At 63.0% G+C, this 57,671-nt stretch carries 49 protein-coding genes (1 of these 49 running past the window's edge); 22 read left to right on the plus strand and 27 right to left on the minus strand.

The annotated features are described in order from the left end of the window. A protein-coding gene (gene dapB / locus HNQ40_RS03730) for a 4-hydroxy-tetrahydrodipicolinate reductase (protein ID WP_184676509.1) crosses the window boundary here: on the minus strand, window positions 1–284 show its 5' end (the start). 463 nt of this gene lie to the left of the window's left edge; only the first 284 of its 747 coding nucleotides appear in the window; the start codon lies at window positions 282–284; its stop codon lies beyond the left edge, outside the window. A gap of 208 nt (window positions 285–492) precedes the next feature. Between dapB and HNQ40_RS03735 the strand changes: the two genes are divergently transcribed. The 6 genes from HNQ40_RS03735 to HNQ40_RS03760 all read left to right on the plus strand — a co-directional run bounded on the left by HNQ40_RS03735 (window position 493) and on the right by HNQ40_RS03760 (window position 6,856). After that, window positions 493–2,040, plus strand: coding sequence for a hypothetical protein (locus tag HNQ40_RS03735; protein ID WP_184676511.1), 1,548 nt, complete (start codon window positions 493–495; stop codon window positions 2,038–2,040). 36 nt (window positions 2,041–2,076) lie between these two features. Then, window positions 2,077–2,343, plus strand: coding sequence for a hypothetical protein (locus HNQ40_RS03740; protein WP_184676513.1), 267 nt, complete (start codon window positions 2,077–2,079; stop codon window positions 2,341–2,343). A gap of 31 nt (window positions 2,344–2,374) precedes the next feature. After that, window positions 2,375–3,136: a 3-deoxy-manno-octulosonate cytidylyltransferase gene (kdsB, locus tag HNQ40_RS03745; RefSeq protein ID WP_184676515.1), complete on the plus strand. Its 762-nt coding sequence runs from the start codon at window positions 2,375–2,377 to the stop codon at window positions 3,134–3,136. Window positions 3,137–3,179: 43 nt separating this feature from the next. Continuing rightward, window positions 3,180–3,863, plus strand: coding sequence for an SRPBCC family protein (locus HNQ40_RS03750; protein WP_184676517.1), 684 nt, complete (start codon window positions 3,180–3,182; stop codon window positions 3,861–3,863). 50 nt (window positions 3,864–3,913) lie between these two features. Then, window positions 3,914–5,728 carry a CTP synthase gene (locus tag HNQ40_RS03755; RefSeq protein WP_184676519.1) on the plus strand — a complete coding sequence of 605 codons (1,815 nt, stop codon included), beginning with the start codon at window positions 3,914–3,916 and terminating at the stop codon, window positions 5,726–5,728. Between the two features lie 222 nt (window positions 5,729–5,950). Further along, window positions 5,951–6,856: a DUF481 domain-containing protein gene (locus HNQ40_RS03760; protein WP_184676521.1), complete on the plus strand. Its 906-nt coding sequence runs from the start codon at window positions 5,951–5,953 to the stop codon at window positions 6,854–6,856. An 82-nt stretch (window positions 6,857–6,938) separates the two neighbouring features. Here the strand turns inward: HNQ40_RS03760 and HNQ40_RS03765 are convergent, their stop codons facing one another. Continuing rightward, the gene (locus tag HNQ40_RS03765; protein WP_184676523.1) at window positions 6,939–7,559 is read right to left on the minus strand and encodes a phospholipase D family protein; all 621 of its coding nucleotides are present in this window, start codon (window positions 7,557–7,559) and stop codon (window positions 6,939–6,941) included. Between the two features lie 99 nt (window positions 7,560–7,658). Then, window positions 7,659–8,900 (minus strand): sigma-70 family RNA polymerase sigma factor, encoded by a 1,242-nt coding sequence (locus HNQ40_RS03770; protein WP_184676524.1) that lies wholly within the window; start codon window positions 8,898–8,900, stop codon window positions 7,659–7,661. A 341-nt stretch (window positions 8,901–9,241) separates the two neighbouring features. Between HNQ40_RS03770 and HNQ40_RS03775 the strand changes: the two genes are divergently transcribed. From HNQ40_RS03775 to HNQ40_RS03795, 5 genes are all read left to right on the plus strand, one after another. After that, window positions 9,242–9,853, plus strand: a complete 612-nt coding sequence (locus HNQ40_RS03775; RefSeq protein WP_184676526.1) for a superoxide dismutase — start codon at window positions 9,242–9,244, stop codon at window positions 9,851–9,853. Window positions 9,854–9,934: 81 nt separating this feature from the next. Continuing rightward, window positions 9,935–11,197 (plus strand): YpsA SLOG family protein, encoded by a 1,263-nt coding sequence (locus tag HNQ40_RS03780; RefSeq protein WP_184676529.1) that lies wholly within the window; start codon window positions 9,935–9,937, stop codon window positions 11,195–11,197. Between the two features lie 167 nt (window positions 11,198–11,364). Next, on the plus strand, window positions 11,365–11,730 hold the full coding sequence (locus HNQ40_RS03785) for a DUF4174 domain-containing protein (protein ID WP_184676531.1): 366 nt from the start codon (window positions 11,365–11,367) through the stop codon (window positions 11,728–11,730). A 124-nt stretch (window positions 11,731–11,854) separates the two neighbouring features. Continuing rightward, on the plus strand, window positions 11,855–13,288 hold the full coding sequence (sthA, locus tag HNQ40_RS03790; protein WP_184676533.1) for a Si-specific NAD(P)(+) transhydrogenase: 1,434 nt from the start codon (window positions 11,855–11,857) through the stop codon (window positions 13,286–13,288). A 68-nt stretch (window positions 13,289–13,356) separates the two neighbouring features. Then, the gene (locus HNQ40_RS03795) at window positions 13,357–13,602 is read left to right on the plus strand and encodes a hypothetical protein (protein WP_184676535.1); all 246 of its coding nucleotides are present in this window, start codon (window positions 13,357–13,359) and stop codon (window positions 13,600–13,602) included. 82 nt (window positions 13,603–13,684) lie between these two features. Here the strand turns inward: HNQ40_RS03795 and nadA are convergent, their stop codons facing one another. Beyond that, window positions 13,685–14,917 (minus strand): quinolinate synthase NadA, encoded by a 1,233-nt coding sequence (nadA, locus tag HNQ40_RS03800; RefSeq protein WP_184679172.1) that lies wholly within the window; start codon window positions 14,915–14,917, stop codon window positions 13,685–13,687. 204 nt (window positions 14,918–15,121) lie between these two features. On the opposite strand from nadA, the gene HNQ40_RS03805 reads away from it, so the two are divergent. Both HNQ40_RS03805 and HNQ40_RS03810 read left to right on the plus strand, forming a co-directional pair. Then, window positions 15,122–17,200 carry a PAS domain-containing sensor histidine kinase gene (locus tag HNQ40_RS03805; protein ID WP_221435363.1) on the plus strand — a complete coding sequence of 693 codons (2,079 nt, stop codon included), beginning with the start codon at window positions 15,122–15,124 and terminating at the stop codon, window positions 17,198–17,200. A 55-nt stretch (window positions 17,201–17,255) separates the two neighbouring features. Next, window positions 17,256–18,449: an HD domain-containing phosphohydrolase gene (locus HNQ40_RS03810; protein ID WP_184676538.1), complete on the plus strand. Its 1,194-nt coding sequence runs from the start codon at window positions 17,256–17,258 to the stop codon at window positions 18,447–18,449. Window positions 18,450–18,511: 62 nt separating this feature from the next. On the opposite strand, the gene HNQ40_RS03815 is transcribed toward HNQ40_RS03810, so the two are convergent. The 4 genes from HNQ40_RS03815 to HNQ40_RS03830 all read right to left on the minus strand — a co-directional run bounded on the left by HNQ40_RS03815 (window position 18,512) and on the right by HNQ40_RS03830 (window position 22,855). Beyond that, a complete protein-coding gene (locus HNQ40_RS03815) occupies window positions 18,512–20,401 on the minus strand; it encodes an ABC transporter permease (RefSeq protein WP_184676540.1) in 1,890 nt (629 codons plus the stop codon). A 194-nt stretch (window positions 20,402–20,595) separates the two neighbouring features. Continuing rightward, the gene (locus HNQ40_RS03820; protein ID WP_184676542.1) at window positions 20,596–21,471 is read right to left on the minus strand and encodes a hypothetical protein; all 876 of its coding nucleotides are present in this window, start codon (window positions 21,469–21,471) and stop codon (window positions 20,596–20,598) included. After that, window positions 21,468–22,223, minus strand: a complete 756-nt coding sequence (locus tag HNQ40_RS03825; protein ID WP_184676544.1) for a LamB/YcsF family protein — start codon at window positions 22,221–22,223, stop codon at window positions 21,468–21,470. Before HNQ40_RS03825 ends, HNQ40_RS03820 begins: the two co-directional genes overlap by 4 nt. After that, the gene (locus HNQ40_RS03830; RefSeq protein ID WP_221435364.1) at window positions 22,220–22,855 is read right to left on the minus strand and encodes a 5-oxoprolinase subunit B family protein; all 636 of its coding nucleotides are present in this window, start codon (window positions 22,853–22,855) and stop codon (window positions 22,220–22,222) included. The genes HNQ40_RS03825 and HNQ40_RS03830 overlap by 4 nt, the downstream gene beginning before the upstream one ends. A 121-nt stretch (window positions 22,856–22,976) precedes the next feature. On the opposite strand from HNQ40_RS03830, the gene HNQ40_RS03835 reads away from it, so the two are divergent. The 3 genes from HNQ40_RS03835 to lptB are packed head-to-tail and all read left to right on the plus strand — an operon-like array spanning window position 22,977 to window position 26,686. Further along, the gene (locus HNQ40_RS03835) at window positions 22,977–24,023 is read left to right on the plus strand and encodes a hypothetical protein (protein WP_184676546.1); all 1,047 of its coding nucleotides are present in this window, start codon (window positions 22,977–22,979) and stop codon (window positions 24,021–24,023) included. 32 nt (window positions 24,024–24,055) lie between these two features. Further along, the gene (locus HNQ40_RS03840; RefSeq protein ID WP_184676548.1) at window positions 24,056–25,921 is read left to right on the plus strand and encodes an ABC-F family ATP-binding cassette domain-containing protein; all 1,866 of its coding nucleotides are present in this window, start codon (window positions 24,056–24,058) and stop codon (window positions 25,919–25,921) included. A gap of 27 nt (window positions 25,922–25,948) precedes the next feature. Then, window positions 25,949–26,686, plus strand: coding sequence for an LPS export ABC transporter ATP-binding protein (gene lptB, locus HNQ40_RS03845; RefSeq protein WP_184676550.1), 738 nt, complete (start codon window positions 25,949–25,951; stop codon window positions 26,684–26,686). Between the two features lie 37 nt (window positions 26,687–26,723). Here lptB and HNQ40_RS03850 read toward each other — a convergent pair whose 3' ends face one another. Continuing rightward, window positions 26,724–28,064, minus strand: a complete 1,341-nt coding sequence (locus HNQ40_RS03850) for a WG repeat-containing protein (RefSeq protein ID WP_184676552.1) — start codon at window positions 28,062–28,064, stop codon at window positions 26,724–26,726. Between the two features lie 202 nt (window positions 28,065–28,266). Here HNQ40_RS03850 and HNQ40_RS03855 point away from each other — a divergent pair, with 202 nt between their 5' ends. After that, on the plus strand, window positions 28,267–29,226 hold the full coding sequence (locus HNQ40_RS03855; RefSeq protein WP_184676554.1) for a pseudouridine synthase: 960 nt from the start codon (window positions 28,267–28,269) through the stop codon (window positions 29,224–29,226). A gap of 123 nt (window positions 29,227–29,349) precedes the next feature. Here the strand turns inward: HNQ40_RS03855 and HNQ40_RS03860 are convergent, their stop codons facing one another. The 3 genes from HNQ40_RS03860 to HNQ40_RS03870 form a co-directional block, all read right to left on the minus strand. Further along, on the minus strand, window positions 29,350–29,940 hold the full coding sequence (locus HNQ40_RS03860) for a hypothetical protein (RefSeq protein WP_184676556.1): 591 nt from the start codon (window positions 29,938–29,940) through the stop codon (window positions 29,350–29,352). 2 nt (window positions 29,941–29,942) lie between these two features. Beyond that, complete coding sequence (locus HNQ40_RS03865) at window positions 29,943–30,314, minus strand: hypothetical protein (protein WP_184676558.1); 372 nt, start codon at window positions 30,312–30,314, stop codon at window positions 29,943–29,945. A gap of 200 nt (window positions 30,315–30,514) precedes the next feature. Further along, a complete protein-coding gene (locus HNQ40_RS03870; RefSeq protein WP_184676560.1) occupies window positions 30,515–31,864 on the minus strand; it encodes a DUF3592 domain-containing protein in 1,350 nt (449 codons plus the stop codon). Window positions 31,865–32,016: 152 nt separating this feature from the next. Here HNQ40_RS03870 and pdxH point away from each other — a divergent pair, with 152 nt between their 5' ends. Then, window positions 32,017–32,706 carry a pyridoxamine 5'-phosphate oxidase gene (gene pdxH, locus HNQ40_RS03875; RefSeq protein WP_184676562.1) on the plus strand — a complete coding sequence of 230 codons (690 nt, stop codon included), beginning with the start codon at window positions 32,017–32,019 and terminating at the stop codon, window positions 32,704–32,706. Window positions 32,707–32,732: 26 nt separating this feature from the next. Further along, on the plus strand, window positions 32,733–33,107 hold the full coding sequence (locus HNQ40_RS03880) for a YybH family protein (protein ID WP_184676564.1): 375 nt from the start codon (window positions 32,733–32,735) through the stop codon (window positions 33,105–33,107). A 114-nt stretch (window positions 33,108–33,221) separates the two neighbouring features. On the opposite strand, the gene HNQ40_RS03885 is transcribed toward HNQ40_RS03880, so the two are convergent. From HNQ40_RS03885 to HNQ40_RS03925, 9 genes are all read right to left on the minus strand, one after another. Beyond that, on the minus strand, window positions 33,222–34,346 hold the full coding sequence (locus HNQ40_RS03885) for a glycosyltransferase (RefSeq protein ID WP_184676566.1): 1,125 nt from the start codon (window positions 34,344–34,346) through the stop codon (window positions 33,222–33,224). After that, the gene (locus HNQ40_RS03890) at window positions 34,343–35,167 is read right to left on the minus strand and encodes a lysophospholipid acyltransferase family protein (protein WP_221435365.1); all 825 of its coding nucleotides are present in this window, start codon (window positions 35,165–35,167) and stop codon (window positions 34,343–34,345) included. Before HNQ40_RS03890 ends, HNQ40_RS03885 begins: the two co-directional genes overlap by 4 nt. 5 nt (window positions 35,168–35,172) lie before the next feature. Continuing rightward, the gene (locus HNQ40_RS03895; RefSeq protein WP_184676568.1) at window positions 35,173–35,778 is read right to left on the minus strand and encodes a nitroreductase family protein; all 606 of its coding nucleotides are present in this window, start codon (window positions 35,776–35,778) and stop codon (window positions 35,173–35,175) included. A gap of 33 nt (window positions 35,779–35,811) precedes the next feature. Further along, window positions 35,812–37,473: a phytoene desaturase family protein gene (locus HNQ40_RS03900; protein WP_184676570.1), complete on the minus strand. Its 1,662-nt coding sequence runs from the start codon at window positions 37,471–37,473 to the stop codon at window positions 35,812–35,814. A gap of 4 nt (window positions 37,474–37,477) precedes the next feature. Next, window positions 37,478–38,911, minus strand: coding sequence for an aldehyde dehydrogenase family protein (locus tag HNQ40_RS03905; RefSeq protein ID WP_184676572.1), 1,434 nt, complete (start codon window positions 38,909–38,911; stop codon window positions 37,478–37,480). Between the two features lie 14 nt (window positions 38,912–38,925). Continuing rightward, on the minus strand, window positions 38,926–40,548 hold the full coding sequence (crtI, locus tag HNQ40_RS03910) for a phytoene desaturase family protein (RefSeq protein ID WP_184676574.1): 1,623 nt from the start codon (window positions 40,546–40,548) through the stop codon (window positions 38,926–38,928). Window positions 40,549–40,619: 71 nt separating this feature from the next. Then, the gene (locus HNQ40_RS03915; protein WP_184676575.1) at window positions 40,620–40,787 is read right to left on the minus strand and encodes a DUF2256 domain-containing protein; all 168 of its coding nucleotides are present in this window, start codon (window positions 40,785–40,787) and stop codon (window positions 40,620–40,622) included. A gap of 26 nt (window positions 40,788–40,813) precedes the next feature. After that, a complete protein-coding gene (locus HNQ40_RS03920) occupies window positions 40,814–42,379 on the minus strand; it encodes an SDR family oxidoreductase (protein ID WP_184676576.1) in 1,566 nt (521 codons plus the stop codon). A 46-nt stretch (window positions 42,380–42,425) separates the two neighbouring features. Beyond that, window positions 42,426–43,967, minus strand: coding sequence for a cryptochrome/photolyase family protein (locus tag HNQ40_RS03925; RefSeq protein WP_184676577.1), 1,542 nt, complete (start codon window positions 43,965–43,967; stop codon window positions 42,426–42,428). Window positions 43,968–44,034: 67 nt separating this feature from the next. Between HNQ40_RS03925 and hydA the strand changes: the two genes are divergently transcribed. From hydA to HNQ40_RS03940, 3 genes are all read left to right on the plus strand, one after another. Continuing rightward, window positions 44,035–45,483: a dihydropyrimidinase gene (gene hydA / locus HNQ40_RS03930; RefSeq protein ID WP_184676578.1), complete on the plus strand. Its 1,449-nt coding sequence runs from the start codon at window positions 44,035–44,037 to the stop codon at window positions 45,481–45,483. A gap of 11 nt (window positions 45,484–45,494) precedes the next feature. Continuing rightward, window positions 45,495–46,892 carry a hypothetical protein gene (locus HNQ40_RS03935; protein ID WP_184676579.1) on the plus strand — a complete coding sequence of 466 codons (1,398 nt, stop codon included), beginning with the start codon at window positions 45,495–45,497 and terminating at the stop codon, window positions 46,890–46,892. Between the two features lie 176 nt (window positions 46,893–47,068). Next, window positions 47,069–48,079 carry a DUF1254 domain-containing protein gene (locus HNQ40_RS03940; RefSeq protein ID WP_184676580.1) on the plus strand — a complete coding sequence of 337 codons (1,011 nt, stop codon included), beginning with the start codon at window positions 47,069–47,071 and terminating at the stop codon, window positions 48,077–48,079. A gap of 34 nt (window positions 48,080–48,113) precedes the next feature. On the opposite strand, the gene HNQ40_RS03945 is transcribed toward HNQ40_RS03940, so the two are convergent. From HNQ40_RS03945 to HNQ40_RS03970, 6 genes are all read right to left on the minus strand, one after another. Next, the gene (locus tag HNQ40_RS03945; protein WP_184676581.1) at window positions 48,114–49,370 is read right to left on the minus strand and encodes a hypothetical protein; all 1,257 of its coding nucleotides are present in this window, start codon (window positions 49,368–49,370) and stop codon (window positions 48,114–48,116) included. Window positions 49,371–49,669: 299 nt separating this feature from the next. Beyond that, window positions 49,670–50,398 carry a hypothetical protein gene (locus HNQ40_RS03950; protein ID WP_184676582.1) on the minus strand — a complete coding sequence of 243 codons (729 nt, stop codon included), beginning with the start codon at window positions 50,396–50,398 and terminating at the stop codon, window positions 49,670–49,672. A gap of 1,049 nt (window positions 50,399–51,447) precedes the next feature. Then, window positions 51,448–53,181, minus strand: coding sequence for a UvrD-helicase domain-containing protein (locus tag HNQ40_RS03955; RefSeq protein ID WP_184676583.1), 1,734 nt, complete (start codon window positions 53,179–53,181; stop codon window positions 51,448–51,450). Continuing rightward, a complete protein-coding gene (locus HNQ40_RS03960; RefSeq protein ID WP_184676584.1) occupies window positions 53,174–55,204 on the minus strand; it encodes an ATP-dependent nuclease in 2,031 nt (676 codons plus the stop codon). Before HNQ40_RS03960 ends, HNQ40_RS03955 begins: the two co-directional genes overlap by 8 nt. Window positions 55,205–55,628: 424 nt before the next feature. Next, window positions 55,629–55,853, minus strand: a complete 225-nt coding sequence (locus tag HNQ40_RS03965) for a hypothetical protein (RefSeq protein ID WP_184676585.1) — start codon at window positions 55,851–55,853, stop codon at window positions 55,629–55,631. Between the two features lie 64 nt (window positions 55,854–55,917). Continuing rightward, entirely contained in the window at window positions 55,918–57,654 is a 1,737-nt protein-coding gene (locus HNQ40_RS03970; RefSeq protein ID WP_184676586.1) for a PEP-CTERM sorting domain-containing protein, read from the minus strand. Window positions 57,655–57,671 lie beyond the last annotated feature (17 nt).

Below are 57,671 nucleotides of genomic sequence, written 5' to 3' on the forward strand. Positions count from 1 at the left end.
GCGGCGTCGAGGTCGGCCTGGTCGGCGTCGGTCAGGCCGGTGGTGCCCACGACGATGGGCGTCTGGGTCTCCACACAGCGGGCCAGCGCGGCCCGGAAGCCGTCGGGCAGGGTGAAATCGATCAGCACGTCGCACTGGCCGGCGTCGAGGGCGGCGAGCTGCGGGCCGTCGGGGTTGGCGGCGTCGATGGCGGTGGTGACGGTGAGGTCGGCGTCGGCGTCGGCGAGGGCGATGAGGCGTTGGCCCATGCGGCCGGCCGAGCCGTGGATGGCGAGGGTGGTCATGGTGTCTGCTTTCGTGCGGGGGCGTTCAACAACGGTTGACTGCCGAGTCGAGCGGCTTAGATTACAATATGTAGACGATCTTTTGCGGCATCTAGGCCGTATGATCCAGAGATGGGGCCGTGGGCGGACCCGCCATCGGGGCGTTGGGCGCAGGATTCCGGGCATTTCGCGGTCCACCTTTTTTATTCTCTAACTTGCAGGTGCTCGATTGGCCTTCTTCGGTAAGAAAAAAAGTAGCGGCGACAGCGCCGCCCCCGCGGCGGACGGTGCCGGTGATGGTATGGACAGCGGCAGCGGCGGCTCGGTCGCCGGCGCCGCGGCGAGTGGCCCCAGCTTCCCGCGCGACCCGCGCAAGGCCCGCAAGTTCTTCGACCACGCCGAGACCGTCTCGGAAGCCAAGAACTACGACTACGCCGTCGAGATGTACATCAACGGCCTGCGTCACGACCCCGACAACATGAGCCGCCACGAGGAGCTCCTCGAAGTCGCCAAGCGGCGCAAACTCGCCGGCGGCAAGAAGGCGGGCTTCAAAGACAAGAACCTCAAATCGCTCGGCCCCGACGCCGTGGCCAAGATGCTCGACGCCGAACGCGTCTGGGCGATGAACTTCCTCGAAAACGCGCTGATGCGCGAGTTCATGCGGCGGGCCGTCGACGCCAACGACGCCGAGCCCGATCTCAACCTCGGCGAGGTCGCCTACTGGATCGGCTGCATGGCCTTGGACTTCGCCAACCCCAAGGGCAAGAGCAAAGACTACATCCAGCTCCGCGACCTGTTCTCCCGCATCGGCAGCTTCGACAAGGCCATCATCGCCAACAAGAAGGCCTATCAGCTCGATCCCAAGAACGATAACCTCCTGGCCGAGCTCAAAGACCTCGAAGCCCAGAACTACGCCAACAAAAACACCAGCACCGAGGAAGGCGGCTTCCGCGACAACCTCAAGGACGACGAGGCCGCCCTCGAAGCCCAGCAGGGCAACACCCGGGCCGTGTCCGTCGTCGATCAGAACATCGAAAAACGACGCGACGAATACGAGGAAGACCCCGAGGACATCGATCGCCTGACCAAGCTCGTCGATGCGCTTCTGAAGAAGGAAGAGTACGAGGAAGAAGAAGAGGCGATGAAGCTGCTGGGCAAGGCCCACGAGCAGACCGGCCAATACCGCCACAAGGTCCGCATCGGCGACATCAAGATGAAGCAGTACAACCGGGACCTGCGCGACATCAAGAAAAACCTCGAGGTCGCGCCCGGCGACGACTACTTCACCGGCCGTCTCGAAGAAACCACCCAGGAAAAGCTCCAGTTCGAGCTGGGCGAGTACCAGGAACGCGTCAAGAATTACCCCACCGACCTCAAGCTCAAGTACGAGCTGGGCCGGCGCATGTACCAGGCCGAGCTCATCGACGAAGCCATTGGCCTGCTCCAGGACGCCAAACGCGAACCCAAGTCCAAAGGCAACGCCTACCTCATCCTCGGCCGGTGCTTCATGCAGAAGGAATGGGTCGACGAAGCCATCAGCACCCTCGCCGAAGCCATCGAAGGCCACGGCGTGCCGGACGACGCGCTGGGCAAAGAGCTGCGCTACGACAAGATGGTCGCGCTGATGAAAAACGCCGAGAACGCCAAGAACCTCGACCACGCCGAAGAAGCGAACCAACTCGCTTCGGAACTGCTGCAGGCCGACATCAAGTACAAAGACATCATGGACAAGAAGAAGGCCGCGACGGAGTTGCTGAACACGCTGCGAAACGGTTGACCGCCTGAAACATCCAGCGTCGGCTGAACTGAATCAATGCTGCCAATCTCTGACACAACTTTGATTCGAGTTGTTCTCGGAGGCTTTCTGTTCGTCAACCTTGCAATCACGTTCATCATCCACCTCCGCCCCGATCTGCTTGAAAAGGCTGGAGGCGCTTTTGCGAAGAAGCTTTTGGGTGACGAAGCAGAGGTTAAGGAATCTTCAATCAATTACGGCTTCACCTGGTTCCTCAATTTCATCCTGATTGGTTTGCTCATCGCATTCGAGTGGAAACTCAAACACCTGCTTCCACGCAGCTGAATACAGCACAAGAAATCCAACAACGAAACACATGCCCAAAGCCCTCGCCCTCATTCCCGCCCGCATCGGCTCGACCCGGTTTCCGGGTAAGCCGTTGGCTGCCGAGACGGGTAAACCGTTGATCCAGCACGTCGTCGAACAGGTCGGCGGGTGCGAGACGATCGACCGTGTCGTGGTGGCGACCGACGACCAGGGCATCTTCGACGCGGTGGTCGGCTTTGGCGGCGAGGCGGTGATGACCTCGCCCGAGCACCCCAACGGCACATCGCGTCTCGCCGAGGCGGCTGAGAAACTCGGCACCGACCACGAACTCATCGTCAACGTCCAGGGCGACGAGCCCGAAGTCCCCCCCGCCACGGTGGACGCGCTGGTGCGTGGTTTGGCGGAAGACCAGGACGCCGACATGGCCACGCTCGCCTCGCCGTTCGGCGACGACGAGGATCCGACGAATCCGAACGTGGTGAAGCTCGTGCTCGATCGGCTCGGCCGGGCGATGTACTTCTCGCGTTCCCCCATCCCCCACGACCGCGACGCGGAGATGCTCGGCACCAAGCCGCACGTCACGATGTACAAACACCCGGGGCTGTACGCCTACCGCCGGGCGTTCCTGGCCAAGTACCCCACGCTCGAGCCGACCCCGCTAGAGGAGGCCGAAAAGCTCGAACAGCTCCGCGTGCTGGAGCACGGGTTCTCGATCACCATCATCCACGCCGACGCCCCCCACCCCGGCATCGACACCCCCGAGCAGTACGCCGCGTTTGTCGAACGGTTTCGCCAAACGCAAAACAGCTGACCCCAGCCCCGCGATCGCTGAATCCGCCGCCCTATCATTTCGCATGAGACGGCGCGATACCCCCCATCACACGGCCAACAAGCACCACCCGCCGCTGCTGAGCGTGCTCACGTGGCTGCTCGCGGCGGGGTGCGCTGCCCCGTCGGAGGAGCGTTACGCCTCCGCCGAGGTCTCACATGAAGATCAACGGCAACGGGACCTGATCCGGCCGCCAATGGTCGGCGACGACCGGTACGTCTGGGTGGAAGCACAGCGGGAGTACGACGTCTCGCCCGAGGTGTTTTGGGAGCGGTTCTTCGACACGCCGCTCGCGGACATCCTCCGGCCCTCGCCGACGTTCCCGGGCGTCGAACGCACGGTGCTGCTGGTCGGAAACGACTGGGACCACCCCGGGGCACGGCGGCGGCTCGAGTTTTTGGACGGCCACTCGGCGGTGGAAGAACTCCTCACGTTCGACCCGCCCCGCGCCTTCAGCACCCAGTTCTGGGCCCTCACCAGCGACGACCGCCGAGGGGTGGCGCACGGGGTGAGTCGATGGACGGTGACGCCGTTGGACGGGGGCGAGCGGTCGCGGGTGCGTTGGCGTTACGGGCTGCTGCCGCACAACCCGGTGGTGGGTTTGATCGTGCGGCGCAAGGCCGAGCAAGAGGTCCGCCCGGACCAACTCGAAGCGAGTCTTCGACGACTTGAAAGCCTCGTAACCCCACTCACAGGCTCTGAAGAATGACCACGCAACGACGCGTTTGCCCGGACCATCATCGCGCGGTACGGTAGGACATGCCCCCCACACAAGACCTCCTGCAAGAAGCCGGCCACAGCACCCACGAATCCGAGTTCTTTAACCCGGTGCCCAAGGGCTACCAACCCGGCAAACACAAATACGTCGTCGTCTTTGGCACCGTCCTCTCGGGACTGGGCAAAGGCATCTTCTCGTCCTCGCTGGCCAAGCTCCTGAAAGACAAGGGCCTGACCATCGCCCCGATCAAGATGGAGGGCTACCTCAACATCGACTCGGGCACGCTCAGCCCCTACCGCCACGGCGAGGTGTTCGTCCTCGACGACGGGCTCGAGACCGACATGGACCTGGGCACCTACGAACGCCTGCTCGACCAGAACCTGACCCGCGACAACTACACCACGTCCGGCCAGATCTTCAAGCGTGTGCTGGAAAAAGAACGCCACGGCGGCTACCTCGGCCGCGACGTGCAGATGATCCCGCACGTCACCGGCGAAGTGAAGTACATGCTCCGCGAACTCGCGATGAAGCAGGACGCGGACGTCGTCTTCATCGAAGTCGGCGGCACCGTGGGCGACCACGAAAACGCGTTCTACATCGAGGCCCTGCGTCAGCTCGCCTTCGAAGAGGGCGAAGGCAGCGTGTGCTACGTCGCGCTCACTTATGTCATCGAGCCCCCCGCCCTCGGCGAGCAGAAGACCAAAGCGGCCCAGCTCGGCCTGAAGAAGCTGCTCGAAGCGGGGGTCCAGCCCAACATCATCGCAGCCCGGGCGAAGAACCCCGTCGAACAGGGCGCGAAGGAAAAGGTCGCGATGTTCTCGAACGTGCCGATGAACCGCGTGTTCTCGATGCACGACCGCGACTCGGTCTACACCATCACCGAATCGCTGCGTAGCGAGGGCATGGACCGCGAAGTCCTGACCATGCTGAACCTGCACGGCCGGGTCGACGCCAACCACGAAGACCAGGCCCGCGAAGAGTGGCGCAGCTTCGTCCGCAAGGTCGTGGCCGACCGCAAGCACAAGGTCAAGATCGGGCTCACCGGCAAGTACGCCCAGCTCCGCGACGCCTACGCCTCGATCGAGAAGGCCGTCGAACACTGCGGCGCCCACCTCAACGCCAAGGTCGAGATCGACTGGATCGACACGACACTGATGAAACCCGACGACGCGGCCGCCACCCTCAAGCAGTACAACGGCGTGATCGTCCCCGGCGGCTTCGGCCACCGCGGCACCGAGTCCAAGATCGCCTGTGTGCAGTACTGCCGGGAAAACAACCTGCCGTACCTGGGCATCTGCCTGGGCTTCCAGATGGCGGTCATCGACTACGCCCGCAACGTCGTGGGTCTCAAGGACGCGGGCTCGACCGAGTTCGACCCCAACTCGCCCGACCCGGTCATCGACATCCTGCCCGAGCAGAAGAAGATCGAGGGCCTGGGCGGCAACATGCGGCTGGGCGGCAAGGACGTGCTGATCAAGAAAGACTCGCTGGCCGAGATGCTCTTCGCGGATGAGATCGACAAGAAGACCTCGCAGATCCGTGCCCGCTTCCGCCACCGCTTCGAGGTCGACCCCAAGTACATCAACGTGCTCGAGCAGCACGGCCTGGTCTTCTCCGGCCGACACCCCGAGCAGCCCATCATGCAAGTGCTCGAACTGCCCGACCACCCCTACTTCATCGGCGGCCAGTTCCACCCCGAGCTCACTAGCCGGCCGATCCACCCGCAGCCGATGTTTATGGGCCTGGTCGCCGCGGCGATCCAGCACGCGAACCCCGACCTGGCCCCCGAGAAGATCTCGACCCGCTGGCTGCGTCCGCAGAAGCCCAAGGCTCCCGCCAGCCCCGCAGCTTCGTAAAGCCTGAATCGAATTAACTTTAAACCAAAATCATGCCCTCATCGGCTCCTCGCCGATGAGGGTTATCGCTAGGTGCGACTCACGGCTTCATAAGCTCCGCGGCGTCGGCCTGGCTGAGGCGTGTTCGCACCCAGTGGTCAAGGAACCACCCACGCCCGCCCGAATGGTCAAGTGTCGGGTGATGATTTATCGAATCACGGGGAAATTCAAGGAATCCTGAGTATGAAGCTGTTTTCACTCGCCACCGCCGGGCTGGTCACCGGTTCTCTCGTCGCCGCCTCGGCCCAGGCCGGCACGGTAACCCTGACCAACGACGACACCATCACCGGCACCGTCACCAGCCAGACCGACGCCGGCGTCACCGTCGAGCACCCCGACCTGGGCACGCTCAACCTCGACGCAGCCCAGGTCGCGGGCGTCGAACTCGACGAATCCGACCCGATCTACGTCGAGCCGCCCGCCCCCGACTTCTTCTGGGGCTGGGACAAGACCCTCTCGGCCGGCGTCAACGGCAGCGACGGCAACACCGACAGCCTCAGCATCTACGCCGCGTTCAACACCGGCTACGAAGACGACACCGACCGCTGGGCCTTCAACGCCCGCCTCTTCTACGGCGAGGAAGACAGCGTCAATACCCGTAACGAATGGCAGGCCAACCTCACCAAGGACTGGCTGTTCCCCGGCGAAGACCACTTCTTCTTCACGACCCTGAAATACGAAAACGACCGCTTCACCGGCTGGGAAGAACGGACCTCCGGCTACGTGGGCGTCGGCTACGACGTCGTCAAGAAAGAGAACTACAACATGATCGCCCGGCTGGGTGTCGGTGGTTCCTACGAAGCGGGCGTGATCAACGAGTTCACCGCCGAGCTCCTGCTGGGCGTCGAGGGCAACTGGGCGATCGATAGCCGGTCGTCGTTCAACTACTACACGTTCTTCTACCCCTCGCTCGACCCCGCATTCGAAGACTTCCGCAACACCACCGGCGCGGCTTACGTCGTCGCGATCGACAAAGGCGACGGCCTGAGCCTCCGCATCGGCGCCGAGAACGAGTACAACTCCGCCGCCGCCGCGGGCACCGAAAAGAACGACCTGAAGTACTTCCTGGCGCTGGTCTACGACTTCTAAACCGCGTCCAGACAACGCAACCACGACGCCGCTTGCGGCTTAGCGTCCGACACGGATGGGCTAAGCCGCAAGCGGCTTTTTTTCACAGCTCGGGCTCTTCCAGGGGCACGGGGCAGACGTCGCGTCGGCCGCAGCCCTCGCAGTGGCCGCCCTCCCAGAGCGTGTTGAACTTGCCCATCACCGCGTCGACGAGGTTCGCCGACTCGCTGACCACGCCCCACTCGAAGTTGCGGCGGGTCGCGCCCTTGGCTCCGAGGCCCGCGCCGGTCAGGTTGGCCGAGCCGAGGTACAGCCAGCCGGCATCGACGACCACCGCCTTGGCGTGCAGCCGGGGGCAGCGCCGGATGGTCAGCCCACCCACGGGTTTCTTTTTCGCAAACGCCTTCTTGAGCTGCTGCAGGGCCGGGCCGCTGGGCACGCCGGCGTGCAGCACGCGCACCTCCACGCCGCGTTTCGCCAGGCGGACCAGGTGGTCGACGATCGACGGGGCGTTGCGCGACCGCGGGTTGGCGGGGTCGGGCACGAGCATGGCCTTGAAGTCGGCCGTGGCGATGTCCAGGCTGACCTTGGCGGCGAGCATCCCCTGCTGGACCACGCGGGGCAGGTGGTCGCTGTCGGCGATCAGTTCGACCTCGCCGCGCACGGGCGCATCGGCCTCCAGGTCGGCCGGGGAAAACGTCAGGTCACCGTCGCGAGCGATCATCCCTCCTCTATCGGCCAACCCCACAAAAAACGCCCACGCCGATACGAGATCGACGCGGGCGGGGTCAGGACGGGCGCTGTGGGGGCGCCCCCGGATGGGTCATTTGAGGTACTCGTCTTCGAGCGTCTCACGGATTTTTTCCAAGGCCTTGTTCTGGATCTGGCGGACGCGTTCCTTCGTCACGCCGATGAGCTTGCCGACCTGTTCGAGGGTCAACGGCTTCTCGTCCGGGCCACGGTCACGCAGCACGTCCGGCAGCTGGTAGTCCTCGGAACGCTGGGTCGGGTCCACTTTGGTCTTGGTGAACTTGGGCGCTTCGACGGCCGCCTTGCGGGACCGACGGCGACGTGGCTGATTCGGCTTCACGTTGAACCGGGCCGCGACCACGGTCCGTTCGACGTCCGACAGGTCCGCGCGGTTGTCCACCACGATCTGACGCACCTCGTCGGCGCAGTCGTCTTCGTGGGCCGCGTTCTTCTCGGCCTGGTAGTTGGACCGCTCAAACGACGGGTCGTACTCCACCGGGAACATGCCGCGGTACTTGGTGAACTTGATCCCCTGACGCGAAAACGCCTTGAGGATCGCACGGCAGGCATACGTGGAGAACTTAAACCCACGGCTGACATCAAACTTGTCCGCCGCACGCAGCAGCGCCATGTTCCCCTCGCTGATGAGGTCGGGGAAGTCGCCGGGGTGCATGCGGGTCCGCTTGGCCATCGCCAGCACCAGCGCGAGGTTGGTGTCGGCGATCTGGGTGCGCAGGGCATCCGCACGGACGTACCAGTCGAGCATCTCGCGTTGGGCTTTACGCCGGCCGTACTCGGTCAGCGGCTTGGCTCGGCTCTTGCTGCCGTCGGGGCGCACGCCCAGCAGGCGGTCGCGCAATCGGCAGACGCGCAGCCGGCAGTAGTTGTATTGGCTGAACAACACGCGTTCCTGCGCCGCGGTGAGCAGCACGCTGCCGGTGTTGCCCGCGGCCTTCTTGGTGAGGCTGGCGGTGTCGTCGGCGGCCGAGGTCGTGGGGCCCATCAGGCCGTGGTACCACGACACGTCCGGCACGGGCACGGGCTCGGGGTCGAGGAACAGCTGCTTGTACGCCTTGGCATCAGGCAGGTCGAACGCTTCGTGGTCGACGTACTCGTACTTCTCGGTGAGCAGCCGCTCGAGGGTGGCACGCTCTTCGGGGCGCAGGGCACGCTTGGCCCGCTTGGCGGAGGGGGCCGATTTGATCATCGCCTCGGGGGCGTGGGTGATGGTGACCGTGCTGGGGGCCGACTTGAGGTGACGGTCCCCAGCCGAGGCGTGGTCGGAGGCGGGAGGTTGCGGGGCGAGGCTGGGCATCTTGCGTAAGCCTTTCTGCAAAAAAGAAACGAAGCAGACAAGCACAATAGGCCAACCACGCCCGTCGCCGATTTATTGCCGACCACGTCCGACTGACCCAAGGGCTTAACGCTAATTGGTACTTAATTAATCCCTATTGGGTTCATTTTTTCTTTCGAGATTCTGCGGCACGCCGCTTAGTCTTTCTAAAATAGGGGTTTAAACAAGCAATCACTTGTTAAAACAATCTTGACCCTTTCTCCGGGTCCGCCTACACTCCCTCGCAACGCAGCGCCCGGACGCACGGGGGTACGCTGCCGAAACCCAATCTGTTACCCCGAACCTCCCAAAGGAGCTGCCCGATGGCTTTCGAGATGCCCGCCCTGCCCTACGCCCTGGACGCCCTGGAACCCGCGATCGACGCGAAGACCATGGAAATCCACTCCCAGAAGCACTGGGCGGCCTACACCAGCAAGCTCAACGCCGCGGTCGAAGGCACCCCCGACGCCGACAAGTCCATCGAAGAGATCCTCGCCGGCGACATGTCCCCCGCCGTCCGTAACAACGGCGGCGGCTACTACAACCACCGCCTGTTCTTCAGCACCCTCAAGGCCCCGTCCGAAGGCAACGCCCCCACCGGCGACCTCGCCGCGGCCATCGAGTCCGACCTCGGCGGCTTCGACGCCTTCAAAGAGTCCTTCAGCAACGCCGCCGCCACCCGCTTCGGCTCGGGCTGGGCCTGGCTGGGCGTCCTGCCCGACGGCAAGCTCTGCGTCTGCTCGTCGCCCAACCAGGACAACCCGCTGATGAACGTCGACACCTGCGACTGCGGCTGCGTGCCGATCCTCGGCCTCGACGTCTGGGAACACGCCTACTACCTCAACTACCAAAACCGCCGCCCCGACTACATCGAAGCCTTCTTCTCGGTCATCGACTGGGACAAGGTCGCCGAGCTGTACGCCGCGGCGAAGTAAGACTCCACTTCTGACCAACCCTCAACACTTGTCCGAGTAAACTCTCGGACAAGTGTTTTTTTATGCCAAACCGGGATCGACATGAAACTCTACAAAATCGTCAGCGGCGGCCAGGACGGTGTGGACCAACTCGCACTCAAGGCGGCGAGTGAAGCCGGGTTCAAGATCGGCGGATACATCGCCGAAAACGACCAGGATTTCATCAAATCTCTGGACAACCCAAACTATCAGCCGATACCGGTGAGTAAGGCGACCGCCGACAAAGTTGATGACGCGACGGTGTCACATTACTACCCGGAAATAAATGAATCTGATCTGAAAAATCGCATCGCGCGAACTGGCCTAAACGTACTCAACGCCGACGCCACGCTTATTTTGATCAGCAAAGACGCCCCACTTGAAGGCGGCACCCGCGCCACCGCCGATTTCTGTGAAATACACAATCGGCCTCTATTCATCGCCAGGCTGCCCGACACCAAATGCGGCGCCGAACCTTCATATCTCGATCAAGCCAAAGACATAAAGGAATGGCTAAATGATCTGAATGTAGGCGTGCTCAACATCGCGGGGCCACGCAAAAAAAATAATGACGGGGATGTGGATTACTTCATTGAACAGTTCCTCCAGTATCTCTTCCAAGAGGCCAGCAATGAACCAAGAACGCTTATCGATCAGCTCGCTGAAAAATACCAGCCGTTTAATGAGGTAAGTGCAGAAACCCTTAGTGACTCTCTGGACCAAGTCTACGCCGCTCGTGCAGCTTTCATTTCTACCGCAAACCAAACCTTGGGCCTAGTTTTGGCTGCGTGCACGGCCTTGGGTTTTGCGCTCACCGGGGTTGCCACCGCCAAAGCTATCACCGTCTTAGTAGTCGTCAATCTTGCCGGAATCGGCATCGTTGCCATGATTTTCAAGAGCACCACCTGGGTGAAACAAAAGCTACGTGCGGGCTACGACCTGTACACCTCCGCGTGTCTTCATTCCGCAGTGCTCCACCGCAAAGCCCGAGTAAAACCAAGCCACCTTTGGCTCGAACTCAGCGAAGAATACGCCATGACCCCTGCGACATTCAAACCGCGCCAAACCCATGCAGGTTTTGACGACTATTACATCGCCGAACTTACCGGCCCCAAAAAAGGACGCATCGCAAAAAAGCAAAAAGAATTTAACGCGGTATGGCGAGCCCGTGGACGAAATCTGTACATACTCTACTTCAGTGCTTTTGGCTTCCTGAAGACCTACGCCTTACTGGTCATTCTTTCTGGCTTCTTCTATTTGTCTATCCTTGGCTTGCCGCATTTGGTCTACTTGTTCAAGTTAATGAATGCTCCCTATAGCCATTAGCAAAAACACACCACGGGTGCTTAGACTTTGCTATGTGGATGATTGTCCCAATTAAATGTTTCTTCCTTGCGTTGGTGATACTCACGGCCTCGGGCTGCGGTGCGCCATCCACAGAAACGACAACGAAGGAGAATCAATTGGACGATTCGCGGAAGCTATCCTTGAACATGGACGAATTCGCCTGGTCCCACCGCCCGCTTCTAGTTTTCGCGACATCGGTGGAGGAGCCCGCGCTGCTCGAACAACGCGAGCTACTCGCTGCGCATCGTGAGGGCTTGAACGAGCGCGACATGGTGGTGATCGAGTTGGTCGGCGATGACCTAACGGTCGATGGACAGCCCCGCACAGCAGACACCCATGCGTTAAGAAAACGTTATGGCGTCCCGACTTCTCGGGCATTTGCGGTCCTGCTCGTGGGCAAGGACACGGGCGTAAAACTCCGGAGCGATCGTCCCGTCACGGCGGAGGGAGTGTTCGGGCTGATCGATTCCATGCCGATGCGGCGTCAGGAAATGCGAGAAGCGTCGGAATAACTCGTCGACTTGTTCCACGACCTGATTACCAGAAGGTATTATCGGCTCTGCCTGTGACTCGCTCACGCCAAGGGCCGTCTGTGTCGATCCTGACGGTCAGAACATCTCAGGAAAGATCAGGGATATGAAGCATTACGACGTCATCGTCATCGGCACCGGCCCCGCGGGGCAGAAGGGCGCGATCCAGGCCGCCAAGCTCGGCAAGAAGGTCGCCATCATCGAGAAGAACAACGTCCTCGGCGGGGCGCAGATCAACACAGGCACCATCCCGTCCAAGACGCTGCGCGAGGCCGTCATCCAGCTCACCGGCACCAACCGCCGGGGGCTGTTCGGCGAGGCCTACCGCGTGAAGAAGAACATCACCGTGGCCGACCTCATGGCCGCGTCGCAGAACGTCATCCGTCACGAGTGGGACGTCATCCGCGGCCAGTTCGAACGCAACAACATCGATCTGATCTGGGGCGCGGCCCACTTCGAGGGGCCCAACCTGTTGCAGATCGTGCGTGAAAACGAAACCGAGATGCTCACCGCCGACAAGTTCCTCGTCGCGGTCGGCACCCGGCCCGCCCGGCCGGACAACATCCCGTTCAACGGCCGAACCGTGATGACCAGCGACGAGCTGCTCAAGCTCGACCGCCTGCCCAAGACCATGATCGTCGTCGGCGGCGGGGTCATCGGCACCGAGTACGCCTCGATCATGGCGACGCTGGGCGTGCGCGTCACCCTCGTCGAGGGTCGGCACCAGGTGCTGGGCTTCCTCGACCAGGAAATCGCCGGGGCGTTCCAGTACTTCCTCCGCCAGGAGGGCATCACGCTGCGTCTGGGTGAAAAGGTCAGCGCGATCCGCGAGGTCGAGCACGACCGCGGCGTGGGCGACACCAACGGCAACGGCAAGGGCGAGCTGGTCCAGGCCGAGCTCGAGTCGGGCAAGAAGCTCCACGCCGAGACGCTGCTGTACGCCGTCGGCCGGCAGGGGGTCTGCGGCATCCTGGGCCTGGACAACGTGGGCATCACGTTCGACGACCGCGAACGTCTGAAAGTTACCGACAACTACCAGACCAACGTCGAGCACGTCTACGCGGCGGGCGACGTCATCGGCTTCCCCGCACTCGCTTCGACCTCCATGGAGCAGGGCCGGCGGGCGATCTGCCACGCGTTCGGCCAGGACGTGGGCAACTACAACACCGCCCTGTTCCCCTACGGCATCTACGCGGTGCCGGAGATCTCCATGGTCGGCAAGACCGAGGAGCAGCTCACCGAAGACGGCATCCCCTACGAAGCCGGCATCGCGGGGTACAAGGAACTGGCCCGCGGCAAGATCCTCGGCGACGAGGACGGCATGCTCAAGATGCTGATCCACCAGGAAACCCACGAGATCCTCGGCGTCCACGTCATGGGCACCCAGGCCACCGAGCTGATCCACATCGGCCAGGCCGTGATGGCCCTCAACGGCACCGCCGAGTTCTTCATCAACAACGTGTTCAACTTCCCGACCCTCGCCGAGGCGTACAAGGTCGCGGCGTACAACGGGCTGAACAAGCTGGCGCACATCCGGTGATCACTGAACGCCGGATTTCTCATCGGCATTTCATTGATGGCCGATCGGGGCAGATTTATAATCCAGCCATGAAACACACTCTCTACGGCGTCCTTCTTTCCGCGGCGGTTCTTCTCGGCACCGGGTGCACGTACTACGAGATTACCGATCCGACCACCGACAAGACCTACTACACCACCAACTGGGACCGCAAGGACAACAAGTCCGGCGTGATCCAGTTCAAGGACATGAAGTCCGGCAAGCAGGTCACCCTGACCAACGCCGAGGTCGGCGAGATCAAGGAAAAGCAGTACAAAGCCGCGATCAAGGACTGATGGCCTTGCCGTCGTGTTGCCGCGCAACGCGAACCAGCGACGCGTGGCGTCGGTGCCAGCTGCAAACTCGACATACGCTCGTTTAATCGATGAGCGGGGCGTCCTGCTCGGGCGCTCCCGCGTCGATCGGCTTTGCGGCGGTGATCTTGAGCATGCGGTTGAGCGAGAGCATCGCCTGACGCTGCGCCTCGGGGTGGACGCTGATCTGGTTAAGGACTTTGCCCTCGGCGAGGTGGTCGAGGATCCACAGCAGGTGCGGCAGGTCGATACGGTACATCGTAGTGCAGAGGCACTGGCACTCGCTGAGGATGCGGGCGGTCACGCCGCGCTCGGCCGCGGCGTTGCACAGCCGATTGACCAGGTGGACTTCGGTGGCGATCGCCCAACGGCTGCCGGGCTCGGCATTCTCGATCGCTTGGATGATGCCCTCGGTGCTGCCGGTCAGGTCCGCCTTCTGGCAGACCTCGTACGCACACTCGGGGTGGGCGATCACGGTGACGTCCGGCCACTCGGCGCGGAGTTGATCGATGTGTTCGGGGCGGAACAGTTTGTGGACCGAGCAGTGGCCCTTCCACAGGATGAACGTGCTGTCGCGCAGCTGATCTTCGGTGCAGCCGCCGAGCCCATCGGCATCGCGCGGGTCCCAGACGCACATCTGCGTCGCGGGGTCGAAGCCCGCCGCGGCGCCGGTGTTGCGGCCCAGGTGCTGGTCGGGCAGGAAGAGGATCTTCACGGACTCGCCTTCGCCCAGCGGGGTCTCGCCGCCGGCCAGGGCCCAGTCGAAGATCTTGTCGCAGTTGGAGCTGGTGCACACCGCCCCGCCGTGGGCGCCGCAGAAGGCTTTGATGGCGGCGCTGGAGTTCATGTAGCAGACCGGGATCACGCGGACCTTGCCGGTGGTCTCGTCGAGCTTGGGCACGGGTTGGCCGAGCGTTTCGTGGATCGCTTCCCAGGCCTCGACGGTCTGGTCGTAGTCGGCCATGTCGGCCATGCTGCAGCCCGCGCCCAGGTCCGGCAGGATCACCGCCACGCCGTCGTCGGTGAGGATGTCGGCGGTCTCGGCCATGAAGTGGACGCCGCAGAAGACCACGTATTTCGCCCCCACCTTGCTGACCTGCTCGGCGGCGAGCTGGCTGAGCTTGAAGCTGTCGCCGGTGAAGTCGGCGAACTCGATGACGCCGTCCTGCTGGTAGTGGTGGCCCAGGATGACCAGGTCCGACCCGAGCTCGGCCTTGCGGGCGCGGATCGCCTCGGCGAGCTGGTCCTCGCTCATACGGGTGTAGCGGTCGGGGATTGCGGGCTGCCAAAGCTGCATCGAGTCGTCCTTTCGGGGTGACAAAATATCTTATCCGGACCCGGCCCGATTTTCGATCTTGCCCACGCTCCGATAACATCTAGTGGATTGAGCGGTCAAGGGCATTTCTCCACAAACTCGCGATCTCGTCGGAGTTTTTCCCATAAAGCCAGAGCCGTGTTCGCCCCGATACGAATTGAGGCGGACGCTCAATAGTAGTAATCGATGTCTGTAGCCCACCCCCCCAGCCCGAAACACACGGCCAACGCCGAGCCCCGGCGCGACGCGGAGACTGCCGTGCCCGGGAAAAATTCGGGCCACCGGGCGATCCGGGTCTACACCTACTGCGCGTTGGCGCTGGCCTGCGTGGGGATGCTGGTGCTCAGCGGGGTCGAACTCAAGCTCCACCTGGAACTCAGCCATAAGCAGGAGCAGGTGCAGGAGATGGTCACGGGCCTCGGCCAGGTTCAGGAGTTGATCCACGCCGAGCGCATGCTGAATGAGTCGCTGCGTGGATTGCCTCGAACCGAGCAGCCGCTTGACGACCAGGAACCCTACCGCCTGTTCCAAGCTTTGCAGAGCGAGTTGGACATCAAGCAGGAGGCGTTCGCTCTTCCCGCTATCCATTTCCGAGAGATCGCGCTGCAGTTCACCGACGCGCAGGCGGAGGCGGCCGAGCACCGGGACCGGGCGTTGGAACTCATCTCGATGAAGGGCCAAATGAATCCGACGCTGCGGAAGGCGGTGTCGCCGACGTTGGCCGAAGAGTTCGCCGCGCTGGACCAGATCGAAGACCAGATGGGTCTCTACGCCCTGCGTGCCTCGCAAGAAGTCAGCGACATCGTTCAGGAGCTCCAGCTCCAGTCCGACGGGGTGCGCGGCTGGATCTGGACGTTGTCGATCCTCATGATCAGCCTGCTCATCATCGGCGGCGCGGCGCTCAACGTCGTGCTCAGCCGGATCTTCCACGACATCCGACGGTCGCAGGAAGAAACCCAGCGCCAACACCTCGAACTCGAATCCACCCACCAGCAGGAAACCGAACTCCGCAAATCGCTCGACCGCGAACGGGCCATGCTCGAAACCGTGCTGGCGACCGTGCCCCTGGGCGTGTTCTGGAAGGACCGCGACAGCGTCATCCTCGGGTACAACCGGGCGCACATCGCCATGTTCGGCCTCGACCACCCCGACCAGCTCATCGGCACCGGCGGGCCCGACGACCACGAGTCCTTCTCCGAGCAGCAGCTCGACGACTTCCGGCGAGACGACCTGCGGGTCATGAACTCCGGCCTGCCGCTGCTGGGTCTGGAGGAAGACATCGTCCGGGCCGACGGCACCACCGTCTCGGTGATCACCAACAAGGTGCCCATGCGTGACGCCGAGGGCCAGGTCATCGGCGTGTTGGGTGCCTGCATGGACATCACCGAACGCAAGCAACTCGAACAGCAGCTGGCCCACGCCCAGAAGATGGAGTCCATCGGCCAACTCGCCGCGGGCGTCGCCCACGAGATCAACACCCCCACGCAGTTCGTCTCGGAAAACATGCGCTTCCTGGGGGAAGCGATCGAGAAGTTCCAGAAGTTGATCGATCAATACGAAGCCACCCTGGCGGTGGACCTCTCGGTGCCCGACCGCGAGCAGAAGCAGGACGAGCTCCGCCAGCTCAAAGAAGACCTGGGGTACGGCTTCATCTACGACGAAGCGCCCAAAGCGGTGCACGAATCACTCGAAGGCCTCGAGCGCATCTGCAACATCGTCACCGCGATGCACGAGTATTCCCACCCCGGCGACTGCTCCGCGCACGACTTCGACCTCAACCGCGTCGTCAGTACCTCGGCCACGGTCTGCCGCAACCGCTGGAAGTTCTTCGCCGAGATCGACTACGACCTCGCCGCGGACCTGCCCCCGGTCCACGGCCACGCCGGAGCCATCGGCCAGGTCCTGATCAACCTGATCGTGAACGCCGCCGACGCCCTGGAAATCCACCAACCCCCGCAGGCCGACGGCCAACCCACCGGGCGTATCCGCCTCACCACCCGCCAGACCCCCGAGTGGTTCGAGATCGTCGTCAGTGACAACGGCCCCGGCATCCCCGAGGAGATGCGGTCCCGCGTGTTTGACCCATTCTTCACCACCAAAGACATCGGGCGGGGCTCGGGGCAGGGCTTGTCGATCACCCACAACGTGATCGTGAATGAACACCAGGGTGAGATCCACCTGCACAACAACCCCGACGGCGGAGCGTCCTTCACGCTCCGGCTGCCGGTCGCGCCGCCTCAGGAGGTAACCGGCGACGCCGCGTAAATCGATAATTCCAAACCCCGCGTCGTAAGGGACGACGTTTCCGGAAACCATTTGTATGACACGTATTCTGTTTGTTGATGATGAGATCAATGTGCTCAACGGCTTCCGCCGGACACTGGGGACGAAGTACAACTGCATCTTCGCCCAGGGCGCTGCCGAGGCGTTGTCCGAGCTCTGCCAGACCCCCGAGGTCGGCGTGGTCGTGACCGACATGCGCATGCCGGGGATGGACGGCATCACGTTCATCAACCAAGCGCGGAAGATCACGCCCCACACGGTCTTCATCATGCTCACCGGCAACGCCGACGTGGAGACCGCCACGGACGCGGTCAACCGCGGCGAGATCTTCCGCTTCCTCGCCAAGCCTTGCCCGCCGGATGTGCTCCAACCCGCCATCGACGCGGCCATGCACCGCTACCTGCTGACCAGTGCCGAGCAGACCCTGCTCCGAAAAACGCTGACCGGGTCGGTACGGCTGCTCACCGAAATGCTCTGGCTGGCCAAGCCCGAACTCGCCGAGCACAACGGCCGGGTCCGGCGGACGGTGCGGCAGCTCGTCCAGCAGATGGAGCTGCACGACCCCTGGGCCCACGAGGTCGCCGCGCTGCTGAGTCAGATCGGCCGCTTCACCCTGCCCGACCACCTCACCAACGCCAGCGCGTCCAGCCTCGAAAACGAGGCCGACCTCCAGCTGCTGAACAGCCACCCCGCCCGCGCCGCGCAGATGCTCCGGCATATCCCGCGTCTGGAACTGCCGGGCAAAATCATTGAGCACGAGTTCGACGCCACCGAGCCCGGGGGCAAGCCCGCCGAGGCCATCGATGAGCAGATCCCGTTGTGGGGGGCGTGCGTCCTGCGCGTCGCCCTGGCTTTCGACGCGATCTACTCGGAGAACCCCAACGAGATCGAGGCCCGGCAAGCGGTGTACGACCAGCTCCACGACGCCTGCCCCCTGACGACCAAAGCGTTGATCGAGATGCCCACCACCGAGTGCGAAGACAGCCCGGCCCAGCTACGCGTGCTCAACACCGACCAGCTCCAACCGGGCATGTTCTCCGCCGCACCCATCACGCTCTGCGACGGCCGGGTCCTCCTCGGGCGCGGGCGTGAACTCACCCAGCCGCTCATCCTGCAGCTCCAGGTCCACGTCGAGCACGGCCTGCTCGCCGAGCCCCTCGACATCCTCGTGCCCGAAGCCGCCAACGACGACGACGGTGACGGTGACGACGACCAGGCCCAGGCGGCCTGAGCCGCTGGACGCTGCGTTCTGTGGACTAAACACAATGGGTTGCACGGAGCGTTCGTTCCGCTTTACCCCGTGCCCGATAGCTTGCGCACGGTCTGGTCGAAGCCTTTGACCATGCCAACGATCATCGCGTAGACGATCATGCTGTAGCCCGCCGCCGCGAACAGGGCCGCCAGGGCCAGCGAGACCCGGCCGAAGATTTCGCCCTCGCCGGCAAACCCATCCACGCGGTCCCACGGGTTGATCAGCATCGCCGTGTTCGTCGCCGGGCTGAATCCGTTGACCACCGGGCCGATCAATGCGGTGGTCCCCAGCCCCGACCAGCCACACAGCCCCATCACCAGCACAACCGCGCCGATGATCCCCACCGTGGGCACGACCGCGCCGAGCACGCCCTTGGCCTTCAGGCTCCACGCCATCCCCGACGCCACACACAGCGCGATGAACGGCACGAGCATTAGCGCCAGCCACAGCCCCACCTCCGGCAGGATCAACGGCGTGTCCGGATACGCCCCGCCGTCGAGGCCGTAGTACGTAAAGGCCGTTTGAGACCAGCCCATGATGTTGCCCGCCAAGGCGTACGTGCTCACGCCGACGATCGTGAGCACCGGCACCGCGATCATCAGGCTCAGGAACCGCACCAGCCCCCGCAGCTTGCCCCAGATGTACTGCTTGGGCGTGACGGGCGTGGTCAGCATGATGTCCAGCGTCCCGTCTTCGCGCTCCCGGCTGACGCACCCCGCGCTCATGTAGATCGCCACCAGTGTCACCACCGCGACCTCCAGCACCAGCAGGATGGTCAGCAACCGGTGGAACACCTCGTGCGGCGGCAGGTAGCCCCCGCCGGCGGTCTGCGAGGCGGGGATCTGTGGCAGTCGGTTGGTGTGGTACAGCCACACCAACAGGCCCGCGCCCGCCCAACCCAGCAGCGCAAAGCCGTAGCGTCCGAGGATGCCGCCGAACATCTTGCCGCGGGTGTTCGCCTCGCGCCAAGCGATGGGGTTGCCCGTGACCTGACGCGGGGCGTGGGTCCGCTCGTCACGGCTGATCCGCAGCGCCCGCTTGAGCGAGATCAGCCACTTCGCCTCGCCCTGCCCCACCTGACGCAGCCCCAGCGCACAGCCCAGCACCATCAGCACGCTCCCGCCCAAGGTCCAGGCGACAAAGGCCGCGAAGGGTGAGCCGAGGAAGAAACGCAGCGGTGCCGGGTAGTCCACCAAGGCCTCGGCTGGGGGCGGGGTGTAGTCGCTCAGCAGCGACGACTCGAGCACCAGGATCGGGTGCAGCGAAGTCAGCCAAGTGGTGTAGGGCTCGGGGTCGAGGATCCGCACCAGACCGCGGTCCAACGCATAGAGCCCGACCAGGTACGCCATGATCCCGATCACGAAAACGAACACCGCCTTGCGCCCGCCGGCACGCAAGACGCTCAGCGTCACCGCCACGCTGCCGACGAACACCGCGGTGCACCCCGCCACCGCAAACGCCATGAGCACCGACCCCGTCCGCACCCCGCCGAAGACCAGCACCACCGCGAACAGCGGCAGCCCGCTGAGCAATAGCGCCAACACGAAGAACAGCCGCCCCGCCAACGAGCCCAGCACGATCTGCAGGTTCGTCAACGGCGTGGTCAGCAAAATGTTGTACGTCTTGCCCGACTGCTCCGACGCGATCGCCCCGGCCATGAACAACGGCGCGAGCAGACACACCCCGAGCACCTGGCCGTAGGCGATAAACCGGAACACCTGCGAGCCCGCTTTGGCGAGTTCGCCCAGGCTCACATCCGACGACATCCCCGGCCCGGCGAGCAAGCCGATCACCACGAGGATCACCAGCAACCCCAGGTAGCCCATGCGGACAAACATGTGCTGCATCCGCCGCGAACCGCCCTCGACGATCCGCACCACCATCGGGTTGCCCGGCCCCAGCCTCCAGAAATATCGACCCACTGCTTGCATCGTCCATATCGTAGCGGCATCGAGCGGCCGCTTGAAGCCTTGTCGCAGGTTCGAGAATGGCCATCACATTTTCAGGCTGAGCCAATGATGTAGGTCAGGTCTTCGACCTGACAGTGTAAGACCGCAGGCCGTGTCAGGTCGAAGACCTGACCTACGCAGCGAGCCGTTGCCGCGGAGGTGGAAGATGATTATGCCTATATCGGGAAGCCAGCCAACAACGCCGCCAAGTCGTCTTCGCGCTGCCGAAACAACGCCAAGGCCTGCTCAGCCGACACCAACCTGAACCGCAGCGCCTGCCCGGGCTGGTACTGCGACAACCGATCGAGATCGACATCGATCACGGTGGCGATGCGCGGATAGCCGCCCAAGGTGGGGCGCTGGCGAAGCAGGACCAACGGGCCGGTCGGCGTGAGTTGCACGGTGCCGTCGGCAACGGGGCCCGAGGTGATCTCGGCGGGTTGGGCCGTGGGCATCGCCGAGACATCATTCGCCGTGGGTCCCAGCCGGAGGCCGACATCGCTCATCTCCCGCGTCAGCTGCCACGCCCGGCCCCACATCGCATCAGGATCCGCCAGGCTGTCGTGCTCCGGGCCCGGGGTCACCCGGATCGCGCCGTCAGCGTCTGCGGTGTTGCAAATGTCTTCGAACGGCGGCCGGCTGCGCCCCGCGACATCGCTTGAATCCTCCGTGCCCTCGGGTCGCACACACACATACGTTCGCAGCCCACGACTGCTCCGCCCCAGCACCAAACGATCCCCTGCTTCGGCGCGATACACCACCGCGTGCCGCAACGCCGATTCATCCGAGTTGTCGCGACGCACCAGCCGCACCCGATCACGCGGCGCCCCCGATAACACGAAACAACTCGGCCCGGCGAAACGCACCTCAGACAGGTGCACCACCTCGAGTGCCGGGGCGTATCGCTCCTGGCCGAGCATCGCGTTGCCCACCCACACCGCAAAGCGATCCATCGGGCCGCCCGGCGCATGGCCCAGGTCCTGCCGGCCGTACGCCGGGGCCGACACCACCCGGCACAACCCGCCCGCGTCGTAGTCCAGGCACAGCGTCACGGCTGCGCCTCCGTCTCGCCGCGCATCCCCCGCAGCCGATCCGCCAACGCCGCCGCCAACTCCATCGCAATCGGCGAGTCGCTGTGGATGCACAACGTGTCCGCCTCGATCCGGATCGACTCGCCGTGAGGATGCAGCCGCACTTCTCGCCGTGCGATCAAGGCCTCGGCTTGAGCGAGCGCATCGGGCAGCGTCGTCAGGCAGGCCTCGGGATGGGACCGGGGCAGCAGCGCGACGCGATCCGTCGCTTCCTCACGGTGGTACCGCCGTTCGACAAACGCCTCGGCCAAGACGTTCAGCCCACTTTCTCGAGCGGCCCGCGCGAACACGCCGGGCACCGGGGCGATCGCGGTGGTGAACCCCGCCTGTTTCAACCACGCCGCCAGCGCGACCGCGAGTTCGGGGTCGCGATCCGCTTCGTGGTACAGCGCTCCGTGGAACTTCACCCATTCGGGTTCGGGCAGGCGAATGCGCTGCGCATCCAGGGACCGCAGCAGTTCATCGACCGGCAGCTCCAGACGTCGACGGCCGAAGTGTTCCCGGTCGGGATAGGACAGGTGTGCCGTGACGGTCTTGCCGAGCCGGTGGGCGAGTTCCGCGAACACCCGGATCGATTCCGCATCGCCCGCGTGCCCGCCGCAGGCGAGGTTGATCACGTCGGCGTGTTGCACGAGCGCGTGGTCCACCGCGTGATCCGCACCGCGTTCGCCGGTGTCGACGTTCAGGAGTAGCTGCGTACCTGACGCGGTCATGCCGTCACCCCCACCGCTTCGAAAAGGACGCGGTCGCCGGGGCGGAGCGTGGTGAGCAGCGCGGGGTCGGCGGTTCCGATGAGGTTCCACCCGCCGGGCGAGTCTTGGGGGTAGACGCCGGTCTGGTCGTTACCGATCGCCACGCTGCCCGCAGGCACGCGCACCCGGGGCGAAGCAAGGCGGGGCGTCGCCAACGCCGGGTCCAACCCTAGCAGGTACGGGAAGTGCGGCATAAACCCGATCGCCGCCACGGTGTAACTGGGCGCGGTGTGTCGCTCCACCACTTCATCCGTTGTCAGCCCCGTGTGCTCCGCCACCCGAGCCAGGTCCGGCCCGTCGTAACGCACCGATAACGTCACCGTCTCCCCCGCGTGGGCTTCCGCCTCCGCGTCGCCGTCCAATTCACTCAGCCACGCCTCCACCTGTCGCTGCAGCTCCGCCACATCCGTCGCCAACGGATCGAAGTGCACCGCCAGGCTGTCGTACCCCGGTACCACATCCCACACCTTCAGCCGCCCCGCTGTTCGCTCCGCATCCAGCCGGCGATACAACCCATGCACCCGCGCCGAGTTGGCCTCGCTCACACCGCGTCCCACCCGCCAGAGCCCACAGGATTCGCCGATACGTTCCACACTCGGATTGTATGGGCTGCATCGCCGCAAACAATCCGAGCGCTGGTATCGTTAGAGCCTGACGGCGTGCCACGCTGCTTCGTTGCCCCGTTATGCATCTTCTCTTGATGGGAGTCTTGTCATGTCGAAACGATTGATTCTGGTTTGCCTCACGTGGGCGCTACTGTGCACTGCGACCCGGGCGCAGGAAACCGAAGGCTGGGAAGACCTGAACGTGGCGGAGCTGATCCAACGCAGCAAGCTGATCGCGACGGGCAGCATCGCGGTGGGCCACTCGTCCGAGGTGGGCTGGGACCGAGGTGTCTTGATTCTCGACCAGACGATCTACTCGGGCATCGGCGAAGCCGAGCGCCTCGAAGTCCGCATCGCGTCGAAGACGGTGCCGGGGAAGACGCAGAGCTGGTTGAACAAGCAGCGTGGCCTGTGGTTCGTGCTGAACGAAGGCGACGTCTACGCCCCGCTGAACCACCCGGCCTGCCGGATGGACGAAGACGAAGCGAAGGACGCGGCCAATCAGGTTTACGCCGCGTTGAACGAGGCCTACGAGAAAGCCGCCGAGGCGGTGGACGAGGCGACGGGTGACGGGGATGAAGACACGAGCGACAGCGACGAGAGCATTGAGGCGTATGCCGAGGCAACCCGCGCCGCGGCGGCGGCCTCACGCGTCCCGTTCCAGGACCCGGGCCAGCAGAACCAACAGCTCTTTGAGCGTGCGACGAAGACGATCGAGCAGGCGGGCCTGAAGCTGCCGTTCGACACCGACCTGTCCAGCAACGCCGGCCAGCAACGCTTCTTCGATCAGGTCAAGCAGATGCTCGGCCCGTTCGGGCAGAGCCTGGGCGAACTCCCCGCCAGCGGGCCCGGCCGGGACAACCTGCTCAACCAGGCCCAGGGCCAGATCGGCCAAGTCCTCAACAACCTCACCGCCCAAATCCTCGGCTCGAAATCCCCCTCTCAAGCCCCCGGCCTCAACGGCCCCGGCCCATTAGGCAACCTGGACTCGGGTTCCCGCAAAGACATGCTCAACCAAGCCCTCGGACAGATGGGCCAACCCAGCGCCGGCCCGGGCATCTCGCCCCCCAGCGGCGGTCGGCCCCAACCCTCCGGCGGTGGCCCGAAGCCCGGCGGCACAGACGGCGGCCCCGGACCGCGGGGGCCGGGGCGCTAAGCGCCCGCCCGGGATCGCTACAATCCCTGCCCATGGCCACGCTCCTCACCGCCCGCGACCTCTCGAAAACCTACGGCACACACACGCTGTTCGAGGGTATCTCGCTGGCCATCCACGACGACGAACGCCTGGCGCTCATCGGGCCCAACGGCTCGGGCAAGTCCACGCTGCTCAAATGCCTGGCCGAGCTGGAGACGCCCGACACGGGTGAGTTCACGCGGAAGAAGAATCTAAAGCTGGCGTACGTCGCGCAGTCGGACCACTTCGCCGAGGACGCCACGCCCCTCTCGGCGGTGATGGATCGGCTCGCCCAGGAATCCGGCGGCGCCTCACTCAGCGAAGACCAGAACTTCCGGGGGTCTGCCGTCCTCTCGAAGCTGGGGTTCACCGATCACAACCGCCCCGTGCGATCGCTCTCCGGGGGGTGGAAGAAGCGGCTCTCGATCGCGTGTGCGTTGGCGACCGAGCCGGACGTGCTGATGCTCGACGAGCCGACCAACCACTTGGACCTGGAGGGAGTGCTCTGGCTGGAGTCGTTCGTGAACCCCAACTCCTCGGTGGGGTTCAAGGGCGCGATGGTGTTTATCACCCACGACCGGACGTTCCTCGAAGCGACCGCGACGCGCATCGTCGAGCTGTCGCGGGCCTACCCCGGCGGGACGTTCGAGGCCAAGGGCAACTACACCGAGTTCCTCCGCCGTAAGGAAGACTTCCTCGACGCCCAGGCGGCGCAGCAATCGGCCCTGGCGGGCAAGGTGCGGCGCGACAACGCCTGGCTGAAGCAAGGGATTCAGGGCCGACAAACCCGCAACAAATCGCAGGTCGACGACGCCGCGGCACGCAAGAGCGAACTCAAGAACCTCGCCAACCGCAACAACGCGCCCAAGCAGACCGCCACCATCGACTTCCAGGCCACCGAGCGCAAGACCAAGCGCCTGCTCGCGGCGCACAACGTCTCCAAGACCATGGGCGACAAGAAGCTGTTCGACAGCCTCGACCTCGAGCTCGGCCCGGGCGACCGCCTCGGACTGCTCGGGCCCAACGGCTCGGGCAAGACGACACTGCTCCGCCTGCTCATGGGCTCGGTCGAAGACGACGGGCTCCAGCCCGACGCCGGCACCGTCAAGCCCGCGGCCGAGCTCCGCGTCGTCAGCTTCACCCAGCACCGCGAAGCACTCAACCCCACGCAGAAGCTGCGCGAAGCGCTCTGCCCCGTCGGCGACACCGTGGACTACCGCGGCAAGCCGCTGCACGTTGCATCCTGGGCCAAGATGTTCCTCTTCGACCCCGGCAAGTTCAACACGTCCGTCGGCGACCTCTCTGGGGGCGAGCAGGCCCGCGTGCTCATCGCCAACCTGATGCTCAAACCCGCGGACCTGCTGATCCTCGACGAGCCGACCAACGACCTGGACATCCCGTCCCTCGAAGTCCTCGAGCAAGCGCTCACCGAGTTTCCGGGCGCGATCGTGCTGGTCACCCACGACCGCTTCATGCTCGACCGCCTGTCCACCGAGCTGCTCGCGCTCGACGGGAAGGGCAAGGCCAAACCCTACGCCTCGTATGCCCAATGGGCCAAAGACCAGGCCAAACGCCAACGTGAAGAAGCCGCCACGAAGGACAACTCCAACAAGACCAACAGCCCAAGCCCCCAACCCCCAACCCCCAAGCCCCCCAAGAAACTCACCTACAAACTCCAACGTGAACTCAACGGCATGGAAGCCGCGATCCTCGACGCCGAGGCCCAGCTCGAATCGCTGCAAGCCCAGTCTTCCGACGCCGACATCATGGCCGACCGTGAGAAGTTCACGAAGGTCTGCCAGGACCTGGGCGACGCCCAGACCAAGGTCGAGACGCTCTACGCACGCTGGGCCGAGCTGGAGGAACTCGCCGGGGGCTGAGTCGATCGGCTATCCTGTATCGCTGCCATGTTCATCCTCAAATCCACCAACCTGGTCAAAACCTACAACGGCCGAACCGTCGTCAACGAGGTCTCCTTCGACGTCGCCGAGGGTGAGATCGTCGGTCTGCTCGGCCGCAACGGCGCGGGCAAGACCACCAGCTTCCGCATGACCGTCGGCATGATCTCCCCCGACGGGGGGCAGGTCGTGTTCAACGGCCAGGACGTCACCCAGCTGCCCATGTACCAACGCGCCCAGCGCGGCATGGGCTACCTCGCCCAGGAGTCGTCGGTGTTCCGTCGGCTGAGCGTGGAAGACAACCTCAAAGCCATCCTCGAGACCCGCCCGCTGACCAAGGCCGAGCGCAAGGCCCGGGCCGAGGAATTGATGCAGCAGTTCGACCTGACCAAGAACCGCAAGCAGGCGGCGAGCACCTTGTCGGGCGGCGAACGTCGGAAGCTGGAGATCGCCCGGGCGCTGATTTCCGAGCCGTCGTTGATCCTGCTGGACGAGCCGTTCGCGGGGGTCGACCCGGTGGCGGTCGAGGAGTTCCAGGCCGAGATCCGCAAGCTGCGCGACGAGCACGAGATCAGTATGCTGATCACCGACCACAACGTGCACAACGTGCTGGCGGTGTGCGACCGGGTGTACGTCATCAGCGAAGGCCGGGTCTTCGCCGAGGGCACGCCGAAAGAGATCATCAACGACGAGAACGTGCGCAAGACGTATCTCGGCAGCACGTTCAAGGGCGATGAGTTCGACTAAACCTGTGCGGGTTGTCGTGAGCGCTGGGCCTCGCGGCTCATACCTTGTCCGCGGTTCCGCTGTTGTATTTCGATGACGGCTTGGGGGTGAAGAACGGCTTCTGCAAAGGCAGCCGCCGCTCGATGTGCAGCTCAAACGGGTAAGGCTCGGCCGGCTCTTCCGGGTCGGCCGACACACCACGCCAGAACAACGGGTTGGGCTCTCCGTCGTTGAAGACCCGCCCCATCTTCCAGTTGCGCATGCCCTCCGACATCGCAGGCCGGGGGTCCCAGATGATTTCGCCGGTTTGATCGATGTACCCGAAGGTCTCGTGGCCCATACTCACCCGCGCAACGCCGCGGTAAAACGGCAGGGCCGCGGCGTACTGCGGCTTGATCTGCCAACGGCCCCGTCTGTCGATAAAACCGTACAGCCCGTCTTGTTTTACTAACGCCGGCGCTACCGCTTTCTTGTCGTCGTGCTGCGCGCCTTGGTCCAGCCGATCGGTATCACCGAAGTCGTAAGCCTCTTCGAAGCCCTTGGCGACGACCCTTCCTTTTTTATCGATATAGCTCCACGTTCCATCTCGGAACACCGCCGCCAGGCCGTTCGAGAAGTCGCGAACCTCATCGTACTTTGGCTTCACCCTCGGCTTGAAGCCCTGCGTCAGGAATCCCCACTTGCCTTTGACGCGCACCGCCGACATTCCGTCGGAAAACCCTCGGAGTTCCTCTAGTTCCCCCTTGCGATCAAAAAATACCATCTCGCCGCGTTTATCGATGTAGCCCCACCGTCCGCCCTCGTTCTCGGGCTCACGCACCGCGGCGTAGCCATCCGAGAACGCGGTGACCTCGGCATACTCAGCAGGGATCACGACTTTCCCGCCGTTACGCATAAAGCCGCACAGGTCGTCCTGCTGGAACGCAATCATCCCGTCGCCCTCTCTCAGCAATCCGTCGTAGATCGGTTCGGTTTTGAAACCGTTCGAACTACGGGAACGGTAAGCGTACTTCTGGGCGCCGTTTTCGTTGGGTATCGAGCCGCGATAAAGGCCGTCCATGATCCGATCGATCCCGGGCAAGGACGATCCTGATTTGGTGACATCGGATCCGGTGGGGCTTCGAGCAACCTTCCCCGACTGGACTACCTGGGTCGTCGCGGTCAACCACTTGGTCTTGTTCCCCTCTTCGATATATCGAGCCCGCCATGCATACCACGGATAGGATCGGCCTCGCGACCCGCCGGTTTCGTAGACCGTGGAGCGCAGGAGATAGAAGTAGTCCGTCCACTCGTACATGGGAGGCACAATCACGCTGCCTTCACGGTTGGCATACCCCCAATATCCGTAGACCTGAATCGGGAGCAGTTCCACTGCATCCTCGATCGGCGTATCGGGCATATAGCCCGTGCGTTGGGCTACCGAGGGCGACACGGAGACGCCCAACAGGACCACAAGCCAAACCCGCCCCCACCCAAACGCAGTCAACCTGGACATAATCAGAATCCCGAAAAATGAAGTAAAACATGAACCTGACCGGCTCATGCTACAGTATCCCACCAAATTGCCAACCCCACGTCGTGACGACGTCAGGAGACCTCCGATGGCCCGCAAGCCCAAACCCACCCACAGCTACACCGACAATACCCGCGGCATCCGCCTGCAGAAGGCGATGGCCAACGCCGGCATCGCGTCCCGCCGGGAGTGCGAAACCTTTATCGAAAATGGCCGGGTCACCGTCAACGGCGAACGCGTCACCCAGCTCCCCGCCTGGGTCGATCCCTTCGAGGACCGTGTCGAGGTCGACGGCGAACCGCTGATCAAGCCCAAGAAGGCCAGCAAGAAGTTCGCCACCGCGGGCAAGCTGTACATCATGGTGCACAAGCCGCGCGGCGTGCTCAGCACCAACGACGACCCCGAGGGCCGCCGCCGGATCCTCGACCTGATCGACCCCTCGGCCGTGCCGCGCGGCGTGCGGCTGTTCCCCGTGGGCCGACTCGACGCCGACTCGACGGGTCTGATCCTCATGACCAACGACGGCGAGCTCACCCACCGCCTCACCCACCCGTCCTTCGGCGTGACCAAACGCTACCTCGTCTCGGCCAAGGGACGCCTCGAAGAAGACGACCTCCGCAAACTGCGCAAGGGCCTGGTCCTCTCTGAGCAGCGCGCGGGCAAACCCGAGAGCCAGCGCGGCGGCAAGAAGGCGTCGATGGAGTCGGTCCAGATCGTCCGCCACGAAACCGACCGCACCCGCGGCGACCGCACCACACTCCGCATCACCCTGACCGAGGGGCAGAACCGCGAGATCCGCCGGCTGCTGGCACGCGTGGGCATCCGGGTGAAGAAACTCAAACGCACGGCGCTCGGCCCGGTGCGACTCAAAGGCTTGGCCCCCGGCGAGTGGCGGATGCTCAGCAAGCAGGAAGTCGGGGCGCTGCGTCGTGCGGTGAAACTCCGAGGCAACAAGCCCGCCGCCGAGAAGAAGACCGGCGGGGATGCCCCGTACGTCTCGGAGAAACCCAAGGCGTCGCGCGGGTGGTCGACTGCATCCGACGATTGATCGTTAGCCCCGGGTCAGTGACCCGGGGTGCCGCGGCGTACGGCGATGCAATGCGTTGATCGATGAGCGTCTCAAATCACGTGAAACTTGCAGCCCGCGGCACCCCCGGCGACTCGCCGGGGGCTAAAGGGGGAACTCCCCCACCGCGACTCGGTCGTACAACTCACGCAACGCGTTGCGGATGTTGCCCCCGTGGCGGGCGTGCAATTCCATGATCGCTTCGTGGCCCAGCGCCCCGCACACCTCCGGCGATAACCGCTCTACCAAACCCTCCAACAACGCCGGCGTCGTCTCGCAGCGCAGCAGCGTCGGCAGCTTCGTCTCGCGGTGGCTGGTGACCAACACCCCGGGGCGGCGGGCTAACTTCCAACGCAAACGCCAAGGCAAAAGGTCGTAACCATCGACGAACAGCCGATCGGCGTCGGAGCCGAGGGCGTGCTTGACCGCATGCATATTCGTGCCGTCGGGCATGATCTGGATGATGTCGTGGTGTTCCGCGTCGGCGGGAGGGTCGAGTTCTGCGAGCGCTTGCATGAGTGTGGATTTGCCGTGGCCGTGCGGGCCGACGAGTGCGCCCCGGAAGCCCGCGTTGCGGACCCGGGTCACGATCTGTTCAAAGCTTTCCCCGGTCGGCGAGGCGTATTCCAACGCGTCCACACACCCGCTGCGGAACGGGTTGTCGCGGGGGCTCACCACGGTTTTCGCATCCGCCACGCTTATTCCGACTCCAGCTTGAGCGGTGCGCCCGTGGCCGAGAGGGTCAGGTCGAGCTGCGCGGTGGTCTTCGTGCGGTGGGCCACCACCTCGATGCCCCAGGCGATCTCGATCAATCGGCCCTCGTAGCTGAACGGCCCGGCCGGCGTGACAAACCCAAACACCTGAGCGTCCACCCCGCGTGGCTCTTCGAACCGCACCGAGTCCGCCACGACGATGTCCTCGTCGCCCTTGCCCAGCGTGTGCCAGTACAGCCGAACCTCGACCCACTTGGGCGAGTCGGGGCCGAAGTCCCAACCCGCCAACCCGTCGATGCGTTCGCCGGGGACGAAGTGGGTCTGATTGCCGTTGAGTTCGACGGTGAGTGTGGGCATGGGGTGGTGGGGGTTAGGGCGTGGGGAGGCAGGCAGTGGGCAGTGGGCAGTAGGCAGTAGGCAGTAGGCAGTAGGCAGTAGGCAGTAGGCAGTAGGCAGTAGGCAGTAGGCAGTAGGCAGTAGGCAGTAGGCAGTGGATTCTAAATGAGCGTCGGGCCATCGCTTGCGTCCGCCCTACTCCCTACTCCCTACTCTCTGGCTCAAAACATGCCGCGAACGTTGGGCCCGCCGTCGGTCACGCCGGCGGGGACCACGGCAAACTCGTACTCGTCCCGCACGTCCGGCCAGCGCGGGATCTCGCCGCGGACCTTGATCCGCCAGACGATCTTGTTGTGGTCCGAATCCAGCGAGTGCATCGCGTTGGCCGGGAATTCCATCTCGGCCTCGCCCTCGCGGGCCAGCGGGTCCCGCCGGTCCAACGCCTCGGCGTCGTAGAGCGTGTGCTCGAAGAACACGTGTTCATCGGTGATCGTGTCGGTGCCACGGGTGTAGCTCGCCCGCTCCAGGCCCTCCACGGTCAGGGTCAGGCGATCGAAACGCTCGGCCCGGCCGTCGATGCTCCAGTCGACCCGCAACGGCGAGCCCAGCGGGATCACCCGCGGATCGAAACGCATCCGCACCACGGGGTTGCTGAGCGACAGCACCATATACACCGCCGCGATCAGGCAGCCGATGCCCACCAGCACAAACGGGATCATGAACAGCAGCGGGCCCCAGTTCGCCGAGACCCCGTCCTCGAGCATCTTGATCAGCGCGATCGCGACGACGCCGTCCCAAATCACCATGAACAGCAGCACAAACAGCAGGCCGCCCCAGCGCGACTTGGTCGGGGTGACCGTGTCCTTGCCGCTTCGTATCTGTCCATCAACGGCGTCGCTTTCATCGGGGCGGGCAAAGGCGGGGAGCCATTCTTGCTCGCTGCGGGGCCCGACGCGGCTGGTGCCTGTGGCCTTCTGCGTGATGCTTTTGCCCCGCGAGCCGCCCCACAGCATCGCGATCATCCCGCCGCCACCGATCAGCACAAAGACCAACGGGATCAGCCCGAACCACAGGTTGTTGCTCCAGCCGCGGTGCAGGACCGCCACGTCCGGATTCTTGGGGTTGACGTAACACGTCGTCTGCTTGCCGACGGGGTGGTCGTCGACGACGTCCCGCTTGCCGCGGTAGCCCGACGAACTCATGAACGAAAAGAAGTCGTAAGTGTCGCTGGTGTAGCGGCGGCCGTTGTACTCGTAGGCGAAGCTGATCTTGATCTTGTAGGTCGTCCCGTCGCTGTCGGAGTGCGACTCGAGATCGCTCGAGGTCACCGTCGCGGGTGCGCTGGGCCAGTCCTGGGCGTCGAGCAGCTTGATCGCGGGCCTGGCGAACATGAACCAGCCGAAGCCGGCCCCCACGAAGAAGAACAACGAAAAGAACAGCGCCCCGACCACCCGTCCGCTCTTGGATCCCTTGGCCCGCTTGGTCACGCCCGGGCTCTTGCGCTTGGCACGCTGCTTCTCCTGCATCCGTTCCCGCAGATCGCCGCTGCCCTTGCCGATACTGAATTTCATGGTCCAGCCCCTTGGTGATACTCCACCGTAAAGATATCACGCCAACCCCGCGCAATCCCGGGAAAGCCGGGCGCTGCATTCCCAGCGGTGGCACAACATGGAAATCGGCTGCGTCCCACCCTCGGCTTGATCCGTCCTAAAATAGCGGCACCATGGCCATCCAAGACCTCCGTCAGAACTACACGCCCGAGCCGATCGATCCCGAAGACCTGAGTGCCGACCCGTTCGACCAGTTCACCGCCTGGTTCGACGACGCCCAGCAGGCGGGCATCCTCGAACCCAACGCGTTTACCCTCGCCACCGCCTCGGCCGACGGCACGCCTAACGCCCGCACCCTGCTGCTCAAAGGCATCGACGACGCCAAGCCGGCGGCTGCGGAGCCCGGCTCGGGGGGCGACAAAGCCCCGGATCGCGGCTTCGTCTTCTACACCAACTACGCCTCGGCCAAAGGCGAAGAACTCGCCGCCAACCCGCGCGCGTGCATGAACTTTTACTGGGACACCCTCTCGCGCTGCGTGCGTGTGCACGGCAGCGTCACCAAGGTCGATGCCGAGGAAACCGCGGCCTACTTCAAGACCCGGCCGCGCGAGTCGCAGCTCGGGGCGTGGTGTTCGGAGCAGTCCTCCGTGATCGACGGACGGGAAGACCTGATGCTCAAGTTCTTCCAGCTCACCGAAGAGTACCCCGACGAAACGCCCATCCCCGTCCCGCCGACCTGGGGCGGCTACCGTGTCGTGCCCACCTCGTTCGAGTTCTGGCAGGGCCAACCGTCTCGCCTCCACGATCGGCTGCGTTACCTCCCCGACGGCGGCGCGTGGAAGATCGAACGGCTGTCGCCCTGATCCGGCTGATCTGAAAGGGATTCCCCATGACCCCCGAAGAATGCCTCCGCCAATACGAGACGGCGAGCCGCAACCACGACCTCGATGCGCTCCTGGAACTCATTCACGACGACGCGGTCTACTGGTTCAGCAACGGCACGAGCCACGTCGGCAAGCCCGCGATCGCCAGGGCCATCCGCCACAACTTCGAGACGATCGAGGGCGAGGACTACCGCATCCTGGACCCGTGTTGGCTGATCGAAAACGACGGATGCGCGGTGTGCACCTACCGCTACGAATGGGCGGGGAAGATCAACGGCGAATCGATGTCGGGGGCCGGTCGCGGTACGTGCGTCATGCAACGGCGGGGCGAGTCGTGGATGGTGGTTCACGAACACCTGAGCCAGGGGCCTGCGTCGTAGTATTCCCAATTTAATCCGATACGTTTAGCCGCGGATCGCAGATCCGCGCTCTGTATTTCATGACACCCACACGGCGATCTACGATCGCCCGCTAAACGTTTACCGCCGCATCACTCATCGAGTGGTCACGCGGCCTCGCCACGTCGGACGTACCCCGCGGGACTCCTGCCACTGCGCCGCCCACTGCACGGCCAACAGGGCCAAGATGCCCAGCGGCCGGGTCATTGCCGCCAACACGCCCTGCCGAAACGCCAACGCAACCATCACACTGGACAACGCCGCACACCCCGCCGCGGTCCACGGCATCCAGCCCTGCGCCCCCGACGCCACCAGCCAAAACCACGGGACGATCTGAGCCCCCAAGAGCAGAATCGTCCACGGCAGGATCGCTTTGCGCGAGCCCATGCCCGAGGTGGCGTTCTTCGTGAAGCCCTTCCACGTCTCCCCGGTCGTGGTGTACATCCGGCATACCGCGGCATCGGTCGCGTCGAACAGATCGGTCATGTGGCCCGCTTTGCGGAACGTCCGCGGCAGGTCGACGCCGTCGTGCACCGAGCCGGAGATCGCCTCATGCCCGCCGCTGGCCAGGTACGCCTCGCGATCGGCCATGAACAACTGCCCGCAACCCGCGCCGAAGCCCGGCATCGTCGAGCGACGCATGCGGATCATCGGGAGGTAGCCCAGCAACACCCACAGGATCTGCGGGATGATCAGCAACTCAAGCCAGGTCCCGGTGATCTGCCGGGGCACGCCGCTGATGAGCTTGGCCCCCGACTTGTTCTCGCGCAGGTAACGCTCCATCCGCGGAACACTGCCCGGCTGCAAACGGACATCCGCATCGACCCACAACAGGGTGGGATACTTCGCACGCTGAGCCAGCACCCAGCAGGCGTGCTGCTTGCCGTTCCACCCCGTCGGCAACGGCGGGGCCTGTTCAAGGCGGACTTGCGGGTTATCGTCCGCCAACGCACGCACCAGGTCGGGCGTGCCATCGGTCGAGTGGTCGTCGAGTACCACGACCTCGGCCTCCAAACCTTCCGCAGCCGAGAGCGCGGACTTGATCGCGTCTTCGATCGTCTGTGCCTCGTCGCGTGCGGGGATCAACACGCTGACCGGATGGCATTGCGCCAACTCGCCCTCACGCAATTTCCGGGCGGGTTGGTAGAGCAAGAGGTTCATCGCAATCATCGCGGCCGGAAGCACCGCAAGCACGAGCATGGCCCAGGCGAGCACGGTCATGAAGCGTCCCCCCGGGAGCCGTGGGCCGCGTCGAATTGTTCACCCTTGAGTGCCGCCCGTGCTCTTCGCCACAGGTCATACACCCCGCCGACGCCGCGCTTGCCGTCGCCGAGCGTGGTGAACACCGAGAGGTCCCCCGCGAGGCTGGCCTCGGCGAGGTGGTCCATGGTTTGTTCGAGGCGGTTGGCCAAATGCGTGTTCCAGTCGGAGGCCGATCGTGAAGGGTCTCCCAGGACAATAGGCTCGCCGAACGCCAGCCGCATCTCCGGCTGCTTCTCTTCGCCGAAGACGTACTCGATCGCCAGCGGCACCGCTTCCGCCCCGATCGCGGGGTCGGCTTTGCGCGCCAGGTGCGCCACCCCGGGCCGGAGCGACACCGGGCGTTTGCGGGCGTCGGTGAAGTGTCCCTCGGCCGTCACCCATAGCGTCTGGTTCGGCGTCGACAACACCGCCCTTCCGATCTTCAGGAAACGCTCCGCCCCGGCCCGCGACTGCAGGTCGATCCCAAAGAAGCCCAGCTTCTCCATGAAGCGGTACTTCTCCAGGCCCACCGCGTCGATCGGGCCGTAGCCCGTGCGGTGTCGGAAGTAGCGGGCACACAACAGCATGATCGCCATCGGGTCCCACCAGGACGGGTGGTTGAGATAAACCAAAAGCGGCCGAGGATTCTCGGTGTCCGGCGGATCACCCAGCAGGCGAACCGCGCTGAAGTTTTTGTCGACGTAACGCGGGCCGTACCACGCGAGCATGCGCACCCACCTCGCCGAAACCTCGGGCAAGTCGGGATGCGTCGCGGGGGTGCCCGCCGGGTCGGCTGTCATGGCAATCAGGCGAAACGGTTCTCGATCAGGACTTCGGACAGCGGCAGTTGGCCGGGCTTGGGCCAGGGCTCTTTCACGCCCTTGCCGATCGCCACCATCGGTCCGAGCACGTGATCATCGGGCAGGTTGATCAGCTCGGCGACGGGGTCGAAGTCGAAGCCGATCATCGGGCAGGAGTCGTAGCCCATCCCCTTGGCCGCGAGCATCAGCGTCTGCATCGCCATGCCCATCGAGCGGTTCGCCTCGTCGCGTTGCAGGAAGTCACGGCCCTCGTGGAACGGGCCCATCCAGTTCACCAGCAGGTCGGCGACTTCCTTGGGCGCGTTGGCCCAGTAACGCTCGGGCGATTTCTCCCAAGCTTTCATGTCGGCGGTCATCACCACAAGGAGCGACGCGTCGGTCATTTGGGCCTGGTCGTTACCCACCGCGCGGATCTTCTTACGGATCTCGGGGTCGCGGACCAGGACGAAGCGCCAGTGCTGGATGTTAAAGCTCGTGGGCGATTGGATCGCCAGCGTGAAGAGCTGCTCGATCTCCTCATCGCTCATGCGGTGATCGGGGTCGTAAGCTTTAACCGAACGGCGTTGATTGATCGCGTCGAAGACATCCATGGGAAAGTTTCCTGGGTGAAGTGGGAATACCAATCAGACAGCGGCGGGCTCGGGCGAGACCGCGGGCTTGTCGCCGGGGGTGATCAGGCCGTCCTGATCCAGGCTGTCGGCGGCGATCCAACCCGACATCATGACCATCGGCATGCCCGGCCCGGGGTGGGCCGCGCCACCCGCGAGGTAGAGGCCCTCGACATCCATGCTGCGGTTGGCGGGCTTGAACGCGCCCAGCCACTTGCCGTGCGACGCCAGGCCGTAGATCGCGCCGTTGAGCACGTTGTAGCGATCGTGGATGTCTTGGGGCGTGAGCGCTCGCTCGAAGACGATGCGCTCTTCGAGGTCGGGCATGCCCGCGGTGCGTTTGAGTTTGTCGAGGATGGTCTGGCGGTAGGACTTGAACAGCTCGCCGTCCTTGGACCAGTCGTGGTGCGGCCGCATGTAGGGCGTGTGGACCAGGACGTAGAGCGCTTCGCCGCCGGGCGGGGCGACGGCCCCGGGGGGCTCGGTCCGCGCGGTCGCGGCGAGGTAGGCAGTGGGGTCCGGGGCGGGCTCGCCTTTCTTGTAGATCGAGTCGAACTCTTCCTCGGGGTCACGGCTGAAGACGAAGTCGTGGTGGGCCAGGTGGTCGTAGGCCTTATTGAGCCCGAGGTAGAGCACCACGCCCGAGCAGGCGGGTTCGTAGCCCCGGCGTTTATCGAAGGCCTTGGCCACGTCGCCACCGACGAGTTCGCGGTGGGTGCGGACCGAGTCCATGTTCGAGACGACCGCGCCGCAGGCGACGCGTTCGCCCGCTTCGGTCTCGACGCCGACCACCTTGCCGCGTTCGGTGACGATGCGTGACACGCCTTCACCGGGGCGAAGGTCGACGCCGAGCTCGCGGGCCAGCTTGGTGAGCGCCTCGGGCACCGCGCGGGTGCCGCCCATGGGGTACCACACGCCCTCGTTGACCTGCATCGACGCGATACCGCAGAGGATGGCCGGGCTGCCGTAGGGGCTGCTGCCGACGTACTGCGTGAAGTGGTCGAGCATCTGCGACACGCGGTGGTCGGGGATGTACTTGCGGATGGTGCTCGCGACGGATTTACCCATCCGCATCGAGAGCACGTCTTTGAGCGTGTTCAGGTTGAACGTGCCGCCGAAGCCGCCGTCCATCATCATATCTTTGAGCCCGCCGATGGACTTCCAGAAGTAGAAGTCGTCGCTGATGCGGTGCAGGCGTTCGGTGTATTTGATGAGCTCGGCGTACTGCTCGCCGGAGACCGGGGCCCCGGCCTTGCCGTGGGCGGGCGTGCGGTCTTGGAACATCTCCAGCTCGCGTTGCATGTCTTCGACGCTCTGCCGAAGGTCCAGCACGCCCCCGCCGCCCTGCGACTCGTCGAAGAAGCAGCGCCACTGCGGGTCGAGCCGAACCAGGTCGAGGTAGTCGTGCATATCCCGGCCGGCTTCTTTGAAGATGCGTTCGAGCACGCGCGGCACGGTCAGGATCGTCGGCCCCATGTCGAACTTAAACCGCTCGCCGGGCTCGCCGTCGGAGACGAGCTGCGCCGCTTTGCCGCCCAGCCAGGAGTTCTTGTCGAACAGCGTGACCCAGTGGCCGCGGGCCGCGAGGGTACACGCCGCCGCCAATCCACCGAGGCCGGCCCCCACCACCGCGACGTGGTTCGTTGCGCTTGTTCGATCCGGGTCGGGCATATCCATGTGTTTACTCCTGATCTTGGGCGGAGCTGTTCCGCCTCGATAATGTTAGCAAGCTACACCCCGCCTTGACCCGCGCCGCGACGCCTTTTGCGTGACTCATCCGCAATAACGCCCGCAGGATCGGCACGGTCGTCGCATCCGTCGGCCGGAGGTGCGGGTGCAGCTTCCACCGCCGGGCGGTGATCGCCTTGACCCGGGTCATTTCCAGCAACCCATCCGCCCCGCGTGTCGCACCGAAACCGCTCCGGCCACGCCCGGCAAACGGCAAACGAGGGTCGGCCGTGGGCACGATCACGTCGTTAACCACCACGCACCCCGCATCGATCCGCGTGGCGAAGTCGTACGCCTCGCGGTCGGGGCCGAACACCGACGCGCCCAAGCGGTACCCGCACCGGCTCGCTTCACGCAACGCTTCGTCACCGTCTGCCACCGGCACGACCGAGACCACCGGTGCAAACACATCGGTCTGCAGCAAACGGCACGTCGCATCTACGCCCGTCACCACCACCGGTTTCATGGTGTCGCCTAACGGTGTCGATTCGCCGTGGACCTCACCGCCCTGCTCCCGCACTTCATCGAGCAACCCATTCACGAGGTCGCGCGTCCGCGGCGGGATCGGGGTTGCGGGTGTTTCGGCGAGTAGTTCCCGAAGACGATCCACGAGACGGTCGTGCAAGCCTTGCTCGACAAACACCCGCCGCGGCGCGATACACGTCGCCGAGCCGTTGAGCGTTAAGCCGAACGCGATGCATTTCGCCGCGAGCTCGACGTCCGCCCCGGTCAACACCACGACCGCGTCGCAGCCCGACAGCTCCATCACACACGGGATGCTGTGCTCGGCGCACTTGGCTTGAACAAGTTTGCCCGTGGTCTCCGAGCCGGTGAGAAACACCTTGTCCATCGCGGGGTAGAGCGCATCGAGTTCAGACGGGTCGGTACCCGTGACCGTTAGCGCCTCTTCGGGCAAACCCAACTCGTGGAGCGCTGCGGCGAGCTCCCGCATGATCTCAACACACCCGGGCCCCGGCGAAGGCTTGACCCACACCCGGTTGCCCGCCGCCAAGGCCTGCACCACTTGGACGCCAGGCAGAAACAACGGGAAGTTACCCGGCGCAATGATCAACACGTTGCCCATGGGCTCACGGTGAATCTCCGACGCCACGCCCCACAGCCACCTCGGCCGACCGCGTCCGCCGAGTTTTTGGGGGCGCAAGAGCTTCGTTGCGTTTTGTGCGATCCACCCGCACGCCTCGGCCAACGGCAGTACTTCCGCGGCGAGTGTCTCCGAGTCGTGGCTCCTCGTCGACAGCGCTCGCAGCGGCGCGATGAAGCGTTCGGATTGATCGGCCAGAACGTGACGCAGTCCGCCGATGAGTTGGACCCGCTGCTTGAGTGGCAACGAGGACCAAGACGAGGTGGCGGATGAATCGTGCGTCACGAGGTGCGGAATCCCTAGACCGTGGTGAGCGGCTCGGCCGATGCGGGAGTGGTTGACGCCGAGGCAAACCCCGGTGTTGCGGTCGCGGGCTCGGGGGCCTGCCAGGACGCGGACATGCCCAGGTCTTCGAGCAACAGACGTGACGTAATCCGTGCGCCTTCGTAGATCACCGGGAGACCGCTGCCGGGGTGGGTACCGCCGCCGACGAGGTACACACCGTCCACATCCTCGAAGCGGTTCTGCGGGCGGAGGTGCAGCATCTGGCCGAGGTTGTGGGCGAGGTTGAACGTGGCACCTTTGTAGATGTCCATCTCGGTCCGCCAGGTCACGGGGGTCATGACTTTTTCGTAGCGGATGCGCGATTCGAGGTCGGCGGGCAGGCCGAGCTTGGTGAGTTGGTGCATCACCTTGGCGCGGAACGGCTGGAGCTGCTGCGACCAATCGACGTTGCCGTGCTCGTGCGTCACCGGGGCGAGGATGTAGAGCGACGTCATCCCGTCCGGCGCCATGGTCGGGTCGGTCCGCCCGGCGTGATGCACGTACACCGACGGGTTGTCCGAGAGCTTGTGCTGGTTCTCGATCTCGTCGAGGTTCTTGGGGTAGTCCTTCGCGAGGAAGATGCTGTGGTGTTCGAGGCCTTTGCCATCGAAGCCGCCCAACTCGTCCGGTGGGATGTCCACCCCGAGGTACATCATGAACGTCGAGCAGGAGTACTTCTTCGTTTCCAGCTTCGCGTCGGTCCACCGGCGACGCACGCCGTCGGGCACCAGTTGATTCATCGCGTTGGCGAAGTCGGCGTTAACCACCACCGCGTCCGCTTCGAGGTCTTGCCCCCCCGCGGTCACGCCGACGCAACGCTTGCCCTCGAACCGCATCGCATCCACCCCCGCGTTCAGACGGATATCGACGCCCATCTCCTCGGCGACACGTGCCATCGCCTCACTCACTGCGGCGCATCCGCCGGTCGGGTGGAACACGCCGTAGTCGTACTCGAGGTAAGACAGGATCGTGAACAGGCTCGGGCACTTGAACGGGCTCATGCCCAGGTACTTGCTCTGGAAGCTGAAGGCCAGACGGATGCGTTCGTCTTTGAAGTAGCGGCCAAGATCGCCGTCGACGCTCGCCCACGGCCGAACCAGGGGCAGCATCTTCATCATCGACAGGTTCACGTAGTCGGTCACGCCCTGCCAGGGCTTCTGAAGGATGGGCGTGAAGGCGTCGAACTTCTCGCGGTTCTCTTCGATGAATTTCGGGAAGCGCTGGGCGTCTTCGGGCGAGATGCGGGCGATTTCGGCCTGCATCCGCTGGATGTCGGGCGTCGCGCGCAGGTCGCCCATGACCTTGCCGTCGTCGCCTTCAAACAAGAGGTGGTACTGCGGGTCGAGGCGGACCATCTCCACCTCGCGATGCAGGTCACGCCCGCACATCGCGAAGACTTCTTCGAGGATACGCGGGTACAGGAAAAACGTCGGCCCCATATCGAACTTGAAGCCTTCGTCCGTGGTGATCGTGGAGGTGCGTCCCCCCACACGGTCGCGTTTTTCCAACACGGTGACTTTGGCCCCGGACTGGGCGAGAAGCATCGCGGCGGCGAGTCCGCCCGGCCCCGCACCCACGATGACGATTTGCTTGCTCATGCCAAACCTCTGTGACAAACACGGTAACAACCATGGTAGGCCCAAACGGCCCGGCCGACCGCGACAAACCTTCAGCTTTTTGCGATGGGTGCCTGTTTCGCCGACTTGCTGCAGGCTTTCGAGCAGTATTTCACGCGATCCCAGTCGCGTTCCCACTTCTTGCGCCACACAAAGTCCCGGCCGCACACCGGGCAGGTCTTGGTCGGCAGGTTATTCGGGTTTCGTGTGTCACGCGGCATGGCAACATCCCAACTTCAACCCCGGGTCAATGCCCCGGGGCCGCCACGGCGACCGAGACTTCGCCCTCGGCACTTTCTTCTTGTTGCCACAACGCTCGCGCCTCACGCTCCAAGGCTTTGAGCATCGAAGGAAAGATCAGTCCGTGCGCAGGCACCAGCGAGTACCAGTACAGCGTGCCCGGCAGGCCGTGCGGATCGAACAGCGCGGTCTGACGGAGGATCGTCTTGCCGGCGCGTCGTTCGACCTCCCACTGCAGCCAGGCCCGGCCCGGCACCCGCATCTCGGCCCGCAAGCGCAGCAGGCCAGGCGAGCGCGTGTCTTCATCCGCCGTTGCTCCAAACAGAGGCGGCTCGATCGCGTCCACCCGCCACCAGTCCAGCGCTTCCCCTTCGAGCAGTTCGGTGGGATGCCGCCGGCCACGACGCAAGCCGGGGCCGCCCATCAACGCATCCGCCACGCCACGCAGCCACCACGCCCAGCGGTAGACGTACCACCCGTTCTCGCCGCCCACCGACTGCACCGCGGCAAACACGTGCTCGGCCGGGACATCCGTCGCCAAGGTGCGCTGGTCGCGGGCCAAGCCTTCGCGGTCTTCAATAACGGTGTCGACCTCGCCGCCGCCCTTGGCCGGGGCGGCGTCGACCACCGCGCTGCTCCAGCTGGTCTCGACCTCACCGCGTTCGATCTTGGTCAGCGCAAAACGCACCGCGTCCTGAAACGGGATCGGCTCGATCCACGGAAACAGCTTGCGAGCTTTATCGGTGTCGGCGATCAGGTCCTGCGTCACCCCCGCCACCAGCGGCACTGCCAACGCATTGGGGATCGGCGTCACCAGCCCCACCCACCGCGCGGCCAAATTCGGCGCCAGCACCGGCAGCGGCACAATCAACCGGCGGTGCCCGCGTTCCTTCGCCACGCCCAGCATCATGCCCTTGAAACTCAACACGTCCGCCCCGACCTCGACTATCCCGCAGGGGCCAACGCCGAGCGCCACCTCCAGGTAGGCCAACACGTCCCGCACCGCGATCGGCTGGACCTTCGTGTTCACCCACTTGGGCGTCACCATCACCGGGATCCGCTCGGTGAGGTAACGAACCATCTCGAAGCTCGCCGAGCCGGACCCGATGATCGGACCGGCGCGGAACTCGCTCACGCGCTTGGGCAGGCCGTCCGCCAGGATAGCACCAACCTCGGCCCGGCTACGCAGGTGATGGCTCCGCGTCGGCTGGCCTTTCGGCTCGAGCCCACCGAGATAGATCACGTGCGGCAGGGGTTGGCGTGTCGTTTCGGCGACGGCGTGGCAGGCCGCGACGAAGTTATTTGCCGCGTCGCGGTCACGCTGAGCGAAGTCCGCCCCGCCGTACATCGAATGCACCAGGTAGTAGGCCGCGTCGATGCCCTTGACCGCTGGGGGCAGCGTCTCGGGTTTCAGCAGGTCGCCCTGCACAATCTCGACGTTGTTTTCCCAGGGCCGCCCTTTGACCGGATCGGTCTCGCGCACGAGGACACGCACGTGGTGCCCGGCTTCAAGCAGCCGAGGCACCAGCCGACCCCCGATGTAGCCGGTGGCTCCGGTGACCAGAACGTTCATACGGGAGTCTAGGGAGCCCGACCCCGCCCGCCCACCGAACGGGCCCTTATCCCTCGGTGACCTCATCGATGAACGTTTGGGCTTTGCCGAAGATGCGTTCACGCCGCTCGGAGTCCATCTTGTCGAGGGTGCCGAGCATCATGGACAGGCGCGGGTTGCGGGAGAAGAACGCGCGGTGCTTGTCAACGAATCGCCAGTACAGGCCATCCACCGTCTCGCACCATTCATCGGATTTCTTGTAGCAGTCCGACATCTTGACGAGGTAGTTGCTCCCACAGATGTAGGGCTTTGTAGCGAAGACGCCGCCGTCGGACATCAGCCCCATGCCGTAGACGTTCGGCCCCATGACCCAGTCGCTGGAGTCGACGTACATCTCCATGAACCAGCGGTAGGCCTCGCCCGGCTCGACCTCGCAGAGATTCATCAGGTTCGCCAACACCATCAGCCGCTCGATGTGGTGCGTCCAGCCGAGGCGATGTGCCTTGTCGATCGCGTCGTCGAGCGGCGGCAGGCCCGTCGTCGCGTCGTACCAGCACGGCTTGAGCTTGCGGGCATGGTTCCAGAAATTCGTGGTCGACTGCTTGTCGTCGTAGTGCTGATACACCCCGCGGACGAACTCCCGCCAGCCGATCACCTGGCGGACGAAGCCTTCGAGTGAGTTCAGCGGCACCTCGCCGTCGGCATCTTCGGCATAGGCCAACGCCCGCTCCACCACCTCGCCCGGCGTGAGCAGCCCGAGGTTCAACATCGGCGACAACACGCTGTGAAACAGCACATCATCACGCCGCGACAGCGCATCTTCGTACGGCCCAAACTCAACGAACCGCTCGTCCAAAAACTCACGCAGCCACGCCAAAGCCTGCCGCCGCGTCGTGGGCAACCAGAACTCGCCGTCGCCGGACAGCTCTCCCGGGTGGTCAGAAAAACGCTCGGCCACCAACCGCTTCACCGCCTCGACGTGCTCGGTCGGCTTGGCCCAACTCGTCTCGGGGAACTCGACCTTCTTGGGCAACTTCTTTCGATTGTCCGCATCGAAGTTCCACTGCCCACCCAGAGGCTGATTGTGTTCATCCACCAGGATGCCCAGGCGTCGGCGTTGACGTTCGTAGAACTTGGCCATGAACGGCCGCTTGCCCGAGCCGCCCAGATAATCCGCAAACTCTTCGCGCGGCGTGACAAACATCGGGCTCTCAAGAAACTCCAGTTCCCAGCCCTGCTGCTTCGCGAACGCTTGGATCCGCTTTTCGAAAAAACGGTCTTCGATCTCGAACATCACCAGCCGCTCGATGCCCTTACCCTTAGCAAACCGCTCGAGCTTTTCTTCGTAGCTGGCTTGCTGAGCTTTATCGTTCTGAGCTTCGAACTTGTCGTAATGCACCTCGCAGCCGTTGCCACGCAGTTCGTCGGCATAGGAACGCATCGCCGCGAGAAACAGCACGATTTTTTGCTTGTGGTGCTTCACATACGTGCAGAGCCCGAGGTCCTCGGCCATGAAAAAACGTGCCCCGCGCATCGGCTTGTAGGCCGACCACGGGAACAGCTGATTGCCCAATACCACGACGAGGGTTTCCGATCCGTACGAAGCCATGCCGGAGCATAGGCCCAGCCGCCGCATCGGGCTTCGCCTACCCCACCCCGCCGGTTACACTTGCTCTATGCCACTACTCATCCAAAACGCGCGCCTCGTCACCGCAACCTCGGACCAGCCCGGCGACCTCTACGCCGAGGGCGACAAGATCACCACCCTCGCCGCGCCGGGCAAGCTCGACCCCGCCGACCTGCCCAAGAGCACCACGGTCATCGACGCGGCGGGCAAGCTGCTCATGCCCGGGTTTATTGATCCCCACGTGCACATCCACCTGCCGTTCATGGGCACCTTCGCCAAGGACGACCACCCCACCGCGAGCCGCGCCGCCCTCGTCGGCGGCACCACGACCTACCTCGAGATGGTCTGTCCAAGCCGCGACGAACAACCGCTCGAAGCCTACGAGCTCTGGCGGGACAAGGCCGCCACCGGCGTGTGCGACTACGGCTTCCACATCGGCGTCACCCGCTTCGACGACGACGTCGAGCAACAACTCCGCACCCTGGTCGCCGACCACGGGCAGCGCTCGTTCAAAGTCTTCCTCGCTTACAAGGGCGCGTTTGGCGTCACCGATGACGAGCTCTACAACGTCTGCAAGCTCGCCGCCGAGCTGGGCGTGATCGTCACCGCCCACTGCGAAAACGCCGAGCTGGTTGCCGCGAACCAGGCCGCCCTGCTCGCCGCCGGCAAGGTGGGCCCCGAGTGGCACGAGCCGTCCCGGCCGGTGTCCGTCGAGACCGAAGGCGTCCACCACTTCTGCACCTTCCTCGAAATGACGGGCGCCACCGGCTACATCGTCCACACCTCCTGCCGCGACGCCGTCGAGATCGCGATGGATTTCCGGGCCCGCGGCGTCAACGTCGCCGTCGAAACCGTCATCCCGTACCTGACCCTCGACGACACCTACGCCCAGCGCAACGCTTCCACCGGCCACGACGCGTTCGAAGGCGCGAAGTACGTCATGTCCCCGCCCATCCGCGGCGTCGAACACCAGCACTACCTCTGGCACGCTCTCGCCGCCGGCCACGTCCACACCCTCGGCACCGACCACGCGCCCTTCGACTTCGCCACCCAGAAACACATAGGCTGCCCCGACGCATCCAAAGCCGTCGATGCCCAGTTCAACCCGCTCGGTGAACCCAGCGACTTCACCCGTATCCCCAACGGCATCCCGTCCATCGAACACCGCGCCGACCTGCTGTACCAGGGTGTCGCCGACGGACGGATCACGCTGCAGCAGTTTGTTGCCCAGGTCAGCACCAACGCCGCCGACCTCTTCGGCCTCCACACCAAGGGCCACCTCGCCCCCGGCTACGACGCCGACCTGGTGCTCTACGACCCCGACGCACCCAAAACAATCTCCGCCCAAACCCACCACATGGCCACCGACTACTCCGGCTTCGAGGGCGTGACCCACCCCGGCCACGCGACGCACGTGTTCTTGCGTGGTCGGGCCGTTGTAGAAGACGGAAAACTCGTCGACGAACTCTCGCCGGGCCAAGCCGCACCGCGCGGCTAAAACCCCCGGGGATGAATACACTCATGCGTATGAACCTCCGCCTGCTCCAACGATTGGCCCCCAGCCTGTTCGCCGCGTGTCTCGTCGTCGGCTGCAAAACCGCGCCGCCCGAACCTGAGCCCGAGCCGCTTCCCGAGCCCCCGCCGTCCGTACCGCTTGGCGAACTGCCCGAGACCGCGCCCGAGCCCCCACCACCCGACGTCGCCCTCGGCGGGCAAGACGCCCAGAGCAAGGACTACACCCCCGCCCAGATGCAGGCCACCGTCCGCAACTTCGCCGACCACTACCGCCAGTCCATGGCCTCGGCCCTCGACCGCATCATCATCGAATCCGACGACCCCGAACTCATCCGCCGCGCCCACGCCGCCAAGATCAACGGCGTCACCGCGATGTACGACATCGCCGTCGACCCCATCCCCGCGTCGGCCATGCTCAACGGCCTCGTCCTCGTCTCCCTCCAGGCCAAGTTCCTCCGCGCCAACGGCGAACAGTACCTCGGCGAGTACTACCCCCTGCTCCAGATCACCGCCGACCGATTGCAAGAAGAAGCGTTCCGCATCGCCGCCCGCGCCATGACCGAGCAGCAACGCATCGACCTCCGCGCGACCATCGACCAATGGGCCGCAGCCAACCCCGACGAACGCAACTTCTGGTACATCCGCCTCGACGACCTGCCCGGCATCAGTGAGGACCCGAACTACCTCAAATCCTTCACCAGCCTCCCCGGCAGCTTCCTCAGGTTTGTTAACCCCCTCTCCGGCACCAACAAGTCCGTGACCGATGCCCAGATCTTGGCCGAGCGTATGAGTTGGCTCGCCCCCCGCCTCATGATCCTCGCCCAGTGGCGGGCCGAAGCCATCGTCTACAACAGCATCGCCAACACCCGGCTCAACGAAGTCGTCGACTTGGGCAACCGCATCACGACCGTGGCCGAAGAACTGCCCAACAACATCAGCGATCAGCGTGAAGCCCTGTTCGACGACCTCGAAGCGAACGAAGAACTCATGAACAACCTCCTCACACGCAGCGAGTCCATGACCAACGAAGCCACCGAGCTGGTGACCACGGTAAACAGCCTGGCCGAGCGCATCGAAAGCATCATGGCCGCGTCCCGGGAAGCCAGCGACAAGAAACACGAACGCTACCCCGACCTCCCCCCGCCGCGCCCGTTCGACATCACCGAGTACACCGAAGCGCTCAACGAGCTCAACAAGGTCGTCACCGACGCCAACACGCTGCTGCTCAACGCCGACACCGCCGCCAGCCCCAAAGCCATCGACGACCGCCTCGCCGTCGTCGAAACCTCTGTCCGCAACCTCATCTTCACCGCCGCCGCCGCCCTGCTGGTCGTGGGCTTGCTGCTCATCCTCGCGGTGAAGTTCATCCCGCGGCGGCAATCCAGCAAGTGACCCAACAACCCAATAGAACGATGAGGCAAGCCGCTAACGCTTGCATCCTTTCGCCTGGGTTGATCGATTTCGCTTTACTCTTCAGTTGCTGCCTGATTACACTTTTGTGACGAGAGAATCTTCTTTTCTACATCCCAACCAGGCAGGAAATGCCTTTCTCAACTAGGTCAATAAACATGAACAAGTTGCCACTTACCCTTGTTTGCCTCGCTCTGTGCGCCGCCTGCTTCGTGACTCAGGCCGACGAGCCGGTGATCGTCACCGAATCCAACTACCCGCAGGTCGAGACCAACCGGCAGATGATCATCACCCAAAACAACGCCGGGGGCGTGAACAAGTTCCTGCGCAAACGGTCCGTACCGAGCGTCGACAACCAACCCGTCATCCGCATGAACCGGGACACGCTCTACTCCATGGCGATCATCGACGCCTCCGAAGGCGCCACCGTCACCCTCCCCGACACCGGCGATCGATACATCTCCCTCATGTACCTCGACGAAAACCACCGCGTCTACGACATGGTGTATGAACCCGGCGAGCACGACATCCCCGCCCACACCGAACACATGTACGCCCTCGTCCGCATCGGCCTCCAGTCCGGCGATGACGCCGACCTCGCCGCCATCCACGAGCTACAAGACCAGATCAAGCTCCACGCCAACAGCGCCACCCCCTTGGCCCCCATCGCGTTCGACCAAGCCTCATACGAAGAAACCCACCACGGCATCCTCACGAAGTTTGCTGAGTCCGGCCTCCTCGACACCGAGCGCATGTTCGGCACCGAAGACTACGTCGACCCCGACCGCTACCTCATGGGTACCGCCATCGGCTGGGGCGGCGCGACCTGGAAAGACAACATCTACCAGTTCTCCCAATTCTTTGAAGGCTTCGACGGCCGATCCACCACCTTCCAAGACCCCCAAAACACCGGCGGATTCTGGTCCATCACCGTCTACAACAAAGACGGCTTCATGTTCAACGACATCGCCAACATCAACTCCGAAACCGCCACCCCCAACGACGACGGCACCTACACCGTCCACTTCGGCTGCGAAGGAAAAGTCAACAACATCCCCATCCAAAACGACACCGGCAGCTGGAACGCCGCCATGCGCCACTACACCCCGTCTCAGGATGTGATCGCCGGCAAGATCGTGCCGATGGAAACCATCGAATTGGTTGACTAGGGCCTGACAATTCAAATCGCCGGAAAAGCTACCTTCACGCCGCGTCCAGCCGTTTGGGTTCGATTAGATCGCGCTGCCCACGCCCGTTGGCGCTACCAGTAAAGCCGGTTGCTTCGATCTGACGACACACGTCGTACTTCGGGATCGGCAGCAACAAGCCCGGATCGGTGGCGACGTGTTCGAGCCAACGGTCTTTGAGCTCTCGGGCAAACGCCTCCTGAGCGGGATCAAACTTCTTCTTCGCGGCTTTGACCGCCTTCTTGGCTTGCTTCAACTCCGCGTCCACCGCGGCCTCGGCTTGTTGCTCGGCTTCCTTCGCTGCTGGCGAGGGCATCGGGGCACCGAAGCGCAAGCCGCCACGTTTGACGGTGCGTTGAGTGGCTTCGCTCTTGGTGGCGAGCTTCAGGGCGGCGTCTTTCTTCTGCTTCACCCGCTGCTTCCGCTCGCGCTCCAGCCGCTGGACTTCGCTCTCGAGTAATAAGACTTCGTCTTTGGTCGCCTCACTTCCGGGGGCGGGACCGTTCGGCAGCACGATCGGCTTCGCGTCGCTCCAGTGCGTGCCGGGCGGGATGGGGAGGACGAGGCGATCCTCGCCGATCGCGCCGGCCCCGGTCTGGCTCGGGAACCAGTACGGCGTCCCCCCGGAAGCGGGATCACCCGTGTCGCCTTCCCGGATCCGCTTCTGCCAAAAGATGTGCATCCGCGGCCCCGCTTTGCGTTTCCGACCGCCTCCCGTCCGGAACGCCAGGGGCACGAAGCCCATCGCTTCCCAGAAGTGGTTCGCCTCCAGGTCCTGGGCACACCAACAACAGTACAGCCGACACCCGTAGGCGCTGGCCTCAAACTTCGCCTTGAGTAGATTCGCCGCCACCAGCGACCGCCGCCACTCGGGCACCACGTTCATCTGATAGATGATCCCCAGCTCGTCCCGCTTCAGGTAACGGTCCACGGCGATTAAATAGCCCACCGGCGAGCCGGTGGAGTGATCGGTACCCAGTGAACAGTCCACCGTTGAATCCGCGTCCCCACTGTTTACTGAACACGGTGAACTGTTCACTGTCCCCGTTGCAACCGCGACGAGGACGTTCCCCTTCGACAGGTGGCCCTTTATCGCCTTCTCCCACATGAACCCCACCGCTTTGGAGTTGGCTTTCTGCAACGCATCGATAAACGGGTAATCACTCGCCATCGCGGGACGGATCGTGATGTCTTGTTGGCTACGCGGCTGGGGTAATTCAACCGGCACAGGAACACCCGCGGGGTTCGTGTCGATTCGGATCACGTCGGACATGGCTTGTACTCCCGGAATAGGTGAGGTTTGGAAGGTTGGAAGAGGTCTCACGCAGAGCCGCGAAGACGCGGAGGACAAGGCAGGGTTTATCCACCGATTAAGAGGATGAAAGGCAGGATTTCGCAGCCAACACACAAGGCATTGGGTTTTAAAAAATCAGGTTCCAATCGTCTTAATCTGTGGACAACAACTTGCCTTATTGCCTTATCTGCTTAACGCCTCTGCGGCTTTGCGTGAGGCTCAAATAATCCCGCCCCGATGTCTCGGACCGGGATTGTGGGGATGGGGGGTTCGATGTTTTACGCCGCGTCGGCTTGGTCGCTCGCTGAACTTCCGGAAGCGGAGCCGGGGTTGGCGGTGACGCCGAAGCCGAGGTGGGTGCTGATCGGGGCGCAGGCCGGGCCGGATTCGCCGCGGCGGTTGGACCAGAACGCGGTCAGCCAGACCTTGGTGGCGGGGGTGAACTCGTCGCCGAATTCGACCTCGGTGTCCAGCCGGGTGTCGTTGCCCTCGAACGACCAGTCGCGGATGTCGGCGGGGATGTCCTCGCCCACGTAGCTGAGCACGGTCGCGGTGGCGACGCCCTCGGGCTTCTTGCGTTTGCCGGTGGCGGCGTTGCGTAGCCGGAGCTTCACGGTCCGGCCCTCGACCGAGACGATGTCGAGCTGCGGCGCGTCTTCGGGGGGCGGCACGGGGGTCGGGTCGGTGTCGGGTACGGTGATGCCCAGCGCCGCTCGCTTGTCGTTGTTGATCGCTGGCGAGGCCTGGATGATGCGCACCAGCTTCCGCGTCTCGGCGATCAGTTGGCGTTTGAGCGTGTTCTTGGCCTCGATGTTGGCCGGTGACCGGGTGGTCTGCTCGTTGGCGGTGTCGTACGCGGTGATGAACACCGCCCGCAGTGCGCCGTAGCCGGTGGCTTGGTCGGCCGTGAGGCCGTAGGTCGTGGGATTGGCTTCGATCAGCGACGCAAAACCCTGGGTCCACGTGACCAGTTCCGACTCTCGGGCCGGCAGATATGGCTTGCTCATGGCAAGTCTCCTTGCGGCGGTGCCGCGTTCGTGTTGTGAGCCCCGCCCGGAAAAGTAGAGGGGGCCCCGGAAATCAGTCGGTACCCGCCACGCCCCGGCCCCCGGAAACAGAATCCATGTCAGGCCCGGCCCCCGGAAGGGGTGAGCCCTGGAAATCTGCCCCGGAATTGCCCGGGAATCAGGCCGAGAAGTTCCCCGCGGAAAGTGGAAGAAGGCTTCCGTTTCCGAGGGCGAGGTGTGGCTTCGCCGACAATGCCGCTATCGCCGTTCCGTGATGCGGGCTTTACCCGGCCGGCACAAACCCACACGTTATATTCGTCGGCCGCCCTGCCACCCACTTGGCTTGGGTTCCTACCGGACGCGACCCGGCCCGACTGTCCGGCCCCATCGCGTTTGAGACCCGATCGCGGGGTAAACCAGCGCGGCGATTTTCGGCGTGATCGCAAAAAATTCGTCCGTTGCAGAGTTTGCAACGTTCGTGGCAAGGTTAGATTCGTTCGTTGCAGACTTCGGAGCGCGCGTTTCGAACTTGTTTACGTTCGTTGCAGCCTTGGATTCGTGCGCTAAAGAGTTAGATTCGTCCGTTGCAGACTTCGCCACGTTCGTTCGGAGGTTCGAAACGTTCGTTGGAGCGTTGGTTTCGTTCGTTGGAAGGTTCGCCACGTACGGTGCAGAGTTGACCACGTTCGTTGCAAGTGTGGCTTACCCGCGAAAATGGCGCCAGTCGGGGCGTGCGACCTTCCGAATACAAGTATTAGTCCGCACTGGCCACGTCATAGATCTTTTTGAGGGAGAACCGGTGCCGCATCTCCGGGCTGAGGTCGGGATAATGGTCGAGGAAGAGTTCGACGAAGCGGTTAGCGTCGATCAGAATCAGGTTTGCATCGTTGCGTTCGGTATGCCGTGCGTCGCAGCGAAGCCGCCGAGACTGATGAAAACAGCCTTTTCGCCTGTATTAGGCGTACCGCGCGAATATAAGTGTACGCCTCTACTTATCTATCCCCTGTAAACATTCACCCACTTCGTATACGAATTCATAAATTAGATAATTACGGCCTGAATGAACAGATATTCTCTGAGCCAAACAACCCCTCGAGTGTATGCAGTGCCTCTTGTGTAAGAACTTGAGTGAATAGCAAAGCGAGATTCTTCTTTGGCCGAGAGCACGCTACGTAAAATAGATTTCTGTTTCGCACGTAAGTATTTTCCTTGCTGGACGAATAACGATTGGGGAACCACTCTAGAAATTGCGTCCAGTTGTATTGATTCCAGCCTCGGCCGAGCACAACTAAAACATTATCGAACTGCGCCCCTTTCACACCGTGCTTTGTGGAAAATGGAGTATGATCATTTATGAAATCTGCCAAGGCAATCAGTTCTGAATACGGGATAGACCGAAGCTTTTCGATTTGACTGAGCGTCCGTGAAGCATCGATCTCTTCGCGTGTACCTTGCCCCAAAAGACGCTCGGTGCGGAGCACTGCATTAGGCAGGTGTGGTTTTCGCGTAGTTTTCAAGAGATCAATGACTTCTCCAATCGTCGCTTCTGTGCGAATCTCTACTAAGCGACGGATATCTCTACTCCACTCACGCTTCTCCGCGAGGGTCGAGATATATCTAGCCTTTCGGCCAATAACTGAAAACATATCGCCAAATCTCCCGGCCGAGAACGCTGCACATACAGGTTCTACAGTGTCTACCAAAAACGCAATATGAGGATCCTCTTTCTTAAGAAGCGAGTCATTGTATTCAAACACCCCAAGAATCTGGCTATAGCACTGCTCTGCCGCAAGTACGTTATGTGTTAGCATCAAGATTTTTGTTTTATCCGGCGAAAAATCCCACCCGGTAGTAGTAAGCTTGCTACGCAGGCTCGACAGGTATCGGTGAACATCATCTGCGGGAAGATCACCACCCCAATGCCCTCCGGTTCGGCGCGTTCCAGCAAAACCATTGGAATGGAACACACTGGCTGACCCCACAGCTTGAGGATCACTAACCTGCTGTGGAAGCTCGGGCCGTATGCGGTTTAGGACGTCAACAATATCAGGTGCAGACCGAAAATTCGCCTCCTTACCAATCAATTGCAGATTGGGGTGTTCCAGGTGTCCCGCACCTGTTCGATAGATTTTCTGCCAACTATCTCCGAAAAGACCAACAAGTGGACCGTCTCCAGTTTGAACAAATTTTTCAATTATACTTATAGCAAAATTGGCGTCTGTATCTTGATACTCATCAATAAAGAGCACTGGAAACCTTGCCGCAAAAATCCTGCGGAATTTTGGTCGCTCCATTAGAGCTACCATTATTTTCAAGACATCATCATGGTGTAGAAGTATCTCCGTATCTGTCACGCGACGGTGCCCTAACTCATAACCGATTCGTCGGCCTCCTATTTCGCCAACCTCACTTAACTTTTCCGCCAACGGCGCAATATTAATGACTTCTGAGCGAACCACCGCTTGGAAACCCTTGCACAGTTCCCAGCAGAATGAGTGGATGGTTGATGCATACACGGCAGGATGGCCGTCTGTACGTTTTGTCACTTCGTCAGTCGCGACATTGGTATAGGTGATGCAAGCAACCCTTTGATGACGGCGTAGCAACTGAACCCCATCTACTTCAATGATCAGCTGTAGTGCTTTGACCAAAGAGTAGGTTTTGCCTGCTCCGGCACCCGCTTCTAACAGGAAGCTTTTCTTCTCATGAATACAGTGAAACACCTCGTCAAGGGCACGTTGCGCTGCTACTTCGGCCGGGTTGGGTGCCAAAATATCAGACATCCGTATTCTCCTCGCCAGATGGTTCACTGACGTGCGATGTTACAGCAACGTCAATCTCTCCGAGCCAGCGCAATCCTTCGTCGATGTACCGTGGAATTTCCCAATTCGTCTCATCAATAGCAAAGCGGAGGGCAAACCCACTTTTGTCGACAACTCCCGCCAGGTCCCATGCTTCGCTCTCTCTTTCCACCGCAGTTGCACCACAAAGAGAAAATATTTTCGGATTCGCCAAGATAAACGCATCTTCAAAGCTTCGCCCACATGCGTCGCCGTCAGTCTGCGGAACTTGATATGCGATACGACGAAAAAATAGTAATTTCTCGTCATCAGCCTTTGCTTGTATCTCCGCAAGCGTGGGAGCATTTTTGTTGTCTGGGTCAAACCATCTATTGAGTGACGCATTACTAGAGTGCGTTCCTTCAGACACTTTACACTTAGTTCTACCATTGCCACCATCGATTGAATCTAAGTCGGTAACAACCAAGGTCCGAAGCTCAAGAAAATCGACGAGATTATAAAACCGATGAGCATAAGCCCCTCCAACTTCCATGATTGAAAGGTACTTCTTGCCGAGGCCACTTCCGTTCTTACGGTCAAATTTCTCAATCGCTTTTGGGAGAATCAACCGTTCTGTCGTCCCCTCGACTATGATCGCACCATCGGCAAACAAAAGGTCACACCGAGTTAGAGTCAGATACTGATGCAGGAACTTGTGGTTCTCTGGCTCTTCCCCGCTCAATCCACTTCGCAGGTTTTTCGACTGCGTACAGAGAATTGCTGATCCTGGCTCCCGAGGCTTTGCCAGAAAATACCTCATTGCGTCAAATGACGCTTCATTGGCAATGTGTGACGAGTGGGTCGTTACAACGAATTGCACAGGCCAAGCATTGCCTTCATTGTAGTTCGACTCAAACATCGTTCGAATGTGATTAAGTTGCCGAATAAAGACCGTCTGCATCTGCGGGTGTAAATGGGCTTCTGGTTCTTCTATGAAAACGATATGAACACCGGATTCTGACTGGCGATTTGTAAACTCGCGAAAAATCTCGAACAACTTGAGCAGGATAAAGATCAGATTTCGTGAACCCAGACCGTTGTAGGATTCTGGCAGATTTATTCCATCAGGATCAGGGCCAGCGTAGGTCACCGTGGTGTGATTGGAAAGCAACTGTTGAACATCGAGTTGCGTCTCGGTACGAAGCTTTGGGTCCGACAAACCCGGGTAACCGAAGAGCTCAAATGTTGGCGTCAACGCTACCAATTTTTCGTTAAAGTCGCCATCGATCTGGGTTTGGACCCCTTCGACTGCGGTTTTGAGAGCATCCGCTATGACTTGATCATCTGGCCCCGCCCCTATGGCAGAAGCAGACGTAAATAGGCGCTCAAATACTTTCCCTAAAACCGCTTTATCTTTGCTTGTGGCATCATCCACCGCTCTTTGTGCGTTAATGAATCCAAATTGAAGAACTGCCCGCAAACTTGCGTAGTCCAAGGTCTTTGTGTTGGTGGCATCGTTAGGATCTTGGGCTTCAATTCGTGCCTCGAACAATTTTGGAATGCGTTCGCGAACACCACGAAAGAACGCTCGTTTGTCGTCAGCCAAGTCGGCAAACAGATCACCAATTTTTCCAGCTCCAATCGCGTAAGTGACGACAATTTTTGCATTCGAGCACTCATCGTCAAGGTCAACGATAAAATCAGAAAGAGTACCGAGATCTTCACCGTCCGTATATTCAATAATTAGGTCAATAGAAATAGCAGGTAAAGTATCTCGAATCAGGTCTTCTTCTTGATTGTCTGCGAATAGCTTTCGTGCTTCCCAAAAGTGTGTGTGCGTTCCGAGTGAGAAGTCTTCGAGTTGAAACTTGGGTGAATTTTCTGCCAAGAGCCGGCGAAAAAGCTCAGTCAGAGAAGTCTTGCCGCAGTTATTTCGCCCTACAATTAGTGTGGTGTCCTTCTCAAGAGCTATTTCAACATCCTCAAGTAGCCGGAAGTTTTGTACTGAGATATCTCTAACTTGCATTTCACTAATACCCGGTTATACAGCTTGATGTTAGTAGTGACTGTTTAATTGTCCCTACGTATGGTTCTTAAGCGATTTGACCAGTTGCGTTTAGGCTTGATCGCACCTGTTCTTGCGCATGGTAGCTTTGGTATGCCCCCGTAAGCCTGATGTTGTGCAATACAGCATAGAAGAAAGGACCCGGACAACCATGCGTCGATACTCTCGGAGACGGCCACATCTGTCAAGGCTGGTATTTAGCCGCTGGTGGATATGGGGTGATTCCTACCTACCAAAACTCTCGGGAGCGAAAGTGGCTCCGGGGGCATAATGGGTTGTATTCAACCGTACCAGATGACCGTTGGTTAAAGAACTGTCTCTCATGCCATGAGACTAGCGGGGTGCCACGTATCTTTGCATGCTTCGTGGTCAACCACCCCTATGTTCACCCGCTAACCAGATCATCAGATTGCTGGACGAAGTCGTCGCCGTCCCATTTGTCGTCGATGGTGATGCCTTCGCGTTCGGCTTGTTTGGCGGCGGCCTTGGCGGCGACGGCGGCGCGTTTGGCTTCCTGGGCTTTGGCCTGGCGTTCGACGAGGTCGGCGTGGGTGGTGAAGTAGGGAGTAGGGAGTAGGGAAGACAGCTTCCGGGGCGTAAGGCAAAGCACCGTCAACCCATTGACGGGGAGACGGCGGGTGCAGTGATGCCGGGGGTTATTTCCGGGGGGCGGGCTACTTCCGGCGGCGGGTGGCGAGGGTCAGCCCGCTCATGCCCAGCAACGCGAGGGTGGTGGGTTCGGGGATGGTCGCGACGAATATGCCGCCGCTTCCGTCGGTGAATGACAGCGTGAAGGCCAACTGGCCTTCGTTGTTCAGCGCCGGCGTGCCGTTGTCGACGGTGGAGCCGAAGCTAATGAAGCTGATCGTGCGCTGTTCTTCGGTGATGCCGTCGGCCAGAAGAACCGTGAACAGGTCGCCGGCGCGGGCGATGAGCGATAGCTCGCCGTCGGCGTAGGCGAAGAGTCCGGTGCCGTTGGTCGAGTCCACCGCCCCGCCGCCGGTGCCATCGCGGAGGAAGCTGATAAACGCGGCTTGGCCGGCGTTGTTGAACTGGGGGGTGGCGAAGAAGTTGAGTTCGGCCCCGTCGGTCACGCCGGGGGCGGTGTCGCCCCGGCGGGCGATCACGCCCAACGCCGAGCCGGGCCCGTCGGTGGGGCCGAAAATCGCAAAGTTGTTGCTGTCGGGCCCGCTGAAACTGTCGTCCACCGGGGCACCGGTGCCGGTCCGGACGGAAGCGGTGAACAGCAGGTCGCCGTGGTCGTTGAGGCGTACGGCGTTGAACGAATCGAACTCGGCGTCGTCCGCGGTGCCGGGGGCGGGGTCGTTGGCCCGGGCGACGAGCCCCAGCGACGAGCCGCTGCCGGACGTCGGCCCGAAGAGCGCGGAATTGTTGCTGTCGGGGCCCGAGTCCTCGACGGGGTCGCCGTTGCCGGTGCGGAGGAAGCCGACAAACGCGGTGTCCCCGGCGTTGTTGAGGACGGGCGCCCCGCCGAAGCCGCTGAACTCGGCGCCGTCCGATACGCCCGGGGCGGGGGAGTCTTCTCGGCCCAAAAGGCCCAGCCCCGACCCGCTCGGGCCGAAGACGGCGCTGTTGTTGTCGTCGTCCACCACGGTGCCCGTGCCGGTCTGCAGGGAGTGGGCGAAGGCGACCTCGCCCTGGTTGTTGATCGTGTTCCGGTTGCTGAACCCCAGGTAGGCGGCGCCGTCGGCGACGCCGGGCGCGGGGTCGCCACGTCGGGCGATCACGCCGAGGGCCGAGCCCGGCCCGGCCGTGGGGCCGAGTAGTGCTTGGTCGTTCGCAGAGGTCACGGCGGCGCCGGTGCCGGTCGCCAGCTCGACCTGCAGCAAGAAGTCCCCGGCAGCGCTGAAGTCGATCTCATCGAAATCGGCGAAGACCGCGTTATCCGCCGTGCCGGGGGCCGGCGCCCCTTCCCGGGCGATCAGCCCCAACCCCCCGTTGGGGCCGAAAATCGCCCCGTCGTTCACGCCGGTGACGGCGGGACCCGCGCCGGTGGCCAACACCGCCTCGAAGGCCACCTCGCCGCTGTCGCTCAGATAGGCGGTGTTTTGAAAGCTGGAATACACCGCACCATCCGCCACGCCGGGCGCGACGTCGCCCTTGCGCGCCACGATCTCCAGGTCCGACGTCAAGGTTGGCGCGAATAGTGCGGTGCTGTTGTCGGACGTGACCGGTGCCCCCGTCCCCGTTTCTAAGAAGCTGACAAAGGCTACTTGGCCCGCATCGTTGAGGACCACGTTCGAGAATCCGCCGAAGATCGCTCCGTCGACGGCCCCGGGCGCGGCTTCGCCGGACAGGGCGATCTGGCTGATGTCAGACTGGGCGACAGCCGATCCGGCGACGGCAATGGGGATGAGCGAGGTGGTCAGTAGACGGCAGGTGTTACGCATTATTCTCTCCTCCTAGG

This window comes from Algisphaera agarilytica (genome assembly GCF_014207595.1).
GTDB classification, from domain to species: Bacteria; Planctomycetota; Phycisphaerae; order Phycisphaerales; family Phycisphaeraceae; genus Algisphaera; species Algisphaera agarilytica.

Excerpts from the sequence above, each read along its gene's own strand:
- HNQ40_RS03785 (WP_184676531.1), top strand. The coding sequence starts at position 11,365 with ATGGACGAATTCGCCTGGTCCCACCGCCCGCTTCTAGTTTTCGCGACA.
- HNQ40_RS03750 (WP_184676517.1), top strand. The coding sequence starts at position 3,180 with ATGAGACGGCGCGATACCCCCCATCACACGGCCAACAAGCACCACCCG.
- sthA (WP_184676533.1), top strand. The coding sequence starts at position 11,855 with ATGAAGCATTACGACGTCATCGTCATCGGCACCGGCCCCGCGGGGCAG.
- HNQ40_RS03865 (WP_184676558.1), bottom strand. The coding sequence starts at position 30,314 with ATGCCCACACTCACCGTCGAACTCAACGGCAATCAGACCCACTTCGTC.
- HNQ40_RS03760 (WP_184676521.1), top strand. The coding sequence starts at position 5,951 with ATGAAGCTGTTTTCACTCGCCACCGCCGGGCTGGTCACCGGTTCTCTC.
- HNQ40_RS03810 (WP_184676538.1), top strand. The coding sequence starts at position 17,256 with ATGACACGTATTCTGTTTGTTGATGATGAGATCAATGTGCTCAACGGC.
- HNQ40_RS03780 (WP_184676529.1), top strand. The coding sequence starts at position 9,935 with ATGAAACTCTACAAAATCGTCAGCGGCGGCCAGGACGGTGTGGACCAA.
- HNQ40_RS03900 (WP_184676570.1), bottom strand. The coding sequence starts at position 37,473 with ATGGATATGCCCGACCCGGATCGAACAAGCGCAACGAACCACGTCGCG.
- HNQ40_RS03940 (WP_184676580.1), top strand. The coding sequence starts at position 47,069 with ATGAACAAGTTGCCACTTACCCTTGTTTGCCTCGCTCTGTGCGCCGCC.
- HNQ40_RS03945 (WP_184676581.1), bottom strand. The coding sequence starts at position 49,370 with ATGTCCGACGTGATCCGAATCGACACGAACCCCGCGGGTGTTCCTGTG.
- HNQ40_RS03970 (WP_184676586.1), bottom strand. The coding sequence starts at position 57,654 with ATGCGTAACACCTGCCGTCTACTGACCACCTCGCTCATCCCCATTGCC.
- HNQ40_RS03825 (WP_184676544.1), bottom strand. The coding sequence starts at position 22,223 with ATGACCGCGTCAGGTACGCAGCTACTCCTGAACGTCGACACCGGCGAA.
- HNQ40_RS03805 (WP_221435363.1), top strand. The coding sequence starts at position 15,122 with ATGTCTGTAGCCCACCCCCCCAGCCCGAAACACACGGCCAACGCCGAG.
- HNQ40_RS03915 (WP_184676575.1), bottom strand. The coding sequence starts at position 40,787 with ATGCCGCGTGACACACGAAACCCGAATAACCTGCCGACCAAGACCTGC.
- nadA (WP_184679172.1), bottom strand. The coding sequence starts at position 14,917 with ATGCAGCTTTGGCAGCCCGCAATCCCCGACCGCTACACCCGTATGAGC.
- HNQ40_RS03880 (WP_184676564.1), top strand. The coding sequence starts at position 32,733 with ATGACCCCCGAAGAATGCCTCCGCCAATACGAGACGGCGAGCCGCAAC.
- HNQ40_RS03765 (WP_184676523.1), bottom strand. The coding sequence starts at position 7,559 with ATGATCGCTCGCGACGGTGACCTGACGTTTTCCCCGGCCGACCTGGAG.
- HNQ40_RS03890 (WP_221435365.1), bottom strand. The coding sequence starts at position 35,167 with ATGACAGCCGACCCGGCGGGCACCCCCGCGACGCATCCCGACTTGCCC.
- HNQ40_RS03755 (WP_184676519.1), top strand. The coding sequence starts at position 3,914 with ATGCCCCCCACACAAGACCTCCTGCAAGAAGCCGGCCACAGCACCCAC.
- HNQ40_RS03775 (WP_184676526.1), top strand. The coding sequence starts at position 9,242 with ATGGCTTTCGAGATGCCCGCCCTGCCCTACGCCCTGGACGCCCTGGAA.
- lptB (WP_184676550.1), top strand. The coding sequence starts at position 25,949 with ATGTTCATCCTCAAATCCACCAACCTGGTCAAAACCTACAACGGCCGA.
- HNQ40_RS03895 (WP_184676568.1), bottom strand. The coding sequence starts at position 35,778 with ATGGATGTCTTCGACGCGATCAATCAACGCCGTTCGGTTAAAGCTTAC.
- HNQ40_RS03920 (WP_184676576.1), bottom strand. The coding sequence starts at position 42,379 with ATGAACGTTCTGGTCACCGGAGCCACCGGCTACATCGGGGGTCGGCTG.
- kdsB (WP_184676515.1), top strand. The coding sequence starts at position 2,375 with ATGCCCAAAGCCCTCGCCCTCATTCCCGCCCGCATCGGCTCGACCCGG.
- HNQ40_RS03960 (WP_184676584.1), bottom strand. The coding sequence starts at position 55,204 with ATGCAAGTTAGAGATATCTCAGTACAAAACTTCCGGCTACTTGAGGAT.
- HNQ40_RS03925 (WP_184676577.1), bottom strand. The coding sequence starts at position 43,967 with ATGGCTTCGTACGGATCGGAAACCCTCGTCGTGGTATTGGGCAATCAG.
- HNQ40_RS03885 (WP_184676566.1), bottom strand. The coding sequence starts at position 34,346 with ATGACCGTGCTCGCCTGGGCCATGCTCGTGCTTGCGGTGCTTCCGGCC.
- HNQ40_RS03835 (WP_184676546.1), top strand. The coding sequence starts at position 22,977 with ATGTCGAAACGATTGATTCTGGTTTGCCTCACGTGGGCGCTACTGTGC.
- HNQ40_RS03840 (WP_184676548.1), top strand. The coding sequence starts at position 24,056 with ATGGCCACGCTCCTCACCGCCCGCGACCTCTCGAAAACCTACGGCACA.
- HNQ40_RS03850 (WP_184676552.1), bottom strand. The coding sequence starts at position 28,064 with ATGCCCGATACGCCGATCGAGGATGCAGTGGAACTGCTCCCGATTCAG.
- HNQ40_RS03870 (WP_184676560.1), bottom strand. The coding sequence starts at position 31,864 with ATGAAATTCAGTATCGGCAAGGGCAGCGGCGATCTGCGGGAACGGATG.
- HNQ40_RS03855 (WP_184676554.1), top strand. The coding sequence starts at position 28,267 with ATGGCCCGCAAGCCCAAACCCACCCACAGCTACACCGACAATACCCGC.
- HNQ40_RS03740 (WP_184676513.1), top strand. The coding sequence starts at position 2,077 with ATGCTGCCAATCTCTGACACAACTTTGATTCGAGTTGTTCTCGGAGGC.
- HNQ40_RS03955 (WP_184676583.1), bottom strand. The coding sequence starts at position 53,181 with ATGTCTGATATTTTGGCACCCAACCCGGCCGAAGTAGCAGCGCAACGT.
- HNQ40_RS03815 (WP_184676540.1), bottom strand. The coding sequence starts at position 20,401 with ATGCAAGCAGTGGGTCGATATTTCTGGAGGCTGGGGCCGGGCAACCCG.
- pdxH (WP_184676562.1), top strand. The coding sequence starts at position 32,017 with ATGGCCATCCAAGACCTCCGTCAGAACTACACGCCCGAGCCGATCGAT.
- HNQ40_RS03795 (WP_184676535.1), top strand. The coding sequence starts at position 13,357 with ATGAAACACACTCTCTACGGCGTCCTTCTTTCCGCGGCGGTTCTTCTC.
- crtI (WP_184676574.1), bottom strand. The coding sequence starts at position 40,548 with ATGAGCAAGCAAATCGTCATCGTGGGTGCGGGGCCGGGCGGACTCGCC.
- hydA (WP_184676578.1), top strand. The coding sequence starts at position 44,035 with ATGCCACTACTCATCCAAAACGCGCGCCTCGTCACCGCAACCTCGGAC.
- HNQ40_RS03935 (WP_184676579.1), top strand. The coding sequence starts at position 45,495 with ATGAATACACTCATGCGTATGAACCTCCGCCTGCTCCAACGATTGGCC.
- HNQ40_RS03770 (WP_184676524.1), bottom strand. The coding sequence starts at position 8,900 with ATGCCCAGCCTCGCCCCGCAACCTCCCGCCTCCGACCACGCCTCGGCT.
- HNQ40_RS03950 (WP_184676582.1), bottom strand. The coding sequence starts at position 50,398 with ATGAGCAAGCCATATCTGCCGGCCCGAGAGTCGGAACTGGTCACGTGG.